The 57,671-nt window shown below is 46.4% G+C and carries 46 protein-coding genes (2 of these 46 running past the window's edge); 40 read left to right on the forward strand and 6 right to left on the reverse strand.

Translation table 11 applies throughout. The annotated features are described in order from the left end of the window. The 18 genes from cobA to ACLROL_RS03270 all read left to right on the forward strand — a co-directional run. A protein-coding gene (cobA, locus tag ACLROL_RS03185; RefSeq protein ID WP_413067312.1) for a uroporphyrinogen-III C-methyltransferase crosses the window boundary here: on the forward strand, nt 1-1,008 show its 3' portion. 582 nt of this gene lie to the left of the window's left edge; the window shows 1,008 of its 1,590 coding nt (coding positions 583-1,590); its start codon lies beyond the left edge, outside the window; its stop codon occupies nt 1,006-1,008. A 213-nt stretch (nt 1,009-1,221) separates the two neighbouring features. Beyond that, complete coding sequence (locus ACLROL_RS03190) at nt 1,222-2,448, forward strand: ABC transporter substrate-binding protein (protein ID WP_413067313.1); 1,227 nt, start codon at nt 1,222-1,224, stop codon at nt 2,446-2,448. Nucleotides 2,449-2,499: 51 nt separating this feature from the next. After that, nucleotides 2,500-3,420, forward strand: coding sequence for a carbohydrate ABC transporter permease (locus tag ACLROL_RS03195; protein ID WP_413067314.1), 921 nt, complete (start codon nt 2,500-2,502; stop codon nt 3,418-3,420). A gap of 3 nt (nt 3,421-3,423) precedes the next feature. Then, a complete protein-coding gene (locus tag ACLROL_RS03200) occupies nt 3,424-4,245 on the forward strand; it encodes a carbohydrate ABC transporter permease (protein WP_288722264.1) in 822 nt (273 codons plus the stop codon). Nucleotides 4,246-4,332: 87 nt separating this feature from the next. Further along, the gene (locus ACLROL_RS03205; RefSeq protein ID WP_413067315.1) at nt 4,333-7,326 is read left to right on the forward strand and encodes a glycoside hydrolase family 2 TIM barrel-domain containing protein; all 2,994 of its coding nucleotides are present in this window, start codon (nt 4,333-4,335) and stop codon (nt 7,324-7,326) included. A gap of 27 nt (nt 7,327-7,353) precedes the next feature. Continuing rightward, nucleotides 7,354-9,663: a glycoside hydrolase family 65 protein gene (locus ACLROL_RS03210; protein ID WP_413067316.1), complete on the forward strand. Its 2,310-nt coding sequence runs from the start codon at nt 7,354-7,356 to the stop codon at nt 9,661-9,663. A 16-nt stretch (nt 9,664-9,679) separates the two neighbouring features. After that, the gene (locus ACLROL_RS03215; protein ID WP_288722268.1) at nt 9,680-10,546 is read left to right on the forward strand and encodes a DMT family transporter; all 867 of its coding nucleotides are present in this window, start codon (nt 9,680-9,682) and stop codon (nt 10,544-10,546) included. Between the two features lie 16 nt (nt 10,547-10,562). Then, a complete protein-coding gene (gene pgmB / locus ACLROL_RS03220) occupies nt 10,563-11,201 on the forward strand; it encodes a beta-phosphoglucomutase (RefSeq protein WP_288722271.1) in 639 nt (212 codons plus the stop codon). A gap of 27 nt (nt 11,202-11,228) precedes the next feature. Then, entirely contained in the window at nt 11,229-12,245 is a 1,017-nt protein-coding gene (locus ACLROL_RS03225; RefSeq protein ID WP_288722273.1) for a M20/M25/M40 family metallo-hydrolase, read from the forward strand. 108 nt (nt 12,246-12,353) lie between these two features. Beyond that, nucleotides 12,354-13,370 carry a LacI family DNA-binding transcriptional regulator gene (locus tag ACLROL_RS03230; protein WP_288722274.1) on the forward strand — a complete coding sequence of 339 codons (1,017 nt, stop codon included), beginning with the start codon at nt 12,354-12,356 and terminating at the stop codon, nt 13,368-13,370. A gap of 288 nt (nt 13,371-13,658) precedes the next feature. Continuing rightward, nucleotides 13,659-15,290 (forward strand): Na/Pi cotransporter family protein, encoded by a 1,632-nt coding sequence (locus ACLROL_RS03235; RefSeq protein WP_221919427.1) that lies wholly within the window; start codon nt 13,659-13,661, stop codon nt 15,288-15,290. A 208-nt stretch (nt 15,291-15,498) separates the two neighbouring features. Next, the gene (locus ACLROL_RS03240; protein ID WP_413067317.1) at nt 15,499-16,410 is read left to right on the forward strand and encodes a trans-4-hydroxy-L-proline dehydratase activase; all 912 of its coding nucleotides are present in this window, start codon (nt 15,499-15,501) and stop codon (nt 16,408-16,410) included. Between the two features lie 4 nt (nt 16,411-16,414). Then, nucleotides 16,415-18,790 (forward strand): trans-4-hydroxy-L-proline dehydratase, encoded by a 2,376-nt coding sequence (gene hypD / locus ACLROL_RS03245; RefSeq protein WP_087201770.1) that lies wholly within the window; start codon nt 16,415-16,417, stop codon nt 18,788-18,790. 173 nt (nt 18,791-18,963) lie between these two features. After that, nucleotides 18,964-21,402: an HAD-IC family P-type ATPase gene (locus ACLROL_RS03250; protein WP_413067318.1), complete on the forward strand. Its 2,439-nt coding sequence runs from the start codon at nt 18,964-18,966 to the stop codon at nt 21,400-21,402. After that, complete coding sequence (locus ACLROL_RS03255; RefSeq protein ID WP_413067319.1) at nt 21,399-22,091, forward strand: anaerobic ribonucleoside-triphosphate reductase activating protein; 693 nt, start codon at nt 21,399-21,401, stop codon at nt 22,089-22,091. The genes ACLROL_RS03250 and ACLROL_RS03255 overlap by 4 nt, the downstream gene beginning before the upstream one ends. Nucleotides 22,092-22,247: 156 nt before the next feature. After that, on the forward strand, nt 22,248-24,350 hold the full coding sequence (locus tag ACLROL_RS03260) for a ribonucleoside triphosphate reductase (protein WP_246599096.1): 2,103 nt from the start codon (nt 22,248-22,250) through the stop codon (nt 24,348-24,350). A gap of 50 nt (nt 24,351-24,400) precedes the next feature. Continuing rightward, complete coding sequence (locus tag ACLROL_RS03265) at nt 24,401-24,865, forward strand: MarR family winged helix-turn-helix transcriptional regulator (protein ID WP_246599095.1); 465 nt, start codon at nt 24,401-24,403, stop codon at nt 24,863-24,865. 62 nt (nt 24,866-24,927) lie between these two features. Further along, nucleotides 24,928-25,866: a serine/threonine protein kinase gene (locus tag ACLROL_RS03270; protein WP_087209613.1), complete on the forward strand. Its 939-nt coding sequence runs from the start codon at nt 24,928-24,930 to the stop codon at nt 25,864-25,866. Here the strand turns inward: ACLROL_RS03270 and ACLROL_RS03275 are convergent. After that, nucleotides 25,832-26,467: a GntR family transcriptional regulator gene (locus ACLROL_RS03275; RefSeq protein ID WP_087201781.1), complete on the reverse strand. Its 636-nt coding sequence runs from the start codon at nt 26,465-26,467 to the stop codon at nt 25,832-25,834. The two genes, ACLROL_RS03270 and ACLROL_RS03275, sit on opposite strands and share 35 nt — an antisense overlap. A gap of 221 nt (nt 26,468-26,688) precedes the next feature. Between ACLROL_RS03275 and proC the strand changes: the two genes are divergently transcribed. The 5 genes from proC (at nt 26,689) to ACLROL_RS03300 (ending at nt 31,297) form a co-directional block, all read left to right on the forward strand. Beyond that, complete coding sequence (gene proC, locus ACLROL_RS03280) at nt 26,689-27,483, forward strand: pyrroline-5-carboxylate reductase (protein ID WP_413067320.1); 795 nt, start codon at nt 26,689-26,691, stop codon at nt 27,481-27,483. A 117-nt stretch (nt 27,484-27,600) separates the two neighbouring features. After that, the gene (locus tag ACLROL_RS03285; protein WP_087209610.1) at nt 27,601-28,194 is read left to right on the forward strand and encodes a TetR/AcrR family transcriptional regulator; all 594 of its coding nucleotides are present in this window, start codon (nt 27,601-27,603) and stop codon (nt 28,192-28,194) included. Beyond that, nucleotides 28,191-29,099, forward strand: a complete 909-nt coding sequence (locus ACLROL_RS03290) for a DMT family transporter (protein ID WP_087209607.1) — start codon at nt 28,191-28,193, stop codon at nt 29,097-29,099. Before ACLROL_RS03285 ends, ACLROL_RS03290 begins: the two co-directional genes overlap by 4 nt. 134 nt (nt 29,100-29,233) lie before the next feature. Continuing rightward, complete coding sequence (locus ACLROL_RS03295; RefSeq protein ID WP_318255628.1) at nt 29,234-30,148, forward strand: NAD(P)/FAD-dependent oxidoreductase; 915 nt, start codon at nt 29,234-29,236, stop codon at nt 30,146-30,148. A 15-nt stretch (nt 30,149-30,163) separates the two neighbouring features. Beyond that, the gene (locus tag ACLROL_RS03300; RefSeq protein ID WP_413067321.1) at nt 30,164-31,297 is read left to right on the forward strand and encodes a 4-hydroxybutyrate dehydrogenase; all 1,134 of its coding nucleotides are present in this window, start codon (nt 30,164-30,166) and stop codon (nt 31,295-31,297) included. A gap of 40 nt (nt 31,298-31,337) precedes the next feature. On the opposite strand, the gene ACLROL_RS03305 is transcribed toward ACLROL_RS03300, so the two are convergent. Further along, the gene (locus ACLROL_RS03305) at nt 31,338-31,910 is read right to left on the reverse strand and encodes a biotin transporter BioY (protein ID WP_413067322.1); all 573 of its coding nucleotides are present in this window, start codon (nt 31,908-31,910) and stop codon (nt 31,338-31,340) included. A gap of 215 nt (nt 31,911-32,125) precedes the next feature. Between ACLROL_RS03305 and ACLROL_RS03310 the strand changes: the two genes are divergently transcribed. The 4 genes from ACLROL_RS03310 to ACLROL_RS03325 all read left to right on the forward strand — a co-directional run bounded on the left by ACLROL_RS03310 (nt 32,126) and on the right by ACLROL_RS03325 (nt 36,694). Next, complete coding sequence (locus tag ACLROL_RS03310; protein ID WP_413067323.1) at nt 32,126-32,806, forward strand: response regulator transcription factor; 681 nt, start codon at nt 32,126-32,128, stop codon at nt 32,804-32,806. Further along, a complete protein-coding gene (locus ACLROL_RS03315) occupies nt 32,793-33,791 on the forward strand; it encodes a sensor histidine kinase (protein WP_087201792.1) in 999 nt (332 codons plus the stop codon). Before ACLROL_RS03310 ends, ACLROL_RS03315 begins: the two co-directional genes overlap by 14 nt. Before the next feature lie 145 nt (nt 33,792-33,936). Then, nucleotides 33,937-34,704: an ABC transporter ATP-binding protein gene (locus tag ACLROL_RS03320; RefSeq protein ID WP_087201794.1), complete on the forward strand. Its 768-nt coding sequence runs from the start codon at nt 33,937-33,939 to the stop codon at nt 34,702-34,704. Further along, nucleotides 34,697-36,694: an FtsX-like permease family protein gene (locus tag ACLROL_RS03325; RefSeq protein WP_413067324.1), complete on the forward strand. Its 1,998-nt coding sequence runs from the start codon at nt 34,697-34,699 to the stop codon at nt 36,692-36,694. Before ACLROL_RS03320 ends, ACLROL_RS03325 begins: the two co-directional genes overlap by 8 nt. Nucleotides 36,695-36,959: 265 nt before the next feature. Here ACLROL_RS03325 and ACLROL_RS03330 read toward each other — a convergent pair whose 3' ends face one another. After that, nucleotides 36,960-37,712, reverse strand: a complete 753-nt coding sequence (locus ACLROL_RS03330; protein ID WP_413067325.1) for an AraC family transcriptional regulator — start codon at nt 37,710-37,712, stop codon at nt 36,960-36,962. Between the two features lie 135 nt (nt 37,713-37,847). On the opposite strand from ACLROL_RS03330, the gene ACLROL_RS03335 reads away from it, so the two are divergent. The 10 genes from ACLROL_RS03335 (at nt 37,848) to ACLROL_RS03380 (ending at nt 51,717) form a co-directional block, all read left to right on the forward strand. Then, nucleotides 37,848-39,587 carry a glycoside hydrolase family 36 protein gene (locus ACLROL_RS03335; protein WP_413067326.1) on the forward strand — a complete coding sequence of 580 codons (1,740 nt, stop codon included), beginning with the start codon at nt 37,848-37,850 and terminating at the stop codon, nt 39,585-39,587. A gap of 16 nt (nt 39,588-39,603) precedes the next feature. Next, on the forward strand, nt 39,604-40,467 hold the full coding sequence (locus ACLROL_RS03340; protein WP_087203024.1) for an ABC transporter substrate-binding protein: 864 nt from the start codon (nt 39,604-39,606) through the stop codon (nt 40,465-40,467). A 78-nt stretch (nt 40,468-40,545) separates the two neighbouring features. Then, on the forward strand, nt 40,546-41,463 hold the full coding sequence (locus ACLROL_RS03345; protein WP_087203025.1) for a carbohydrate ABC transporter permease: 918 nt from the start codon (nt 40,546-40,548) through the stop codon (nt 41,461-41,463). Beyond that, nucleotides 41,463-42,284, forward strand: coding sequence for a carbohydrate ABC transporter permease (locus tag ACLROL_RS03350; RefSeq protein WP_087203026.1), 822 nt, complete (start codon nt 41,463-41,465; stop codon nt 42,282-42,284). The genes ACLROL_RS03345 and ACLROL_RS03350 overlap by 1 nt, the downstream gene beginning before the upstream one ends. A gap of 73 nt (nt 42,285-42,357) precedes the next feature. Further along, a complete protein-coding gene (locus ACLROL_RS03355) occupies nt 42,358-44,607 on the forward strand; it encodes an alpha-galactosidase (RefSeq protein WP_087203027.1) in 2,250 nt (749 codons plus the stop codon). Between the two features lie 144 nt (nt 44,608-44,751). Beyond that, nucleotides 44,752-45,948 (forward strand): bifunctional phosphopantothenoylcysteine decarboxylase/phosphopantothenate--cysteine ligase CoaBC, encoded by a 1,197-nt coding sequence (gene coaBC / locus ACLROL_RS03360; protein ID WP_087203028.1) that lies wholly within the window; start codon nt 44,752-44,754, stop codon nt 45,946-45,948. Between the two features lie 57 nt (nt 45,949-46,005). Then, nucleotides 46,006-46,692, forward strand: a complete 687-nt coding sequence (locus ACLROL_RS03365) for an ECF transporter S component (RefSeq protein WP_087203029.1) — start codon at nt 46,006-46,008, stop codon at nt 46,690-46,692. Then, complete coding sequence (locus ACLROL_RS03370) at nt 46,689-47,465, forward strand: type III pantothenate kinase (RefSeq protein WP_087203030.1); 777 nt, start codon at nt 46,689-46,691, stop codon at nt 47,463-47,465. The genes ACLROL_RS03365 and ACLROL_RS03370 overlap by 4 nt, the downstream gene beginning before the upstream one ends. A gap of 35 nt (nt 47,466-47,500) precedes the next feature. After that, nucleotides 47,501-48,892: an MATE family efflux transporter gene (locus ACLROL_RS03375; RefSeq protein ID WP_413067327.1), complete on the forward strand. Its 1,392-nt coding sequence runs from the start codon at nt 47,501-47,503 to the stop codon at nt 48,890-48,892. Nucleotides 48,893-48,978: 86 nt separating this feature from the next. After that, entirely contained in the window at nt 48,979-51,717 is a 2,739-nt protein-coding gene (locus ACLROL_RS03380) for an NYN domain-containing protein (protein WP_413067328.1), read from the forward strand. A 45-nt stretch (nt 51,718-51,762) separates the two neighbouring features. Here the strand turns inward: ACLROL_RS03380 and ACLROL_RS03385 are convergent, their stop codons facing one another. Together ACLROL_RS03385 and ACLROL_RS03390 are read right to left on the reverse strand one after the other, a co-directional pair. Next, entirely contained in the window at nt 51,763-52,086 is a 324-nt protein-coding gene (locus ACLROL_RS03385; protein ID WP_087203032.1) for an LPS biosynthesis protein, read from the reverse strand. Nucleotides 52,087-52,220: 134 nt separating this feature from the next. Continuing rightward, entirely contained in the window at nt 52,221-54,266 is a 2,046-nt protein-coding gene (locus ACLROL_RS03390; protein ID WP_287448027.1) for a HelD family protein, read from the reverse strand. A gap of 171 nt (nt 54,267-54,437) precedes the next feature. Between ACLROL_RS03390 and ACLROL_RS03395 the strand changes: the two genes are divergently transcribed. Beyond that, on the forward strand, nt 54,438-54,953 hold the full coding sequence (locus tag ACLROL_RS03395; RefSeq protein ID WP_087203034.1) for an RNA polymerase sigma factor: 516 nt from the start codon (nt 54,438-54,440) through the stop codon (nt 54,951-54,953). Further along, a complete protein-coding gene (locus ACLROL_RS03400; RefSeq protein ID WP_087203035.1) occupies nt 54,937-55,488 on the forward strand; it encodes a hypothetical protein in 552 nt (183 codons plus the stop codon). Before ACLROL_RS03395 ends, ACLROL_RS03400 begins: the two co-directional genes overlap by 17 nt. 30 nt (nt 55,489-55,518) lie before the next feature. Here ACLROL_RS03400 and ACLROL_RS03405 read toward each other — a convergent pair whose 3' ends face one another. Next, a complete protein-coding gene (locus tag ACLROL_RS03405; protein ID WP_413067329.1) occupies nt 55,519-56,433 on the reverse strand; it encodes an AraC family transcriptional regulator in 915 nt (304 codons plus the stop codon). A 257-nt stretch (nt 56,434-56,690) separates the two neighbouring features. Between ACLROL_RS03405 and ACLROL_RS03410 the strand changes: the two genes are divergently transcribed. Continuing rightward, nucleotides 56,691-57,671, forward strand: the 5' portion of a protein-coding gene (locus ACLROL_RS03410; protein ID WP_413067330.1) for a glycoside hydrolase family 13 protein. It continues 639 nt past the right edge of the window; only the first 981 of its 1,620 coding nucleotides appear in the window; it begins with the start codon at nt 56,691-56,693; the stop codon falls past the right edge of the window.

A 57,671-nucleotide genomic window follows, 5' to 3' on the forward strand; every position in this document is an offset into this window, starting at 1 on the left:
AATCTGATCCGGTTCGGCATGTCTCCTGAAATGCCGGCAGCTGTCGTTTCAAACGGGACATGTAAGGACCAAAAAGCACTTACATCCACGGTAGCGCTCCTTCCGGAAAAGGTAAAGGAAGCTAGGATTGGAGCGCCGGCAGTCATCGTTGTAGGAAAAGTATGCACGTACGGAGAACGCTTCCAATGGATCGAAAAGCTTCCCCTGGGCGGCCGGCAGTACATTGTCACAAGACCTGGAAAGCAGAACGAAAGATTGGCTGAGCAACTTCGAATGCTTGGAGCTCGTGTTATCGAATGTTCCGCTATTTCCACAGAAGCATTGCAGTCTGAAGAGGAAAGAAGAAAGATACGGGAAGCATTGTATGGAATCAAAGAACGGATCGAAAGTCAGGAAACGAATGAGTGGATCGTCTTTACAAGCGCTGTTGGAGTAAAGGAATGGTTTATTTTCCTTGATGAGGAAGAAATGGATGTACGGAGCTTTTGGAAAGCGAAGTTTGCGGTCATCGGGAAAGGGACAGCGCAGGAGCTTAAGCATCATGGGATTCGTCCGGACTTGATACCGGAAATATACGAGGCAGGGGAACTTGGAAAACTTCTGGCATCCTGTGTGAAACCAGGAGATCATGTGACAGCATTTCGGGCAAGGGAAGCTTCCAAAGAGCTGTTTCCTCCAATCCGGGACGCCAAAGCCATATGTGCGGATATTCCGGTTTATGAAACGATCACAAGGATGCACGCGGAGCTGAAAGAGCGAATTTGTAAGCTGACCCGTGAGCAGCAGATTGACGCTGTCCTTTTTACAAGCGCGTCTACCGTAAGAGGATTTGCCAATATTTTTTCTGGAGAGGAGCAAAAGCAGATATTGTCTGAGAGCTTTGCACTTTGCATCGGGCGAAAAACCAAGGAGGAAGCAATGCGGTTCGGAATGAAGGCGAATGTGTCTCGGGAAGCTACCGTGGACAGCATGGTAGAGAAGCTTCTGGAGAACTCTTTGTCGAAGTAAATAAAAATAAGTAAAAATGTGAAAATTTTACCAAAGTGTTCTTTTTTCTCCTTTTTTGAAAGAACAAAATATGTGCAATAAGCACAAAAAATGGGAAGTAAAAATATAAAATACATACAAAATAACTCCTTGCGGTAAAAAACGCTTTACTTTTCCAAAGTAAAATATTATAATGAGTTTACCAGTAAAAATACGAAAAGGGAGGAAAACAAAATGAAAAAAAGAATGGCAGTAATCTGTATGCTGATGTTGTCCGTCACAACAATCCTTGGCGGATGTGGAAGCAAAGATGACGGTTCCGACGGGGGCAAGACAAAAATCCGTTTTGCCACATGGGATGTTGCTGAGGACGTAGACAAGCAGCAGGACCTCGTGGACAAATTCAACGAGGAACACGATGATATCGAAGTTACGCTGGAAGCGTACGGAAGCGAGTTCGATACGAAGATCAGCGCAGGTATGGGTTCCGGAGATACCCCGGATGTAATGTATATGTGGAACTATCCGGCATATTACGATGGACTGGAACCGCTGGATGACTACATATCAGAAGAAGGGGAAGAATACAAGTCCAACTTCTATGACACACTTTGGGATTACAACACAATGGACGGAAGCATTTACGGAATCCCGGTTGGATTTACGACGCATTGCCTTTTCTACAACAAAGATATCTTTGCAGAAGCCGGAGTAGAAGAACCGACTGCAGATTGGACATGGGATGACCTTCAGGCTGCGGCAAAGACGATTTCTGAAAAGACAGATGCGAAAGGATTTTCTTTCCAGATGAAACCAGACCCGTACGACTTTGAAATGCATCTTTGGAGCAATGGAACAGCTTACTGTTCAGAAGACGGCACAATGGATGGAAACATCAATTCCGATGCGTCCAAAGAAGTGTTCCAGATGTTCCAGGATATGGAAGAGGAAGGCTATGCGATAGCTACAGAAGGAGACGGAACAGACGAATTCCGTGCAGGCAACTCCGCAATGTATGTATACGGATCCTGGTCTATCAACACGTTAAATGAAGACGGATTAAACTATGGCGTAACGACAATCCCGGCATTTGCAGATGCAGGTCAGGATTCTGTCAGCATCCTGAGCTCCTCTGGTCTTTCCATGTCAAAAGACAGCAAGAACAAAGATGCAGCATGGGAATTCATCAAATACTGGACAAACGAAGAGTGCAACAAGGTACGTATCGGTACAGAACTTCCGGTCCTGAACTCTGTGGTAGAGTCTGAAGGTATCATGGATCAGGTCGAATATGCTCCGTTCTACACAATGCTTGAGCAGAGCCAGGGACATACACCGGCAAGCTTCATCATTGAAGACTGGTCCGAAGTATCTGAAAATCTGTCCTTATCTTTTGAACAGATCTTCAATCCAAGCTCTATGCAGGACGTAGATGAAGTTTTGGATAACGCTGCAAAATAGTAACCAGAAGGGAGGAGACAAACTCCTCCCTGATTTAGGAGAGAGATCTATATGAAGAAAAAGAACTTTTTAAAAGCGGCAACTCCGTATTTGTTCATTTTGCCGTGGATCATCGGATTTCTGGTGTTTACACTGGGACCACTGGTCTTCTCGTTGATTATGAGCTTTTTTGACTGGCCGTTGACCGGCGAAAAAGCGTTTATCGGAATTGGAAACTACATCGAAATGTTTACCCAGGACGACCAGTTTTGGAAATCCCTTGTGATCAGTTTGAAGTATGCTGCGATTTTCGTGCCGCTGAACCTGATCCTGGCTCTGTTTTTGGCGATGCTCATCACACAGCCGCTGCGCGGAGTGAAAGTATACCGTGCCATCTTCTACATACCGGCTGTCATCTCAGGTGTAGCGACATCCATTATCTGGAGCTGGCTTTTGAACAGCGACTACGGCGTGATCAACTATCTTCTGTCTTTGCTTGGGATTGACGGACCGGACTGGCTGGTAGACCCTGCCTGGGCTCTGTTTGCGGTTATCCTGGCAAGTGCGTTCGGCGTCGGGACAATGATGCTTGTATTCTATACTGACATGAAGAATATTTCCACGGAGATTTACGAGGCGGCTTCCCTGGATGGAGCAGGTCCGGCAAGGAAATTTTTCAGCATTACCCTTCCGATGATCACGCCGACACTGCTGTTTAATCTGATCACTTCCATTATCAGTTCTTTCCAGCAGGTAACGCTCGTTATGCTGCTGACAGGAGGCGGACCGCTTCAGTCTACATACTTCTATGGACTGATGACATACAACAACGCCTTCAAGCACCACAAGATGGGATATGCCAGCGCCAATGCGTGGGTAATGTTCATCATTATCCTGATTCTGACAGCTCTGGTATTCAAATCTTCTTCCGCATGGGTATTCTATGAATCAGAAGTAAAAGCGGAAAAGAAAAAGAAAAGGGGAGGGAAATAAGTTATGAAAATGTCAAAGAAAACAAAAGTTGTCCTGTATATCCTTTTGACGATTGTAGCAGTTTACTTCCTGTCCCCGTTCATTTATATGTTCTTTACGACGTTTAAGACGGAGACAGAGGCCATCGCTTATCCGCCGAGCCTCTTCCCGGAAGAATGGAATTTTTCAAACTATATCGATGCGTGGACATCTCAGCCGTTTGGCACATACTTTATCAACTCTGTTCTTGTTACCGTACTTACAACAGCCGGAACGATTTTATCCAGTTCCCTTGTTGCATATGGGTTTGCAAGGTTCCGTTTTAAAGGGAAAAATATTCTGTTTATGATCCTTCTCGCAACGATGATGATTCCGTGGGATGTTACGATGATCCCGCAGTATATGGAGTTCAACATGTTCGGATGGATCAATACACTGCTGCCGCTGATCGTTCCTACGTGGTTCGGATCTGCGTACTACATATTCCTGATGCGGCAGTTCCTTATGGGTATTCCGAAAGATTACGAGGAAGCGGCGCGGCTTGACGGCGCAAATACATTCCAGATTTACTGGAAGATTTTTATGCCGATCCTGAAGCCTTCTTTGATCATGGTAGGCGTGCTGAATATGCTGACTGTATGGAATGACTACCTTGGACCATTGATTTTCCTGCAGGACAGAACCAAGTACACACTTGCTCTCGGTCTTGCATCATTCAAAGGGGTACATTCCACACAGATCATTCCGATGCTGTGTATCACAGTCATCATGATCATCCCACCGCTGCTGATCTTCATTTTTGCACAGAAGTACATTGTTGAGGGCACAAGCGGTTCCATTAAATAGTAAAAAGACAGCCAGATAGAACCGGCCATAAGAGAAGAAGTGCGTTCTATCTGGCATTCTTAGATTTCAGAGACAAGGAGTAAAGATATGACACAGAGAATGAAAAAAAGATGGGAAAATCAATGCCTTGAAGCCATCGGCAGACGGGAAGCCCGGACAGCGTTTTATCAGGATTCCCTGGAAAGGATGAGTCTGAACGGAGAGTGGAGCTTTCTGTATCTGGAGGCCCCGGAACTTTCGCCGGAAGGATTTGAAAAAGAAAAGGCACAGGAAGAGTGGGATACGATTGATGTCCCTTCAGTATGGCAGCTTCGGGGATATGACAACATGCATTACACAGACGTCCTTTATTTGTTCCCTGTGACCCCCCCGTATGTTCCGACAAAGAATCCGACAGGTATTTACAAAAAGACAGTGTGTCTGTCCGAAGAATGGACAGAGAAAGACACCATTTTGAAATTCCACGGGGTAGACAGCGCCTTTGACGTGTGGGTAAACGGACAGCATGTCGGATACAGCAAGGTCAGCCGACTTCCGTCTGAGTTTGATATTACGGAATATGTAAAAGCAGGGGAAAACGATATCACGGTCCGCGTCTACAAGTGGTCCGACGGAACATACCTGGAAGATCAGGATATGTGGTGGCTTTCCGGCATTTACAGAGACGTGGAACTCATCAGTGAACCGAAACAGGCTGTCTACAGCTGTGCTGTGGACGGAAGTCTGGATGAATTCTATAAGGATGGGATCTTTACGGCGGACATCACACTGAAGCAGGAACAGGCAGAGGGAAGCTATATCCTGGAATACAAAGGGGAGAAGATTTTCGAGGGGACATTCTGCGCGGAAGATGGAACAGTCCATGTGGAAGAGCGGATCCCGGATGTGAAAAAATGGACGGCAGAGACGCCGGAACTCTATACCTTCACAGTCGTCACAGAAGATCACAAAATACAGGTAAGAGTCGGATTCCGCAAAATCGAAATCAAAGACGGAAATTTCCGGGTAAACGGACAGGTCATCCTTCTGAACGGTGTCAACCACCACGATTACAATCCGAAAGAGGGACGCTGCGTGACATATGACCAGATGAAGGACGATATCATTCTGATGAAGCAGTACAATATGAACGCAGTGCGCTGCTCCCATTATCCGGCCAACGAATATTTCTATGATCTCTGCGATGAATACGGTCTTTACGTCATCGATGAGGCAGACCTGGAATGCCACGGATTTGAGTGGGTGGAAAATTATACGTGGATCACAGATGATCCGGAATGGGAAAAAGCTTATGTGGACCGCAGTGTGAGGATGGTAAAACGGGACAGAAACCATCCGTGTATTATCATGTGGTCCATGGGCAACGAATCTTCCTTCGGATGCAATTTCCGCAAGGCGGCAGAAGCGATCCGCAGGCTGGATTCCACAAGGCTCATCCACTATGAAGGGGACTTCGAAGCGGAAGTGACAGATGTCTACTCCACGATGTATACAAGACTCAAAGGCTTAAAAGAGATCGCAGAGTATAAAGTGAAAGGGCAGAAACCGCATGTGATGTGCGAGTACGGCCATGCTATGGGCAACGGACCTGGAGGGCTGAAAGCATATCAGGATATGTATCGAAAATACAAACGGCTTCAGGGCGGATTCCTGTGGGAATGGTATGACCACGGAATCTACACGGAGGAAGACGGACATACATATTACCGTTACGGGGGAAATTATGGAGATTTCCCGACAAACGGAAACTTCTGTATCGACGGGATCCTGATGCCGGACCGCACGCCATCCCCTGCGCTTCTGGAGTACAAGCAGGTTATCGCTCCGGTTGAGATCGCAAAAGTTCCAGGAAAGAAGACGGAACTTCTTGTGAAAAACTATTATGATTTCCTCAGCCTGGAAGGAGTTGTCCTTCGGTGGGCTCTGGAAGAAGAGGGGACGGTACTCCAGGAAGGAGTCGTTGACACGTTGAAGGCAAAACCGCACGGAGAAGAAAAGGTATCTGTCCCGGTTGTGCCGTTTGAATTAAAGGAAAACAAAGATTATTATCTGAGGGTTAAGGCATGTCTGAAGGCGGATGAAGCGTTTGCAAAAGCGGGACATATCATTTCCGACGTACAGTTTCCGCTGGAGATCCGCCGGGATGTTTTTGCAGAGAGGGAGAGAAAAGATTCCCTTCAGATCCGGGAAGAAAATGGAATCCTTACTGTGGAAAACAAAGAAATTACGGCCAGATTCCATACCGTATTCGGAAAGCTTCTTTCGATTGAAAAGGACGGGAAAACGTATCTGACAGACGGGCCGGAAATGACGGTATACCGTGCGACGATCGACAACGATATGTACAAGAAAGAAGACTGGATGAACAAATACTTCCTTCAGAAAGGAAGCGAACAGACGGTATCTTTTGAATATAAAGAGATGGGAGACAGAGTCGTAGTTGTCTTCGACAAATACTTTGGATGTCTGAATCAGTCATGGGGATTTGAGTGTGAATATGAATATACCGTATTCAGCTGTGGACAGGTAAGAGTTTCCATCGACGGAAAAACTGTGCAGAGAGGAAAACTGGAACCGGAATTTCTGCCGCGTATCGGAGTATGCATGAAAGCGTCAAAAGATCTTCAGAATACAGTGTGGTACGGCATGGGGCCTGGAGAAAACTATCCGGACAGCAAGGCGGCGTGCGCAATGGGAATCTACCGCAGCACCGTGGACGGCATGCACACAGACTATGTATTTCCACAGGAAAACGGACATCGGGAGCAGGTAAAATGGTTCGGGCTTTCGGACGGAAAGCAGACGATGCTCTGCAAGGCGCAGGGCGAACTTGGCCTGAACATTGCAAACTATACAGATGAAAGTCTCGAAAAAGCTAGGCATCCGTATGAGATTGAAAAGAGCGACGATGTGATCCTGCATCTCGATTACCTTCATTCCGGACTTGGAAGCAACAGCTGCGGAGAAGAACAGTTGGAAGAATATAAAGTAAAACGCCAGGATTTCTCCATGACATTTACATTTTCCCTTGTAAATGCAGGACAGGAGGAAGCCGAAGCCGGAAAGCAGTATCTGGATTAGAGGACGCACAGGAAAGGAGTACAAAACATGATCAGAGATATTTTTGCAGAGCCGTGGAGGGAGAACATAGGGACAGATGACTGGGTGATTCTTCAGGATCGTTACGATCCGGAAGAAAACCTGAAATATGAAAGCCTGTTTGCTCTTTCCAACGGGTATCTCGGAATCAGGGGAAGCTACGAAGAAGGGACAAAAATCACACTTCCATATCTTTATATCAACGGTGTGTTTGATAAGTCCGAGACATTTATGAGAGAGCTGGCCGCTTTGCCAAACTGGCTTGGCATCCGCCTTTATGTGGAAAAAGAATTGATCGGCGTGGAAAACTGTGAGATATTGGAGTTCGCAAGAGCGCTGGATATGAAGCAGGCCGTCCTCTACAGACATACTGTCCTGAAGGACAAGAAGGGAAGGATCACAAAGATCGAAGGAAGACGGTTTGTGAGCAGAGACAATGTCCACCGCATGGGAATCGAACTTTTGGTAACGCCGATGAACTACAGCGGAATCATTGAGGCGGAAAACATCATCGACGGTACGATCGTAAATTTTTATGATGCACCACGATTTAAAGTAAAACACATGTACCAGACAGCCAACGAACGTCTTGGGGAAGATGGCGTCTACATGGAGACTGCCACCAGAGACCGCCATCTCCATGTGGGATGCGGGTGCAGGCTGGAAGCATATAAAGATGGTCAGCCAGTTATGGGAAACCGCATGTTCAACGCCTTCGGAGAGCAGGCCGTGGAATTTGGAGACGTGCATGTAAAAGAAGGAGAATGCGTGCGTTTTGTGAAGTACGTATCGATGTACACGGAGCGGGAATGTCCGGCTTACGCACTTCACACGACGATCAAAGACGAAGTGGACCGTTTTGCCGGGGAAGGATTTGGAGCGGAACTGGAAAAACACGCCAAAGTGTATGAAAAGATGTGGCAGGAGGCAGATGTCCGCATCAACGGAGACTTTGAGCTGGACCGCGCAGTACGTTTCAATATCTTCCATCTGATGAGCACCGGAAATGAGACTGACGACCGTGTGAGCGTTGGAGCAAAGCTTCTCACGGGAGAAGAGTACGGGGGACATGCATTCTGGGATATCGAGCTTTTTATGCTGCCGTTCTTCTCCTATGTGTTCCCTCAGATGGCCAAAAATATGGAGACATACCGTTACCATCTTCTGGATGCGGCCAGAGACAACGCCCGGAAAAACGGGTTCAAAGGCGCACAGTATCCTTGGGAATCCGCAGATGACGGAACGGAACAGTGCCCGGACTGGACCATCGAGCCGGACGGGACATGTTACCGTTGCTATGTGGCAGTATACGAACACCATGTAACTGCAGACGTGGCTTATGGAATTTACGATTATGTGAAAATCACAAATGATAAAGACTTCCTTTTAAATGAAGGGGCGGAGATTCTCACAGAGACAGCCCGGTTCTGGGCAAGCCGGTGCGAATATATTCCGGAGAAAGACCGGTACGAGATCAACCAGGTAACAGGACCGGACGAATGGCATGAACCGGTGGACAATAATCTTTATACAAACTATTTTGCAAGGTGGAATCTGAGATACGTCATGGTTCTTACGGAGCAGATGAAGAGAGAATACCCGGATGCGTACGCCTCTCTTGCAGAAAAGACCGGACTTACGGACGAAGAAGTAAAAAGCTGGGATGAAGTGCAGAAAAAGATCTACCTTCCAAGAAAAGAAGGAACCAACCTTCTGGAACAGTTTGAAGGATATTTCGATCTGCACGATGTAGTAATCGACAAATACGATGAAAACGACTGGCCGATCCGTCCTGAGGCACTCAACCATTATCCAAAAGGAGAGACGCAGATCTTAAAACAGCCGGATGTCGTCCTGCTTCTGCATCTTCTGGGGGAAGAGTTTGATAAAGAGCTGATCAAAGAAAATTATGACTATTACGAAAAGAGGACGCTCCATGGTTCATCGCTGAGCCCGAGTATCTACTCTGTCATGGGACTGAAGGTAGGGGATGACTCCAGAGCGTACCGCTATCTGAGAAGAGCGGCGTTTATCGATCTTCTCAACCTTCAGAAAAATACAAGAGAAGGAATCCATGCAGCCAACGCAGGCGGAGTATGGCAGACGGTTGTGTTTGGGTTTGCGGGGGTATCCATTGAAGAAGGAATATTGAAAATCTGCCCGAATATGCCAAAAGAGTGGACCGATCTCACGTTCCGGCTCCACTACTATGGATCCTGGATCGAGATCACGGTATCGGGCGACAATACGGCTTCTGTGAAGCTTCTCTCAGGGGAGCATGCCAAAGTAAATATCAATGGAAGCATACAGGAAATTTAGACGGGAGGACAGACAGATGAAAAAATGGTGGTCAATCGGCGGCCTTGTGCTTGTGACGATCATATGGGGAGGCGGATTTACAGCCAGCGATATCGCTCTTGAAAGTATGACCCCATTTCAGATTATGGCGGTGCGTTTCTTTCTCGCAGCTGTGCTGATGGGGATCATCAGTATCCGTTCTCTGAAAGGCATGAAGAAGGAAGAAATCATGGCAGGGACGCTGATGGGGATTGCGCTTTTTGCGGCTTTTGCACTGCAGATCGTGGGGCTTCAGTACACGACTCCGTCAAAAAACGCTTTCCTTACGGCCCTCAATGTCGTGATCGTTCCTTTTATCGCATTTCTCATACTGAAAAAGAAAGTGGGACCGAAAGGGATCCTGGGAGCGGTCATGTCAGTGATAGGCGTGGCGCTCCTTTCCCTCCAGGGAGATCTTACACTGGGGCTTGGCGATGCGCTCACACTTCTGTGTGCGGTGGGATTTGCTTTTCAGATTTTTTTTACAAGCGAATTCGTAAAAAAATACAGGGCATCAGTTCTGAACTTTGTGCAGATGGCAACAGCTTTCATGCTGTCGCTGGTTTTTATGATCTTCCTGAAAGAAACCAGATTTCAGGTTACAACAGACGGATGGCTTGGCGTACTTTATCTTGGCGTGGTAAGTACGACCATATGTTATCTGATCCAGACAATTTGTCAGAAATATGTGGATGAGACGAAGGCGGCTATCATTTTGTCCATGGAGTCCGTTTTTGGAACATTGTTTTCCGTGATCATACTGCACGAAGTTCTCACGCCGCGTATGATCGTGGGAAGTCTTATTATCCTTGCGGCGGTGATCATTTCCAATCTTGCGGAAACGGAAGCGCCGCAGAAAGCTTAGTGGGAGGAATGGAAAGATGAAATACAAAGCAGTGATTTTTGACCTCGACGGCGTCATCTGTTTTACAGATAAGTACCATTACCAGGCGTGGAAAACGATCGCCGACGAACTTGGCATCCCTTTTGACGAAAAGATCAACGACCGTCTGCGGGGAGTCAGCAGGATGGAAAGTTTTGAAATCATTCTGGAAAAATATGACGGCACAATGACGCAGGAAGAAAAAGAGTCCTGGACAGAAAAGAAAAACAACATCTATAAAGAGCTTTTGAAAAATATGAGCCCGGCAGATCTGACAGACGAAGTAAAAGAGACGTTGGATGCGCTCCGGGAGAGAGGGCTTTTGCTCGCTATTGGATCATCCAGCAAAAACGCCCGTTTTATCCTCGGACAGATTGGGCTTGGGGACTATTTTGACGCGATATCCGACGGCAACAATATCACGAAATCCAAACCAGATCCGGAAGTGTTCGTAAAGGCAGCAGAGTATCTTGGCGTGGACCCGGAAGGATGCCTCGTAGTGGAGGATGCAAAAGCAGGCGTGCAGGCGGCGAAAGGCGGCCAAATGGATTGCGCGGCTCTGGGAGATGCAGCCACAAGCGGGCTGGCGGACTACAATATGGAGACATTTTCAGATCTGAAAAAGATTACAGAATAAGGAATGAAGAGACAGAGGGAAGGAGAAATGGAGAGAGAGTTTTTAGAACGGCTTCTTGGCACCGTTTCCGTATCCGGATATGAAGAGCCGCTTCAGAAGGAAGTAAGAGCGGAGATGGATTCCTATGCGGATGAAATCCGGACAGATGAAATGAGCAATCTCGTCTGTGTCATGAATCCGAAAAGCGAAACGAGAATTATGCTTTCCGCACATGCAGATGAAATCGGGCTGATGATTTCCCACATTACGGAAGAGGGAACGCTGAGAGTCATCGACAGGGGTGGAATCGTTGCCCACACATACCCAGGGCAGCAGGTGTGCATCCAGACAAAAGAAGGTCCGGTGTACGGTGTAGTAGAAGCGTACAGAGATCTTTTGAAAAAAGAGAATCTGAGCACAAAAGATTTTGTCATTGATATCGGGGTATCCAGCAAGGAGGAAGCGCTCCAATATGTGGAGCTGGGAGACCCGATTGTGCCGGATACCCATATCCGCATGATGGCAAACGGAAGATTTACAGCGCGTGCTTTGGATGACCGGATCGGCGTTTATATCATTATGGAGGCGTTTAAGAGGGCGAAAGAACTTGGATGCAAAGCGGGAGTGTATGCGGCTTCCACTACAGGGGAAGAGACCACAAAGACAGGGGCATATTGGTGCAGTACGAGGATCCGGCCCACACTGGCGATTGTCGTGGATGTGACATACACAAGCGACTGTATTGGTATGGATCCGGCAGAGATGGGAGATGTAAGACTGGGAAAAGGGCCGGTACTTTGCAACAGCCCGATTGTCGTGAAGAAGTTTAATGACAAGATGGCGGAGACTGCAGAGGAGGCAGGGATTCCGATTCAGAGGGAGGCGGCCAGCCGCCTGAGCTATACGGACGCAGACAAAATCCATTTTTCTAACAAAGGGGTGCCGACGGTACTTGTATCCGTCCCTCTCAGGTATATGCATATGCCTTGCGAGGTGGCGGATGAAAAAGACGTGGAGGGATGTATTGAATTGATTGCCCGCTTTGTGGCGGAGTATTCTGCTTAAAAACAAGAGGAATGTAAAAAGAATATAAAATCGAAGGACACGCGACGGTTGCGGCTAAAATGCAGATGTGATAAAATAAGGCAAAGATTAACAGGGGGATCATCGATCATGTCTACAATCAAAGAGATAGCCGAGATGGCAGGAGTTTCTGTGACAACTGTATCGCGTGTTCTTAATTTTGACGACACATTAAATGTGCAGGACGAGACAAAGCGAAGGGTGTTCGAGGCTGCTGACCGTCTGGAATATCAGATAAAAGATAAAAAAAAGAGAAAAAGGAAATTGAAACTGGGGTTTTTCTGCTCCTATTCTCCGGAGGAAGAACTGGAAGATACGTTTTATCTTTCTATTCGAATCGCAGTAGAGAAAAAAATGGAAAAAGAAGGGTTTAAAAAGATACAGATCAATGAGCATATTGTCCAGGAAGAGGCTGCAAAGCTGGACGGAATCATCTGTCTTGGGACATTCAGCGACTCAATGGTTCGGAAAATCAGCGAATTTCAGAAGCCGGTTGTATTTATCGATACAAAGGGCGACTTGGATCGATTTGATTCTGTTGTTGTAAACCTGACACACTCGGTGGAGAAGGTATTGGATTATCTTGTGGAAGAAGGGCACGAGAGAATTGCTTTTATCGGCGGGTGCGATATCGATTCGGATGGGAAAGAACTGGAGGATGTGCGGATTCCGATCTTTCGTTCTTATATGGAAGAAAAAGGGTTCCTCAGGGAAGAGTACATTAAAATCGGGGGATTTACACCAAAGTATGGATATAAACTGGGGAAAGAGCTGTTGGCTATCAAGGAAAGGCCAACAGCTGTCTTCTGTGCGAACGATTCTCTTGCTATCGGCTGTTATAAGGCCATCCAGGAGGCAGAGCTGCAGATACCGGAAGATATCAGCGTTGTCGGCTTCAATGATATTTCCATGGCAAAATACCTTGTGCCGCCTCTTACCACAGTGCATATTCCCATGGATTTCATGGCGGAACGGGCTGTGGATGTGCTGGCCGAAAGGATCAGCACGAACAGGGAGATCAGTATGAATATTGCAGTATCTGCAAAGCTGATCATCCGGGAAAGTGTAAGCAGAGTGAAACAGGAAAATAAAAGATGTGAAAAATAATCTATGAAAGGCCGTGCACACATATTTGTGACCGGCCTTTTTCATTTCATAGGAAACTGCGTTCCCTATGAAATAAAAAGCCCTCCGGGTGGGATGCGCACGCCGCAATAAGGGTATTTTACAGAAATTTAACATAAAAATAACATAGATTTAAAAATGGATTGACACCGATGTTTCCCTTCATATAAAATGATAGATAGTGCGGCAAAAAGCCGCATTACAACTGCATAAGAAAAGACAGAATATCAAAAGAAACGAAAGGGAAGATTTTAGGAGGAAAATCAACAAATGAAACCAGAATATGTCTTTATGCTGCTTGGAGGGCTTGCACTTTTCCTTTACGGAATGCAGATGATGAGCAGCAATCTGGAAGCGGTAGCGGGCGACAGGCTGAAAGGGATCCTGGAGCGGCTCACTTCCAATCGTATCCTTGGAGTACTTGTAGGTGCTGTCATCACAGCGATCATTCAGTCTTCATCTGCCACGACAGTCATGGTAGTCGGATTTGTGAATTCGGGGCTCATGACACTTCGCCAGGCAGTATGGATCATCATGGGAGCCAATATCGGAACGACCATCACAGGTCAGCTTGTGGCTCTTGATATCGGGACGATAGCGCCGCTCTTTGCTTTTATCGGTGTTGCCATGCTGATGTTTTCAAAAAACAGAAAGGTACAGAACATCGGAAGCATCATCGCCGGATTAGGGGTACTCTTCATTGGCCTTGGTCTGATGAGCGACGCGATGATGCCGATGAGAGAATCAGAAGCATTTGTATCACTTTTGACCAAATTCTCTAACCCGCTGCTTGGTATACTGGCAGGTGCTATATTTACGGCTGTCATCCAATCATCTTCGGCCTCTGTCGGTATTCTTCAGGCGCTTGCTATCAGCGGACTGATCGATATCAACAGTGCAGTATTCGTCCTGTTCGGGCAGAATATCGGTACATGTATTACGGCGCTGATTGCGTCGGTAGGAATGAACCGGAACGCAAAGAGGACGACGGTCATCCACTTTATGTTTAATGTGATCGGAACGATCATTTTTGTGGCAATCACATTGACAACGCCGTTTGCTTCCTTCGTGGCAAGCTTTACACCGGGAAATCCGGCAGCACAGATTGCAAACGTCCATACGATTTTCAATATTGTCACGACTATTGTTCTGATTCCGTTCGGAACAGGACTTGCTGCACTGGCGGAGAAGATCCTTCCGGATAAAAAGCAGGAAGCACATCTGGACGAGGAAGTATGGCTCAAGGAGATGATGAATACCCAGCATGTTCTCGGATCTTCTGCCATTGCGGTTAACAGCCTGATGGAAAATGTCGGCACGATGTTTACATTTGCAAAAGAAAATGTCCTCAAAGGATTTGACATGATATTAAGCGGAGACGTCAAAGGATTTGAGGAAGTGGAAGAGAAGGAAAATCAGATTGACCTCTATAACATTAATATATCAAAACGTCTGTCCAAAGTCCTCACAGTGGAGCATGCACCTGCCGAGACAAAGAAATTAAACAGTATATTCAAGATGTCCGGAAACGTGGAGCGTGTCGGCGATCACGCGATGAACTTTGCAGAACACGCGGCAATGATGAAAGAAAGAAAACTTTCCTTGTCCCAATCTACGATCGAAGAGCTGAAAGAAATGCGGACACAGTGCGAAAAAGCATTCGAGAGGCTGGAACTTTCAGAGAATGCGGACAGGACACAGATGCTTGTGGATGCAGTAAGTTTTGAGCGGGCAGTGGACGATATTACCGAACGTTGCAGGAACAACCAGGTAGAACGGATTCACAGCCATGCGTGCGATATTGAGAGTGCTGTGCTGTACTCCGAGATACTGATCGACTATGAAAGAATCGGAGATCATATCCGCAATATTGCCGAGGCTTATGCCGAGCAGGATTTATAGAAATGATAAATGGATAAAACCACCAAAAAAAGAAGGGTGGTTTTATCCATTTTTGCTGAAATGAGAAGAAAAGTATTGATAAAATATTGACGAACAGAAGATTGATTGTTATAATTGTACCAGAGTTTGAACTTTAGTCTATAACTTACAGGACGGCATAAAAGCCGCCCGGCTGAAAGAGAAGGAAATATAAGAGAGGGGAGAAAACATGACTCCACTGGTAACGAATATTCAGAAGTATTCCATCCACGATGGAGACGGAATCCGCACGAGCGTATTTTTTAAAGGATGTCCGCTGAAATGTACGTGGTGTCACAATCCGGAGACTCAGAAATATACCAATCAGCTTTTGACAAACGAGTCGAAATGTACCGGGTGTGGATACTGTGCAGAGGAATGCCCGGAACATGCCATCCGAATAGAAGGCGGAAAAGCGCTGACGGATCAGAAGGCATGCACATTGTGCGGAAAATGTACGGATGTCTGTCCGCAGAATCTCCGTGAGATGGCCGGCAAAACATATACGGTCAAAGAGCTCGTAAAAGAACTGAAAAAAGACGAGATGTTTTACGAGGAATCCGGCGGAGGTGTGACTTTGTCAGGCGGAGAGGTTCTTGCCAATGATATGGATTATATGGAAGAGCTGGCAAGAGAGCTTTATAAATCCGGCATCAGCGTGACGATCGATACATGCGGATATGTCCCGTACAGCCATTTTGAACGGATTCTTCCGTACACGGAAACATTTCTGTATGACATCAAATCCATGGATCCTGAAAAGCACAGGAAGTACATGGGAGAGGATAACCGGCTGATCTTGGAAAACCTGGAGAAGCTTAGTAAAGACGGGGCACAGATTTACATCCGGATCCCGACGATCAAGGAAGTAAACGGAACAGAAGAAGATATGCAGGCGGTAATCGATTTCCTGTTGGAAAAGAAAATCCGCACACCGCAGGTCAATCTGCTTCCATATCACAATACAGGTTCCAGTAAATATGAAAGACTTGGAACAGAATATGAGGGGAAAAATTTAAGTGCCCCATCGAAAGAAGAGATGGAGCATTTCGTAAAGATGTTCCAGCAGGCAGGCTTTCACAATACCAAAATAGGAGGTTAAAATCATGGAAGAAAGAGGTATGAACGCCAGAATCAAAGCACTCAGAAAACTGAGCGAGAACACGCAGGCACACATCGACATGGAACGTGCAAAGAGTGAGACAGAAACTTACAAAAAATACGAAGGGAATCTTTCTATTCCGGAACTTCGTGCCCAGGTATTAAAAGACTACTTTGCAACAAAGACACTTTACATCGGAGATGGAGAACTCATCGTAGGCGAAAAAGGCGATGGCCCGTGGGCTGCACCGACATTCCCGGAACTTTGCTGCCACACAGTAGAAGACATGCATGTCATGAATGACCGTGAGCTTATCAGCTTCAAAGTCAAAGATGAAGATTACAAATTCCAGGAAGATGTTATCATCCCATACTGGGAAAAAAGATCCATCAGAAATAAGATCCTGAACAATATGACACAGGAGTGGAGAGACTGCTACGAAGCAGGTATCTTTACAGAGTTCATGGAACAGAGAGGACCGGGACATACAGTAGGTTCTGTAAAAATTTATGAAAAAGGATTCCTGGATTACAAAGAAGATATCCAGAAAGCAATCGACGCACTGGATTTCCAGAACGATCCGGATGCATTTGACAAGAGAAACCAGCTCCGCGGAATGTCCATCGCATGTGACGCGGTTATGGTTCTTGGAAAACGTTACGCAGAATATGCAAGAGAACTTGCAGAAAAAGAGACAGATGAAACAAGAAAGGCAGAGCTTCTTCAGATCGCTGCAAACTGTGATGTCGTACCGGCACACAAACCGCAGACATTCTGGCAGGCTATCCAGATGTACTGGTTTGTACACTTAAGTGTAACAAGCGAATTAAATCCGTGGGATGCATATTCACCGGGACGTTTCGACCAGCACCTGAATCCGTTCTACGAAAAAGACGTGGAAGACGGAATCCTGGATGACGAGAAAGCACTGGAACTTCTGGAATGTCTCTGGGTAAAATTCAACAACCAGCCGGCACCGCCGAAGGTAGGTATCACACTGAAAGAGTCTGGAACATACACAGACTTTGCAAACCTCAACACAGGAGGAATCACACCGGACGGTAAGAATGGTGTCAACAACGTAAGTTATCTGATCCTTGACTGTATGGATGAAATGAAGCTTCTTCAGCCGAGTTCAAACGTACAGATCAGCCGCAAGACACCTCAGAAATTCCTGAAACGTGCATGCGAGATCTCCAGAAAAGGATGGGGACAGCCGGCATTCTATAATACAGAAGCAATCATCCAGGAACTCCTGAATGCAGGAAAGACTCTGGAAGACGCAAGACGCGGCGGTACAAGCGGATGTGTTGAGACAGGAGCATTCGGAAATGAAGCGTACATCCTGACAGGATATTTCAACCTGCCTAAGATCTTTGAGATCACACTCAACAATGGATTTGACAAACGTACAGGAAAACAGATCGGTCTTGCTCTTGGACACGCAACAGAATTTGAGACATACGAAGATCTTTTCGAAGCGTACAAAAAACAGATCAAACACTTCCTTGACATCAAGGTACAGGGAAATAACGTGATTGAACGTATCTATGCAGAGTACATGCCGGTTCCGTTCCTTTCCATCATCACAAACGACTGTATCTCCAAAGGAAAGGACTACAATGCAGGCGGAGCAAGATACAATACAAAATATATTCAGGGTGTTGGTATCGGTACGATCACAGACTGTCTGTCTGCTGTGAAATACAATGTATTTGACAAAAAGACAATGACGATGGCAGAACTGATGGAAGCCCTGGATGACAACTTTGAAGGACATGAAAAGATTCTGAATCTCGTTAGAAATAAAACTCCGAAATACGGAAACGACGACGATTACGCAGATGATATCATGAAGGAAGTATTCAGCTACTATCAGCAGGAAGTATCCAGACGCCACAATACAAACGGCGGTATGTACCGTGTAGATATGCTTCCGACAACATGTCACGTATACTTCGGAGAAGTTATGGGAGCAAGTGCAAACGGACGTCTTGCAGAAAAACCGGTATCCGAAGGAATTTCTCCGGAAAAAGGAGCAGACGTAAACGGACCGACAGCAGTTGTAAAATCCTGTGCAAAGATGGATCATCTCCAGACAGGCGGAACACTGCTGAACCAGAAATTCACTCCGAATGTAGTGGCAGGAGAAGAAGGACTCGATCAGATGGCAAATCTTGTAAGAACATATTTCAACATGGATGGACATCACATCCAGTTTAATGTCATCGACAAGCAGACACTGATCGAAGCACAGAAACATCCGGAAGACTACAAAGATCTGATTGTGCGTGTAGCTGGATACAGCGATCACTTCAGAAACTTAAGCAAAGCGCTTCAGGATGAAATCATCGAAAGAACAGAACAGAGCTTTAACTAATCAAATTAGTTTGAACAGTTAGTATGTTCCCCACAGGAATACACAATACTTCAGTATTCCTGCGGGGACTTTTTTTAATCAATTCTTAATATTGTTTTTATAGTTTTTTGGGAAATGGGGCGTATAATGAGATTTATACGAAAGAAAAAGACGAAAAACAACGGAGGGAACAGATGCTGAGAAGAATGGCCGAGAGATGGGACGAGACAGAAGAATACGATGTGGACAGGATCCCGGTGGACAGGTTAAAGCCGGATTGCTGCCAAGGTCTGAACGATATACAGGTTCGGGAAAGGAAAGACAAGGGATGGAGGAACATTCCGGTGGATCCTCCGGCCAAGACGACCAAAGACATCATAAAGGATAATGTATTTACCTATTTTAACTTGATTTTTGTGATCCTTGCAGCACTTTTGATCGTAGTCGGATCTTTCCGTGATCTTACTTTTATGCCGGTTGTGATCATCAATACGCTGATCGGTATCATACAGGAAGTCCGGGCTAAAAATGTACTGGAAAAGATGTCGATGCTGAATGCGCCCCGGGCGATGGTCGTGCGAAATGGAGAGCAGAAAATGATCGATGTGGAGGAGCTGGTTTTGGACGATATCGTGATCTTCAAGGCCGGAAATCAGATCTGTGCGGATGCTATTGTGGAGTCGGGAGAAGTCCAGGTCAATGAGTCTCTCCTGACAGGAGAAGCAGATGAGATCACGAAACACAAAGGCGACGTACTCATGTCAGGCAGCTTTGTCGTTTCCGGGCAGTGCCGCGCACGTCTTGATAAAGTAGGAGCGGATTCGTATATATCCAGGCTGACGCTGGAAGCAAAGGCCATGAAGGAAGGAGAACAGTCGGAGATGATCCGTTCTCTGGACAAACTCGTCAAAGGTGTGGGGATCGTCATCATCCCGATCGGCCTGATTTTGTTTTCCCAGAGCTTTTTCCTTAACGAGGAAAGCTTTCGTTCTAGTATCACAGCCATGGTGGCAGCAGTTGTAGGGATGATCCCGGAAGGGCTTTATCTGCTTGCCAGTGTGGCGCTGGCAGTAAGCGCCATACGGCTTGCAGGACAGAAAGTCCTTCTTCACGACATGAAGAGTATCGAGACTCTGGCCAGAGTCAACGTGCTTTGTGTGGATAAGACCGGGACTATCACGGAAAACACGATGAAAGTCCAGGGGCTGAAAGCTTCCAAAAACTATGACAAAGAAAGAATGCCGCCGTTAAAAGAGCTGATCGGAGATTTCGCGGCAGCTATGAGCAGCGATAATATTACTATGGAGGCTATCCAGGCCCATTTTCAGGAAAAGAGCGGCAGAGAGCCGGTAAAAGTCACACCCTTTTCTTCGGAATTCAAATACAGCAGCGTGAGCTATGAAGATACCGCGTACGTGCTCGGGGCTCCGGAATTTGTTCTGCGGGAAGACTATGAGGAATACGAAGGGGAAATCAGCAAATACGCTGGAAAAGGATACAGGGTTCTTGTATTCGGAAGCAGTGAGGAAAAGCCGGACGGAAAAGCGCTGAAAGGAAAGGTAATTCCACTTGCATTTATCATGCTTGCAAATCCGATACGAAAAGAGGCAAAGCAGACATTCGCCTACTTTGAAGAGCAAGGTGTGGAAGTCAAAGTTATCTCCGGGGATAATCCGGTTACGGTTTCGGAAGTAGCAAAAAAGGCAGGAATCGCACATGCAGAGAATTATGTGGATGCATCCGAATTAAAAAGCGAGAAGGATATATCGGAGGCGGTGCTGAAGTATTCTGTCTTCGGACGTGTGACGCCGAGCCAGAAAAGACAGTTTGTCAAGGCGTTAAAGGAGGCAGGCAGGACGGTAGCTATGACAGGGGATGGTGTAAACGATGTGCTGGCCTTGAAAGATGCCGATTGCAGTATTGCGATGGCTTCCGGCAGCGATGCTGCTGCCCAGGCATCTCAGCTTGTCCTTCTGGATTCCAATTTTGCGTGCATGCCTTCCGTTGTTCTGGAAGGACGGAGAGTTGTCAACAATATACAGCGGTCCGCCAGTCTTTTTCTGGTCAAGAATATTTTTTCCCTGCTGCTTGCACTGTTCTCCGTAGTATTTATGATCACGTATCCTCTGGAACCATCCCAGGTATCCCTGATCAGTATGTTTACCATCGGAGTCCCGGCATTTTTCCTTGCCTTGGAACCGAATAAAAATATGATTCAGGGGCACTTTCTCACAAACGTGTTTCTGAAGGCATTGCCGGCAGGACTTACGGATGTGCTGGCAGTCGGTGCGCTTGTCGTGTTCGGACAGACGTTTGGAGTTGATCAAAGTGACATTTCCACAGCTGCAACGATGCTTCTGGCTATCGTCGGATTTATGATCCTCTTCTCTATCAGCAAGCCGATGAACAAGATCCGGACAGCTGTGCTGGCAGGATGTGTGGTTGCGCTTCTGTTTTGCAGTACGGTGTTAAATCAGCTGTTTGCCATTACCGGCATGTCCGCAAAATGCATTATGCTGTTCGTCGTATTTTCCATCGCTACAGAGCCAGTGCTCAGATACCTGACCTTGCTTGTTGGAAAGATTCGGGAAGTATACGGAAAAGTAAAAAAGAAAAGGAATGAGAAGATATGAGGATACAAGGATTACAAAAACTGACCCTCCTGGACTATCCAGGAAAAGCAGCCTGTACGATCTTTACAGCAGGGTGCAATTTTCGGTGTCCGTACTGCCATAATGCATATCTGGTCACACAGACCGAATCTCACGATGATATAGATCAAGAAGAGATTTTTGCATTTCTGAAACGCAGAAAAGGGATTCTCGATGGAGTTTGCGTAAGCGGCGGAGAACCGCTCCTGCAGAATGGTCTGGAGGAATTCCTGAGACAAATCAGGGAGATGGGATATGAGGTCAAGCTGGACACAAACGGAAGCTTTCCCGAGCGTTTGGATCGGTTTATCGAACAGGGACTTATCGACTATGTTGCTATGGATCTGAAAAATTCGAGGAAGCATTACGGACAGACAATCGGTGTACCGGGATTTGATATCCGTCCCATCGAAGACAGCGTGGATATTCTGATGGAAGGGAGAATCCCGTACGAGTTTAGGACCACCGTCGTAAGAGAGTTCCATCAGCGGTCAGATTTTGAGGAGATGGGACTTTGGATACGGGGAGCAAAGCGGTATTTCCTCCAGCAGTTTGAGGACTCAGGCAATCTGATCCGTCCGGGACTTCACAGTTATGACCGTTCCATATTGGAACAGGCTTTGGAAATCGTGAGAAAATATGTTCCACAGACGGAACTACGAGGAATATAGGAAAAAGTGAAAGACAATATATAGTGTTTGTTTTAATGTTAAACCGACAAAAACAACTATATATTGTCTTTTTGCATTGACACTGAATATGCGCAGTGGTAAAATGAAACCACTGACGGAATAACAGGCGGAAAAGAGAAAGAAGGGATTGGGCATATGTATCAGGTAGTAAAAAGAGACGGACAGATTGCTGAATTTGATATCGCCAAGATCAGCGGAGCTATCCGCAAGGCGTTTGAAGCAGAAGAGAAGAATTATCATCCGAGCATTATCGATATGCTTGCTTTAAAAGTAACGGCAAACTTTGAACCAAAGATTTGCAATGGAAAGATCAAGGTAGAAGAGATCCAGGACAGTGTGGAGGAAGTGCTCGTGCAGGCGGGGTATGCGGATGTGGCAAAAGGATATATCCTGTACCGCAAGCAGCGGGAGAAAGTAAGGAATCTGAAGTCTGCCGCACTGAACTATAAGGAGATCGTCAATAATTACCTTCAGATCAACGACTGGAGGGTAAAGGAGAATTCTACGGTCACATACTCGGTGGGAGGACTTATCCTCAGCAATTCCGGAGCCATCACGGCAAATTACTGGCTGACAGAGATTTATGACAAGGAAATAGCACAGGCCCACAGAAATGCAGATATCCATCTCCATGATCTCTCTATGCTGACCGGCTACTGTGCAGGATGGTCCTTAAGACAGCTGATCCAGGAAGGTCTGGGAGGGATTACAGGCAAGATTACATCTTCCCCTGCGAAACATCTGAGTGTGCTTTGCAATCAGATGGTCAATTTCCTCGGCATCATGCAGAATGAATGGGCTGGCGCACAGGCATTTTCTTCCTTTGATACGTATCTTGCGCCGTTTGTCCGCACGGATAACTTAAAATACACCGAAGTGAAAAAATGCATCGAATCTTTTGTCTATGGAGTAAATACCCCGTCTCGGTGGGGGACACAGGCCCCGTTTACAAATATCACTCTGGACTGGACGGTTCCGGATGACTTGAGGGATAAGAAAGCCATTGTAGGCGGAAAAGAAATGGACTTTACATATGGAGACTGCAAAAAAGAGATGGATATGGTCAATAAAGCCTTCATCGAAGTCATGATCGAAGGGGATGCCCAAGGGCGAGGATTTCAGTATCCGATCCCGACATACTCGATCACGAAGGATTTCGACTGGTCTGAGACGGAGAACAACAAACTGCTTTTTGAAATGACATCCAAGTATGGTACGCCGTATTTCTCCAACTATATCAACAGTGATATGGAACCGAGCGACGTGAGAAGTATGTGCTGCAGACTCCGGCTTGATTTGCGGGAACTGAGAAAGAAAGCGGGCGGCTTCTTTGGAAGTGGGGAAAGCACAGGATCCATCGGAGTGGTAACGATCAATCTTCCGAGGATGGCATACCAGTCAAAAGACGAACAAGATTTCTTCAGGCGCCTTGCCCATATGATGGATATTGCAGCAAGATCGCTGCACATCAAAAGGGAGGTTATCTCCAAACTTTTGGACGAGGGCCTCTACCCGTACACAAAACGATATCTCGGTGGATTTGGAAATCACTTCTCTACCATCGGTCTGATCGGCATGAATGAGGCGGGATTAAATGCCAACTGGCTGAGAAAAGATATCACGCATAAAGAAACGCAGGAGTTTGCAAAGAAAACATTGAATTTCATGAGAAATCGGCTCTCCGATTATCAGGAACAGTATGAAGAGCTATTTAATCTGGAAGCAACGCCGGCAGAATCTACGACTTATCGGTTCGCAAAACATGACCGGGAGCAGTTCCCTGACATTATCACGGCAGCGGAAGGGGATGGTACACCTTATTATACGAACAGTTCCCATCTTCCTGTCGGATACACAGAAGATATTTTTGACGCGCTGGATATCCAGGACGAACTGCAGACACTCTACACGTCCGGAACGGTGTTCCACGCATTCCTTGGCGAAAAACTCCCTGGATGGAGAGAATCCGCTATCCTTGTGCGGAAAATCGCGGAAAATTACGAGCTTCCGTATTACACGATATCTCCGACGTACTCCATCTGCCAGGAACACGGATATATCAACGGAGAACATTTCTCCTGCCCGCACTGCGGCAAAAAGACAGAAGTGTACAGCCGGATTACAGGTTACTACCGACCGGTACAGAACTGGAATGACGGAAAACTCCAGGAATTCAAAGACAGGAAAGAATATATTATCGAGAAATCCGTTATGAAAAAGGAGAAAAAAGCTGTATAGATGCTGAGATTAGCTCTATTGATATATGTCCGAAAACGGATATAATAAACATGCACGAAAACGGACAAGAGGGAGATAAATCTATGCATTACTTAACGTCGGAGAAATACACCTATTTGGCCGGAGAGATCAATGCTCTGTACCACGAGGCCGCCGTAAAGATGGGCGTTTCAGACAGCGTTCAAAATATTTTGTATGTAATTTGTGAAAAAGGGGATCGGTGTCTGCAAAGTGACATTAGTAAGTTGACCGGCATAAGCCGACAGACAATAAATTCTGCGATCCGCAAATTGGAAAAGGACGGAATCGTCTATCTTGAGCAGGGAAAAGGACGGAACACGATTGTTTGCCTGACTGAAAAAGGAAAGCAATTTGCATCTGAGAAGATCTATCCATTATACGAAATTGAAAACAAAATTTGGAATGAGTGGACAGCTGAAGAGCAAGAGCAATATTTACTGCTCACGCAAAAATATCGTGATGCGCTGAAGAAGTATTTAAATGCGATTTTGTGATACAGTGTCCATAGCAAGAAGCAAATAAAGGAAAGAAGGAACGTTTAATATGGAGGGAAACAGTGGTAGGTTATAAATTCGATGATATTGAATTTCATTTAAAAGAAGCATGTGATGTTTCGTGGCTTCGTGAATTTGGAAAAGTGTTTGCCGTTTATGATCAAAATGATTCTGGAAATATCAGTTTTGGAGTTGACAACGGCAAGGAAAAGTTTTTTATCAAGGTGGCTGGTTTAAGTACGATGGAATCCACGCAGACAAAAGAAGAGGCGGTAACTGCGCTGAAAGCGGCGATGCCGGTATACGAGAACATCAGACATAAGAATCTGATCGATCTTGTCAGACATTATGCTTTCGGGGATATGTATCTGGCTATATTTAAGTGGGTCGAGGGAGAATGTCTGTTTGATCACTGGAATTTTGAAAAATATGACAGAGATCCGGAAATCATACCGCCTGCCAAGCGTTTCAAACAATTGCCTATTACGAAGCGGCTGAACTCTGCCGATGTATTATTTTCTTTTTTGGACGCGGTCTCAAAAAAAGGATATGTCGCGGTAGACTTCTATGATGGCAGTATCATGTATGATTTTGAAAGTGATACTACCACCATTTGTGACATCGATCTGTTTCGAAAAAAACCTGCTGCAAATGACATGGGGAAAAACTACTGGGGAACCAAAAGGGTCAAGGCACCGGAAGAATATTGTTACGGAGCTGTGATCGATGAAGCAACCAATGTATATACACTGGGAGCAGTGCTTTTTAACAGTTTTTTTGGTCATTATACAGATCAGGAGATACGGCAGATGTATGAAAAGAGTGCCTTCATGCCTTGTCCGCTCTCAAAATGGGAGTTAAATAAAAAAAGTTATGAGGTTGTGTCAAAAGCTGTTTCGAAGAAACGATCCGAACGGTATTCTTCGATACATGAATTTTATATGGCATGGAAGGAAGCATTGGTGTCTATTTTTTCAGCGCACTGCTTTTCCCGATCATGAAATGGTCGCCCTTCAGGATGTCATACGCTTTTTCATAGTTGTTTTTTCGCATATAGCGGATCATTTTTTTGAGATTTTCATTGGCCTTCTCGATATGAAGGCCATTTTTTACGGAATAGAGCCCCATGCGAATGACTTCGTTGAGGTTATTTTCATAGATCCGGTTTATGCGGTCGTTTTCGAAAATGCTCACGATCTCCATGTGCATCTTGGTATCGGCAAGCTCCCACTGGAAGATATCGTCGGAGGCTGCGCACATGCGGACAACTTTCTCCTCGATACGGTAGGAGAATTCTTCCGCCCTCCCGGTTTCGAAGATCATGCGGAAGGCAGATCCTTCCAGAAGTTCCCTGAGCTGGTAGATTTCGTTGATATCCTTGTCTGTGATCTCGGCCACGATCATGGAGCGATAGTAATCGCGCGTGATGAGTCCTTCCGAGTGGAGCATCTTAAGTGCTGTCCGGACAGGATTGCGGCTCATATTCAGCTCTTCAGTAAGCATGGCTTCGGTAAGCTGCATGCCTGGCGGATAGGAAAGTGTCAGAATGTTATGTTTGATCTTTTCGTAAGCCTGATCGGCCAGAGAGATTTTTTCGGCCATTGGTGTTCTCCTTTCGGATACAAATATCAAAAATAGGATCTTGTATGATATTGTATACAAAATAAAACGAAAATACAAGGAAAAACGGAAGAAAAAAATTAAAAAAATTGATTTAGAATGATTGACATTTGGCTTCAGGAGTGATATGTTTAAGAAGGTAATTGTATACAAGTTGTTTGAATGTATACAAAAAAGAGCACACAAAAAAGGAGCGTATTCATATGAAATTAGGATTTATCGGATGCGGAAACATGGCAAGCGCCATCATGGGCGGAATTATCAAAAAAGAACTGATGAAACCGGAAGAGATCATCGGAGCTGACGTATTTGCGCCGACAAGAGAGAGAGCAAGAGAGACATATGGAATCCAGATTACAGACAGCAACATGGAAGTAGTGGAAAATTCAGAAGTCATCATACTTGCTGTAAAGCCGCAGTTTTATGAATCTGTGATCACAGAGATCAAAGATAAAGTAAAAGACAGCCAGATCATCATCACGATCGCACCGGGCAAGACACTTGCTTGGCTGAAAGAAAAATTCGGAAAAGAAGTAAAGATCGTGCGTACGATGCCGAACACACCGGCTATGGTCATGGAAGGGATGACAGCTGCATGCCCGAATGAAAATATGACAGAAGAAGAGATCAAATATGCTTGCAGCATTCTTGAAAGCTTCGGAAAAGTGGAAGTGATTCCGGAAAGACTGATGGATGCGGTCGTATCTGTAAGCGGAAGCTCCCCGGCTTACGTATTCCTTTTCATCGAAGCGATGGCAGACGCTGCAGTGGCAGACGGTATGCCAAGACCGCAGGCTTACAAATTCGCTGCTCAGGCAGTTCTCGGAAGCGCAAAGATGGTACTGGAAACAGGAAAACATCCGGGAGAACTCAAAGATATGGTATGCTCCCCGGCAGGAACAACCATCGAAGCAGTGCGCGTTCTCGAAAGAACAGGCTTCAGAAGCTCTGTGATCGAAGCGATGAAAGCATGCGCAGATATTGCAAAAAGAATGTAAAAAAGGTATACTGGAAACAGTACGTGATTGAGGGAAGAAAAGGCTCAGTTGTCATCGGTACAACTGGGTCTTTCTTGATTTTTGCGATATAAACTATGGAAGGGAGTGGATCAGACAATGGATGATTCAAGGAAAAGTGTAAAAGACCGGATCGTATCGGCTGCGTGGGATCTGTTTTACGAAAAGGGGTATGATGATACGACAGTGGATGATATTATCCGGCTTTCCAATACATCAAAAGGTTCGTTTTACTATTATTTTGACGGAAAGGATGCTCTTTTAAATACCCTTTCCACTGTGCTGGACGAGCATTACAAAATCCTTCGGGAAGAATTGAGCCCGGAGATGGATCATTTCGAACAGCTGATGTTTTTGAATTATAAGGCGCATTCTTTTATGGAAAATTCCATCAAGGTGGATCTTCTGGCGTCTCTTTACTCGACGCAGCTGATTTCCAAGGGGGACAGAAGCCTTCTGGATCAGAACAGAGAATACTATAAGCTTGTCGCCTCCATCATTGAGGAAGGACAAAAAGCAGGGGAGATCAACGACAGCAAATCCGTCTCGGAGTTGGTTAAATACTATTCTCTGTGTGAGAGGGCGCTTGTGACAGACTGGTGTCTGAACAGAGGAAGCTATTCTCTGGCAGAATACAGCAAAGAGTACATGCCTGTCATGATGAACCGCTTTAAGGAGAAAAGAGACTCATGAATCACATGGAGAGAAGAGAGGCGCTGCGCGGGATGTGCATCGCCCTCATAGGAGGAATATTCTGGGGACTGGCTGGGGTTTTCGGCCAGTATCTTTTTGAGTTCAAAGGGACGAACGCCAGATGGCTCGTAAGCGTGCGGCTTTTGTTGGCGGGACTTCTCCTGCTTTCCACGGTGCTGGCCAAGCAGAAGAAAGATATGTGGAGGATCTGGAAGAACAAGAAGGATGTCGGGGTGCTGATTTTGTTTGCGATTTTTGGTATGGCAGGGTGTCAGCTTACATATTACACAGCGGTAGAGCTTTCCAATGCCGGGACAGCGACAGTACTTCAGTATACGGCGCCGGTCATCATCATGGTCTGTCTGGCGGTGTGGAACAGGAGAGTGCCGCGGCTTTTAGAGATACTTGCCCTTGCATGTGCACTTTTCGGCACCTTCATGCTTGCCACACACGGGAACGTACATTCTCTGGCCATTTCCAGGGAAGCGCTTTTCTGGGGACTAGGGTCTGCAGTCATGATGGCAGCGTACAATCTGATTCCGGGAAGACTTATGAAAGAATATGGAACATTCTGTGTGATCGGATGGGGGATGCTGCTTGGAGGGATTTTCCTTTCCGCATTCACAAAACCATGGCATGTTGTCGGTACGTGGGACGGACAGGCCATTGGAGCCATGGCGGTTGTTGTGGTAGTGGGAACGGTGCTGTCATTTTCTTTCTATATGGAAGGAGTACGGATCATAGGGGCAGCAAAAGCCAGCCTGTTTGCATCCGTGGAGCCGGTCACAGCTACCATTGCCACTGTGCTGATGATGCATGCGGCGTTTACGGCGATGGATTTTATTGGATTTGTCTTTATTTTGGCAGCCGTTCTCATGCTTTCTGTGGAACCACGGAAAAAATAGTAAAGACAGTTCTGGACATCGCAGAAAAACATAAAAATATTTTATGGGATAATAAAAATATATCATTTTTTCTTATGACAAATTTATGGTATGCTGAAGGAAAGCATGAAGGACAGAATCAGATGGAGGAATGAATGATGTATGATATTTGTATTATCGGAGCAGGACCGGCGGGAATCAGCAGCGCTGTCTACGCAGCCAGCAGAGGACTTCGCACGATCGTTTTGGAAGAAAAAGCAGTTGGAGGACTTCTGGGAAGTGTTTCCACAGTAACTCATTATGCGGGAATTTTTGAAGGAGAGACAGGAAGTACATTTGCAGACCGACTCAGAAAGCAGGCGGAACAGGCTGGTGTGGAGATCGTGATGGAAAAAGTGATAAAGGCCGAACTCAAAGAACCTGTCAAGAGGATCACGACAGAACAGTCTGTATATGAGGCAAAGGCGGTCATCATTGCAGCCGGAACAAAAGCGCGAAAACTCGGGATACCAGGGGAGGAGACGTTCTTTGGAAAAGGGACAGGACTCAATGCGTCAAGAGACGCGGCGCGCTACGAAGGAAAAGATCTGTTCGTGGTAGGAGGAGCGGACGGTGCCATCAAGGAAGCACTTTTCCTGGCTAAGTACGCGAGAAAGCTTACGATCATCCATTTCGAAGATCAGCTTGGAGCTATACCGGAATTTACATCCAAAGTGGAAAAGACAAAGAACATCGAAGTAAGACTTCACAGCCGCCTCACGGAGATACGTGGAAAGGAAGCGGCAGATACGCTTGTGCTGACAGATGAGCACACAAAAGAGCAGGAGATCATACATGCGGAAGGATGCGGGGTTTTTATCTATGCAGGATCTGTCCCGAACACGGAATTGTATCCGGAATTGGCAAAGCAGGACGGATATCTTGTAACGGACGAAAAGCAGAATACAGGAATCCCAGGTGTCTACGCAGCGGGCGATATCTGTGTCAAGCAGGTAAGGCAGGCGGCCACGGCCGTCTCAGACGGAGCCATTGCCGCCATTAATGCCGCAGCCTATGTAAGGAGCCTGTAGAAAACAGGAAAGGAAATGGGAAAACAGATGGAATTATTCAGGGAGACGACAAAAATTGTAAAATATGAGACAGCGGAAGAATTTGTCATGGAATCATCTATGACAAAAGAAGATTTTCTGCTCTGCAGCAGATCTGTTTTTGACAGGTATTTTAAAGAATATGAGCCAAAAGCCTGTGTGCATTTTAAAGATGAATATGGAAGCGGAGAACCTACCGATGTGATGATAGAAAAGCTGAGGGCGGATTTTGAAAAGAGCGGCTGCAAAAGGATCATCGCAGTAGGAGGAGGCGCGATCATCGATATGGCCAAGATCCTTGTCACGGGCATTCCGCAGACAGCAGATGCTGTCTCCATATTTAAAAAAGAGGTTGAGATCACAAAAAAATATCCGTTGATCGCGGTTCCGGCTACATGTGGGGCGGGATCGGAGGTATCCAGTGTCTCGATCATGGAAGCCACAAGCCTTCACACGAAACTTGGCCTGGCAGATTCAGCTCTTTTTCCGGATAAGGCTGTCCTCATACCGGAACTTTTGCGGGAGCTTCCGTATTTTTTCTTTGCCACAAGCGCGATCGATGCGCTGATTCATGCCATGGAATCATATGTCTCCCCGAAGGCAAATCTGTACACGGAAATGTTCAGCGAGAAAGCCATCGATCTGTTGATCCGGGGATTCCTGCGCATGACGGCGGAAGGAAAAGAGGCTAGAATGGAAATGCTGGATGAGTTTTTGACGGCGAGCAACCTTGCGGGGATCGCTTTTGCCAACGCCGGTACAGGTGCAGTCCATGCCATGTCTTATCCTCTTTCCGGCACATACCATGTGACGCACGGAGAGGCCAACTACCAGTTTCTGACGGCAGTGTTTCAAACATATCAGACATGCAGGCCGAACGGAAAGATCAGACAGCTCACAAAAATGCTTGGAAACGTGCTGGGATGCAGGGAAGAGGATGTGTTTAAAAAGCTGGAAGAGCTGCTGTCCGGCATCATCCCGCGCAAACCACTCCGGGAGTACGGGATGAAAGAAGAAGAGATCCGCAGTTTTTCAGTGAGTGTGCAGGAAAGCCAGAAACGGCTGTTAGGCCAAAGCTATATCTGGTTTACAAAAGAACAGATGGAGGACATTTACCGAAGCCTTTATTAGCGGTATCAATAGAAAAATCCTGCCGGACAGCAGGATTTTTTTATTGCTGTATGAGAAAACGTGCAAGTCGTTTCTGGAGCAGAGGTCCGACGATCAAAGCCAGGACGATCTTTACCGTATCTCCTGGAAGATACGGGATCACACCGACAAAAAGGCCGTCCACGAAGGAGAGATGCATCTGAAAGCAAAGCCACATTGTGCCGAAAAGATACATTGCCGCGGAGCCGAGAATGAGTCCAAAGGCCTGGAGGGCAAGACGAAAACGTCCTTCGGACCGGCTCATAAAGAAGCCGGAGATCAAAATAAGAAAGAGAAATCCAGCCAGATATCCGCCGGTAGGACCTGCCAGCTTTCCAAGTCCGCCCGAGAAACCGGAAAAGACAGGAAGCCCGCAGATACCAAGAAGGAGATAGACGATGTAACTGCCAAGAAGGCGGTGTGTCCCCAGTATGTAGATGCCGATATAGAGGACAAGATTTGTAAGACTGATGGGCACCGGACTGACCGGGATCGGGATAGAAAGCGGCGCCAAAATGCAGAGCACAGCTGTCATCAGAGCCATTGTGACAAGCTGTTTTGTATGGGAAGAAGTTGTAGTAATCTGTGAATTCATAGCAAAGTCTCCTTTTCTGTCGGAATGTATTTGTGATGGAATTTCCGAAATATCAGTGTACAAAGGAAGTATAGTATATATGCATATTGATTGTCAACTTAAAAATGATAAAGGTTTACAATTGAAAGAGGGAAGGTCTGCAAACAGGAGGCTGACATTTTTGAAAACAAACAGTATAATAGGGATATGTTTATAAAAGATGGGAGGTAACAACGTTGAAATATAAGATACTTCTTGTTGAGGACGATGAAACAATTGTGGAAATCCTGAAGCGAAATCTTACAAAGTGGGGATATCTTGTTGAGGCGGCAGATGATTTTGCGCAAGTCATGGACACATTCCGGAAGACGGATCCGCACCTTGTACTCCTGGATATTTCCCTTCCATTTTACAACGGATATTATTGGTGTACTGAGATACGAAAGATCAGCAATGTACCGGTCGTCTTTCTTTCTTCCGCCGGGGACGATATGAATCTTGTCATGGCCATCAATATGGGGGCGGACGATTTCGTGGCAAAGCCTTTTAAAATGGACGTGCTTGTGGCAAAAATCCAGGCGGTTTTGCGGAGAACATACGCCTTTGCGAATACCAGACCAGATGTGCTTGCTCACAAAGGAGTTACGCTGAACTTGTCTTCGGCAGTGCTTTCTCACGGGACTGAGAAACTGGAACTCAGCAAAAATGAGTTCCGGATCATGCAGGTGCTGATGGAGAATGCGGGAAAGATCGTGGAGAGAGGGCAGCTCATCCAGAGACTCTGGGAGACGGAGAGCTTCATCGACGACAATACGCTCACAGTCAATGTGACGCGGCTCAGAAAGAAGCTGGAGGATATCGGGCTGTGTGGCTATATTCTGACGAAGAAAGGGATAGGGTACTATGTGGAAGAATAACGAGCTCCTTCTTTTTGCATGGGAAAAGAAGGGGGAAGAGATGATTTTTGCTGCCTTCCTGTTCATCATGGCGGCAGTCTATTTCCTGTATGATCTTCCGGATGGACCCCTCGTATATACATCAGTTTTGACGACAGCGCTTTTTGCAGCGGCCTGGATTGTTGGTTTTCGAAGATGGAAGAAGAAGTGCAGGCAGCTTTCCGGGATTCTTGAAGAAAAATATCGAGAGATAGACAGTCTGCCAAAATGGGATACCCAGGCTGAACAGTTTTATCAGGAACTCTACAGGCGTACGATGAGAGAAAAAGCGGAAGCAGAAGAAAAGATCCGAAAGGAAAAAGCGGAAGCAGATCTCTATTATACACGGTGGAGCCATCAGATCAAGACGCCGCTTTCAGTCATGCGTCTGCTCGTACAGGAGCCGTCAGCTGACCAGGAAGCTATGCGGCAGGAACTGGTCAAGACAGAGCAGTATATCGAGATGGCGCTCAATTACCAGAAGCTTGGGAAGGAAGGGAAAGACCTGCGATTTGATCACTTTTTGGCGGAAAGCCTTGTCAAGCAGGCGGCTGTCCGTACCGCTTCTTTCTTTATCCAGAAGAAGCTTGCCTTCGTGATGGGAGATGGCCTGGACTGTGATATACTTACGGATGAGAAATGGTTTGTATTCATTTTAGAACAGATCTTTACAAATGCGGTAAAATATACAAAGAAGGGAAGTGTCACAGTTTATGCCAAAGAACCGGGCGTTGTGGTCGTAGAAGACACCGGGATCGGCATCCTTTTGGAGGATCTTCCGCGAATCTTTGAGTGGGGATATACTGGGTACAACGGAAGGCTGGATAAGCGTTCCACCGGGATCGGGCTCTCCCTTGTAAAACGGACATGCGATCTTTTAGGACATCGAATATCAGTGGAATCACAGGTGGGAAAAGGGACGAAAGTGGTAATTGATACGCGCAAGGAAGCAGTCTGTGCAGAATAGATGGAAACGAAGTCATAACATTCCCTACCTTACATGGATGTAAGTTTGGAAAAAGAAAGTGTAAGCCGAATCGATGGCAGATGCTTTCTTTTTTTTGTATAGTATAGTCAAAAGGATCGGGATACGATCGAGAGGAGGCAAACAGATGGCACTGCTTGAAGTAAAGCATTTGAAAAAAATTTATACAAACCGGTTTGGAGGCAATCAGACGGAAGCCCTCATAGATGTCAATTTCTCGATAGAAGAAGGAGAATATGTGGCGATCATGGGGGAGTCCGGATCAGGAAAGACGACGCTTTTGAATCTTCTGGCATCCTTTGACAAGCCGACAGCGGGGGATATCATCCTGAATGGACTTTCGTTCCGTTCGATCCCGGAACGGAATCTGGCAGCTTATCGGAGAGAAAATCTGGGATTTGTCTTTCAGGATTTTAATCTCCTGGATACGCTGTCTTTGAGGGACAATATTTATCTGCCTCTTGTTCTGGCGGGGGAAAAGACAGAAGTTATGAAACGCAGGATCGAGCCTCTTGTAAAGCTGCTTCGGATAACAGACATTTTGGACAAATTTCCATATGAAGTGTCGGGTGGACAGAAACAAAGGGCGGCCATTGCAAGAGCACTGATCACGAAACCAAAGATGATACTGGCAGATGAACCTACAGGGGCGCTGGATTCCAGAGCATCAGATCAGCTTCTAGGTTTGTTCGAGAAAGTAAACACAGCTGGCCAGACGATTCTCATGGTTACTCACAGTACAAAAGCGGCGAGCCATGCAGGCCGTGTGCTTTTTATAAAGGATGGAGCCGTGTACCATGAGCTATACAGGGGAAGCCTTAGTCACGAAGAAATGTACCGGAAGATATCGGACACACTCACAGTGTTGGCTTCGGGAGGAAAACGAGATGTTTAAAATCATGTATCTGAGACTGGCTATGACGAACATCCGCCAGAACAAGACGATTTATTTTCCGTATATGCTGGCCAACGCGCTCGTCATCGCTATGTATTATATCTTGAAAAGTATACGCAGCATGATGCAAAAAGCAGGTACGGTCAAAGGGTCCGACACCGACATGATGCTTGGATTTTGCGCGGTGGTAGCGGTATTCATGACTTTTCTGATCCTTGTCTATGTCAACAGCTTTGTGTTGAAACAGCGGAAAAAAGAAATCGGACTTTATGGAATACTTGGGCTTGAGAAACGGCACCTCATTGCCATGATGTTTTGGGAAGTGGCGGTTACAGCGGGGAAGGGGCTGTTCTTTGGTATTTTCTCAGGAGCTCTTTTGAGCCAGCTTGTGTTTTTGCTTTTCCTGAAGATCATACACATACCATCGACGCTGGAATTTACAGTGCCTCTCGATTCGGTACTGTCCACATGCGGGACGTTCGTTGTCATCTATTTCATATTGTTTTGCTATAACAGCATCTCAGTCTGGAAGATGAATCCGGCAGATATGATGAAAGGAGCAAGAGAAGGAGAACGTGAACCAAAAGCAAAGATTGCTCTGGCTGTACTTGGAGTTGCCGCCCTTGCATTCGGGTATGGTCTTGCGCTTTTGGCAAACGGTCCGTACGAAACCATCAATGCTTTCCTGCCGGCGGTTCTCCTTGTCATCGCGGCCACGTATCTTCTGTTCCTTTCCGGAAGCATTGCCTTTCTGAAATGGATGAAAAAACGGGAACGGATTTATTACAAGCCGGGAAATTTTATCACGATATCTGGAATGATCTATCGGATGAAACAAAATGCGGCTGGACTTGCCACGATCTGCATTTTGTCCACAGCAGTCATTGTGGCGATCTCTTCCAGCATGAGCATGTACCTGGGGGAAGAAGACATTTTAAGAATTCGCTTTCCGAGAGAATATAAGACAAGTTACATTATGGATGACGTGACCCAGACGCCGGATACCCTTCTTCGATCTCTGGATAAAAGAGCCCACGAGACGGGGGTGGAGATTGTAAATGCAAGAGGATACGCCCAGTGTTGGCTGGGCGCCGTATATGACGACGGAAAGCTGAGACTGTCTGATGAAGCACTTGGCAAGGAGGAGGATCTTTTTCTTTTCCTTGCTCTTACGCAGGATGACTATAATCGTATGATGGGGGCCGACCTGTCTCTGGAAGAAGATGAAACTGCAGTCTTTACAAAAGGAAAGATACAGCTTGGGGATAAGCTGAAGCTTGAGGATCGTACATGGGAGATCAAAAAGACGGTGGAAAACCCGGAAACATGGAATGAAGTGATGTATTTGACAGACAATCTTGTCGTGGCAGTGATGAAAGACTTGGATATTGTCATGGAGATCCGGGATATGTATAATACGCAGTATGCGGATTCCACTACAGGATATCGAACGGTGCAGTATGAGTATTACTTTGATTTAAAAGGAGCATCAGACGCCAAGAACATGTTTTTCGAAGGACTGAGAAACCATCTTGTGGAGGATGTCCCACGTCTTCTGACAGTGGATTCGATAGATACAGCCCGGACGGACTACTATGAACAGTACGGATCTATCTTCTTTATAGGAATTTTTTTATCCATTCTTTTTGTGACAGCGGTATGTCTTATCATATACTATAAGCAGATCACAGAAGGGTACGATGACAGAGAGCGTTTTCACATCATGCAAAAAGTAGGCATGAGTCGGGAGGAAGTCAAAAAGGCCATACGAAAGCAGATCCTTCAGGTGTTTTTCCTGCCGCTTATTCTGGCAGCCATTCACATGGCAGTGGCATTCCCGGCGCTTTGCAGGCTGCTTAGAGTCATGAATCTGGTCAATCGTGATCTTTTTGCTGTCTGCACAGTTGTGACAGTGCTTGTCTTCGGGTGTGTCTATTTTGTCATCTACAGCTTGACATCCAGGACATATTACCGACTGGTAACAAGATAACCGGAAAACAGTATGAAAGAACCATGGAGTTCAATTTTGAACTTCATGGTTTTTGGCTGTCTGTAACCTCGATTTTCCTTTGAGTTTTCAGCTAACATGAAGGAAAGTTATCTGGTCAGGGGATACAAAGTGCTGTAAAAAAAGTGAAGATATCGATGAAAATATGTTGAAATGCTCAAAAATTTGACATTAGGACATAAAAATTGGTCATTCTTCCATTCATAGGGGGAATGACCAATTGTATAATTAGGAGCGTAGAAAGAAACTACTTGTTTTCAGAAAAGCCGGTTTTTTGTTTCCGGTAATCGGACGGAGAACATCCGGCCGCATTGCGGAACATTTTTGAAAACGCAAGGGAATCTTCATACCCTACATGACGGGCGATGTCTTTTATGAAAGTATCCGTGGAGGAAAGCAGGGTTTTTGCTTTTTCCATCCGGTAATTCAAAAGATATTTTTGAGGAGACATCTGAAGCTTTTTGTTAAAAATGTAAAACAGATAAGAACGGGTAATTCCAATGTAGTCTGCGATATCCTGTATGTGTATGCTTTTGCTGTAGTTGAAATGAATGTACTGCAGGGCATGCTCAAAATATGTCTCAGGGAGATAGTCGTGATGCTTCTGTATATATGACGAATCCGAGACATGGTAAGAGGATGTCAGCATGGAAAAGAGAGAAAACAGGAGGCTGACACGTTTGAGTTCATTCGTGATAGTAAGCTGATGGGTTTTCAGCATTTCGCGGACAATGGCGGCGTACTCTTCCGGATCGGCTGCACAGTCGCGTACATATGGGGAATGGGCAAACCCGGCCTGCTCCATATACTGGGCGGATTTATTCCCCTGAAAACTGATAAAGGCGTAGGTCCATGGATCCTGGCCGTCGGCGTAGTATCGGGACGTCGTATTCGGCGGAATCAGAAAGATCTGCCCTTTCCTGAGATGATAGATATGATGATCAATCTGGTCCAGACACTGAAATCCGACGACATCATACAGGATATTGGTTTCCATCATCACAACCTCCTCTGTTTTACATGAATGCTTATATGATATAAAGATAACAAGATTCAGACAATAAAGTCAATATCCTGTGAAAGATTTCCAAAATGAAAGGCAGCTTTGAAAAGCAGACACATCAAGGAGGACACAATGAAAATTCAGTGTAATATCGACACAGAAATAAAGACGCTATCCCGGGTTCTGTCGGATGGAAGAAAAGTGGAGAATATCCGTTTGAATCACATTCCTGCGGGTGCAAAAGAGATTGTGATCACAGCGGAATGGGATTTTCCTATCGTAGATATCGCCGGGAAATGGCATCCGGCATGCAGATTCGACAGGGCGCTAAAGGCTGACTGGGCGCACGGAGAACAGTCCATGAGCGCGGTATCCGCTCCGATACAGACGCTTTTCAGCGCCGGTGGAAAAAACAGGGCCACGGTTGCCGTCTCTGAGACGCTGAAGCCGGTAAATATGAATCTGGGCGTCCATGAAGAAGAGGGGACTATGAAGTGCAAAGTGGATATTTACGTCGGAGAGACAGAGGGGGATACGTACGAAGCAGATATTCTGGAAGACTACAGAGATGTCAGATACGAACAGTCCATCAGAGAGGCTGGACTTTGGTGGGAAAACGAGTGCGGATTGAAGCCCTTAGAAGTCCCGGAAGACGCCAGGGACCCCATGTACTCTTTCTGGTACTCCTATCATCAGGACATCTGTGAGACAGAAATCGAGAAAGAATGCGGGCGGGCAAAAGAACTTGGTTTCCGGACAGTCATTGTGGATGACGGATGGCAGACGGACGACACGAATCGAGGATATGCCTTCTGCGGAGATTGGAAAGTGGCAGAGAAGAAGATCAAAGATATGCGTGCCCACGTGGAGCGCGTCCATCAGATGGGGATGAAATACCTGCTCTGGTTCAGTGTTCCTTATGTAGGGATGAAATCGCAGATGTGGAAACTTTTTCACGATAAGCTCATCGGTGTGGATGAAGAACAGCAGACGGGAATTCTGGATATCCGATATCCGGAAGTTCGGACGTATCTCAAAAATATCTACGTGAAAGCAGTCAGTGAGTGGGGACTTGACGGGCTGAAACTGGATTTTATCGACGAATTCTACGAGAGAAAGACGACGCCGTCTCCGAATGAAAACATGGATTGTGTGTGTCTTCAGATTGCGCTGGACAAGCTTTTGAGCGAGACGATAGAGGAATTGAGAATCATCAGGGAAGATATTCTGATCGAATTCCGACAGCGCTACATCGGGCCGAGTATCCGAAGATACGGAAATATGCTCAGGGTTACGGACTGCCCGGAATCCGGATTGTCAAACAGGGTGTACAGTATCGATCTCAGGCTTTTGAGCGGACGGACGGCAGTACACAGCGATCCGATTGTGTGGAATAAAAATGAGACGCCGGAAACAGCGGCGCTTCAGATTATAGAGTCGCTTTTTGCAACCATGCAGTTTTCAGTCAAGATAGATGAAATGGGCGACAGGATGAAGAAGATGGTAAGGCATTACATGGGGTTTATGAGGGAACATAGAGGATTGCTTCAAGACGCCCCGGTGTGCGCGAAAGAACCGCAGAATCTGTACCCGGAAGTCAGTGTGGAAAATGAAAAAGAGAAAATCATTGCCTTGTATTCAGCAGACCGCATAGTCAGGCTGGATATACGGAAAGAGCGTACGATCATCGTCAACGGAACGCAGGCAAACGAGATTTATGTGAAGGCAGAGGGAAAAAATGTTGTAAAGATCATTCAGACGGACTGCTGCGGACAGGTGGTAAAGGAAGAGAGTCGGGTATTGTCCGGCATCCAGAGCCTGGACTGCACCATGTCAGGTCAGATTGAAATCAGAAAGCAAGAAGAAAAATAAAATAAGGAGGATCATCATGAAAAAGAGAATGAGAAGATTATTGGCGGCAGCGCTTGCAACAGCCATGTCCGTGTCACTGCTTGCAGGATGCGGATCCGGCGAGGAAGACGGGGGAGAGTCCAAGGACGGAAAAGTACATATCCGTTTTGCTACATGGGACAGTGCGGATACACTGGATGATCAGCAGGAATGTGTAGATAAGTTCAATGAAAGCCAGGATAAGATCGAAGTTACCCTGGAAGGATGGGGAGGAGATTTCGATACGAAACTTACGGCCAGCATGGGAGCCGGAGATGCTCCGGATGTAATGTATATGTGGGATTATCCGACATATGGAGACAGCCTGGAACCATTGGATGAGCGGATCGAAGCGGAAGGAGAAGACTATAAGAACAACTTTTTCGAAGCTCTCTGGCCGTATAACTCAAAAGACGGACAGATTTACGGGGTTCCGGTCAGTGTTGTTACCTCCTGCCTGTACTACAACAAGGACATTTTTGACCAGGCTGGCGTAGCATACCCGACAGATGACTGGACATGGGAAGATGTGGCGAAGGCTTCCAAAGAGATTGAATCCAAAGTGGAGAACGTCAACGGATTTACATTTGAGATGGGAACGCTTCCGTATACGTTTGAGATGTATTTGTGGAGCAATGGAACTGCATTTGTGGACGAAGACGGAAAAATGGACGGCAATATGAACAGCAAAGAGGCTGTGGAAGTATTCCAGATGTTCCAGGATATGGAAAAAGACGGGATTGCGTATGCATCCGAAGAAGCAGGACAGACAGAGATGCTCGGCGGAAAGACAGCAATGTATGTGGACGGAACATGGCCGATGAAACAGTTTGATGAGGAAGTTGTAGCGGTACATCAATAGTGCAGGTAAAAACAAGAAAAGTATGGAATTTGATAAAGGGGGCGGAAAGCTCCCTTTGCAAGTAAGGAGTACGGTCACATGAAAAAAAATAAAATGAAAAAGGTCATTCCGTACCTGTTCATCTTACCGTGGATCATTGGATTTCTCGTTTTCACATTGGGACCGCTGATTTTCTCCATGGTCATCAGCCTTTTTGACTGGCCGGTCGTAGGAGAGCGGATTTTTGTCGGGCTTGGAAATTACATAGAGATGTTCACAAAAGATAAACAGGTTGTGAAGTCGCTTATCATCAGCGTCAAATATGCTGCTATTTTTGTTCCGCTGAATATCTGTATTGCGCTTTTTCTGGCAATGCTGATCAGCCAGCCTCTGAAAGGTGTAAAAATTTACAGAACGATTTTTTACATTCCGGCTGTCATATCAGGAGTTGCAACGTCCGTTATATGGAGCTGGGTGCTGAACAGTGATTACGGTGTGCTGAACTATCTGCTGTCCCTTATGGGCATCAAAGGGCCGAAATGGCTTGTCAGCCCGACTTGGGCGATTTTGGCGGTGGTTCTTGTCAGCGCATTCGGTGTTGGAACAATGATGCTTATTTTCTACACGAATATCAAAAGTATCCCTGTGGATGTATATGAGGCGGCCTCGCTGGACGGCGCAGGCCCGGCAAGACAGTTCTTCAGCATTACGCTGCCGATCATCACGCCGACACTTCTGTTCAACCTGATCACATCGATCATCAGTTCCTTCCAGCAGGTTACGCTTGTCATGCTGCTGACATCCGGAGGGCCGATGCGATCCACCTATTTCTATGGGCTTATGACATACGAAAATGCATTCCGCCATCACAAACTGGGATATGCCGCTGCCAACGCATGGGTTATGTTTCTCATCATCCTCTGTCTGACGGCAATCGTGTTCAAATCGTCCTCCATGTGGGTATTCTATGAAAATGAGATGGGAGATACGAAGAAAAAGAAAAGGAGGAAGAAGTAATGAGAATGTCAAAACGGTCAAAAGCAGTACTTTATATACTGATGACGCTGGTCGCGATCTACTTTTTGTTCCCTTTTATTTACATGTTTTTCTCTACATTTAAGACAGAAGCGGAAGCGATCGCATATCCGCCGAAACTTTTCCCAAAAGAGTGGAACTGGCAGAATTTTACCGATGCGTGGAACGCACAGCCATTTGGAACATTTCTGAAAAATTCGGTGACAGTAACCGTGCTTTCCGCTCTTGGATCCATGGTGTCCGCGTCATTGGTAGCATATGGCTTTGCAAGATTCCAGTTTAAGGGCAAGAACATCCTTTTTATGATCCTTTTATCTACGATGATGATTCCGTGGGACGTTACGATGATCCCGCAGTACATGGAATTCAATGTATTTGGATGGCTGAACACACTGAAACCGCTGATCGTTCCTTCCTGGTTTGGTTCTGCCTACTATATCTTCCTCATGCGGCAGTTCCTCATGGGAGTGCCAAAGGATTTTGAAGAAGCGGCAAGAATCGACGGCGCAAGTTCCTTCCAGATTTTCTATAAGATTTATGTGCCGATTATGAAACCGGCATTGATACTGATCGGAGTTCTGAATATGCTGTCAGCATGGAACGACTATCTCGGACCGTTGATTTTCCTGCAGGAGAGAGACAAATATACGCTCGCCCTGGGACTTGCACAGTTCAAGGGAGCATTTTCACAGGAAATCGTACCGATGCTCTGCGTTACAGTGATCATGATCATCCCACCTATCCTGATCTTTCTGTTTGCGCAGAAATATATCATTGAGGGAACCGGCGGAGCAATCAAATAGCAAAACAAAAGGGAATCTTTGCCGGGCATGGATTCCCTTTACTGATAAAAGAAACAGACAAGGGAGAACAAGAATGGCGATTCAATTTCACGAGAAATCAAAAGAATTTCATCTTTTTAACGACAAGATCAGCTATATCATCAAAGTCCTGGAGAATGGGCAGTTAGGTCATGTCTATTATGGAAAGCATCTGACGGACAGGGAAGAGTTTGGTTACCTGATCGAGTATGCAAGGAGGGACATGGCGCCGTATCCCATGGAAGGAAGAAGCAATTTTTCTCTGGAACATCTGAAGCAGGAATATCCCACATATGGTTCCGGGGATACGAGATATCCGGCGTTTGAACTGGAGCAGGCGGACGGAAGCCGTGTTGTGAATTTTACATATAAAGGACATCGGATTTTTCCGGGGAAAAAAGAGCTTGAAGGACTTCCGGCGGTCTATGTAGAAAAGGAGAATGAGGCAGATACACTGGAAGTCGTGCTGGAAGATGAGATGATCCGGACAAAAATCATTTTGTCTTATACGATCTTCAGGAAATTCCCGGTTATCACAAGACACGCGCGGTTTGAATGCGACCTGGAAGAAGGAGTCACTCTTTTGAACTGCATGAGCGGATCTCTGGATTTGCCGGACAAAGAGTACGAGATGGTAGAGCTGGCCGGGGCATGGAACAGAGAGCGGTATCCGCATACAAGAGAACTCGGTTACGGCATTCAAGGTGTTTACAGTATGAGAGGGTGCAGCAGCCATCAGTTCAACCCCTTCCTGATGCTCAGACGGAAACAGGCGGATGAGTCCAGCGGAGAAGTGCTTGGGTTCAGCCTTGTGTATAGCGGAGATTTCCTGGCTCAGGTAGAAGTAGATAATTTTGATGTGACGAGAGTCGTCATGGGTATTCATCCGAATGAATTTCGGTGGGAGCTTGGAAAGGGAGAAGAATTTCAGACTCCGGAGATGGTTATGGTCTACTCGGATAAAGGGATGAACGCAATGAGCCAGGTATTCCATGAACTTTACCGGACGAGACTTGCGCGGGGAACCTGGAGGGAGAAAGAACGTCCAATCCTGATTAACAACTGGGAAGCCACATACTTTGACTTCAACGAAGAAAAAATCCTTCAGATTGCGGAAAAGGCAAAACAGATCGGGGTGGAACTCTTTGTTCTGGATGACGGATGGTTCGGAAAGAGAGATGGGGACAACTGTTCGCTGGGGGATTGGTACCCGAATTTAAAAAAACTTCCGGGCGGAATCAAAGGTCTGGCCGAGAAGATCGAGGCGCTGGGAATGAAATTCGGTCTTTGGTTTGAACCGGAGATGACAAACAAAGACAGCGATCTGTTCCGGTCGCATCCGGACTGGCTTTTGGCGGATATCAGGAGAACTTACTGCCACAGCAGAAACCAGTATGTGCTGGATTTCTCAAAAGAGGAAGTGGTGGACTACATATACAGGCAAATGCGCAAAGTGCTTGGGGAAGCGCCGGTTTCCTATGTGAAATGGGATATGAACCGCGCATTTTCCGAAGTGTTTTCCAACGGGAGAGGAAAAAACTGGCAAGGGAAAGTGCGCCATCAGTATATACTTGGTGTCTACAGTCTGTATGAGCGGCTGATCCGGGAATTTCCGGATATCCTTTTTGAATCATGCGCAAGTGGCGGGGCGAGATTTGATCCGGGAATGCTCTATTACGCGCCCCAGGCATGGACATCCGACAATACGGACGCAGTAGAACGTGTCAAAATTCAATACGGGACTTCCTACGTGTATCCCATCAGCAGCATGGGAAGCCATGTGTCGGCATCGCCGAATCATCAGGTGTTCCGAAACACTTCTCTGGAGATGAGAGGAAACGTGGCGTATTTCGGAACATTTGGGTACGAACTGGATATCAGCAAACTTCCGGAAGAGGAACTGGAAATGATGAAAGAACAGATCCGATTTATGAAACAGCACCGTAAGATGATACAGCAGGGGGTATTTTATCGACTGAAAAGTCCGTTTGAAGGAAACAACTCGGCATGGCAGGTAATTTCTTCGGATAAGAGAGAGGCGCTGATGGCATACTTTCGCACGCTTCAGCCGGCACAAGGAAAATTTGAGCGGATTTATCTCAAAGGACTGGAAGAGACGGCTCAATATGAAGTGCGGGAATGTTTTGGCGCAAGGATGGACCTGGGAGTACACTATGGCGATGAGCTGATGTATGCGGGTCTGAGCGTATCAGACTGCGCAGCAGGGGTTGACAGGATAGCAAGAGAACAACAGGGAGATTTCTTTTCCAGGCTATTTTATGTAAAAAAAGTGGAAGACCGGTAAGCAAAAAAGAGAAAAACAGCCTGGCGGCAGGGAGAAGGCGGCAAGCCATCCCTGCCGTTTATGTATGGCTTGCTTTTTTCAGGGACAGAAATTATAATAGTAACGGATCTTTGAGATTATAAAAGCGACAGGAAGGGGGATTATATGCTGAAAGGAAAGACGGTAGTCCTTGCAGTGACGGGAAGTATCGCGGCATACAAGATCGCGTCACTTGCAAGTGCACTTAAGAAGCTTGAGGCGGATGTGCACGTACTGATGACAGAGAATGCGACGAATTTTATCAATCCGATCACATTTGAAACTCTTACCGGCAATAAATGCCTGATCGATACATTTGACCGGAATTTTCAGTACAGTGTGGAGCACGTGGCTCTGGCAAAACAGGCGGACATCGTCATGGTCGCACCGGCCAGCGCCAACGTAATAGGAAAGATCGCAGGCGGAATCGCCGACGATATGCTCACGACAACGGTCATGGCATGCCCGTGCAAAAAGATTGTCGTCCCGGCGATGAATACCAATATGTTTGAAAATCCGATCGTGCAGGATAATCTGGAAAAGCTCAGAAGATTCGGATACGAGGTGGTAGATCCGGCCAGCGGATATCTGGCGTGCGGAGATACCGGCCAGGGAAAGATGCCGGAACCGGAATTGCTCCTCGAGTATATTCTGAGAGAGATCCAGTTTGAGAAGGATATGGCTGGGAAACGTGTGCTTGTCACGGCAGGGCCGACACAGGAAGCCATCGATCCGGTACGTTATATTACAAACCATTCCACCGGAAAGATGGGGTATGCTCTGGCGACAGTCTGCATGAGACGGGGAGCCGATGTCACGCTTGTGACCGGACCGACAGCCATACCGAAGCCGGAGTTTGTAAAAGCGATCACGGTCCACACGGCCAAGGAAATGTTTGAGGCGGTAAAAGACGAGGCGCCGCGTCAGGACATCATCATCAAGGCGGCGGCGGTGGCAGATTACCGGCCGAAATATGTAAGCCATGAGAAAGTCAAAAAGAAAGAAGGGGATTTGTCCATTCCGATGGAGCGCACCGACGATATTTTGAAATATCTGGGCGACAACAAAAGAGAAGGACAGTTTCTGTGCGGATTTTCCATGGAAACAGAAAATATGATAGAGAATTCAAGAAAAAAACTCGAAAAGAAAAATCTGGATATGATCGTGGCAAATAACCTGAAAGTAGAAGGTGCGGGGTTTGCAGGCGATACAAATGTCGTGACGATCATTACGAAGGATGAGGAAGTCTCACTCGAAAAAATGTCAAAAGAGGAGGCAGCCGTACAGATCCTTGACCGGATTTTGATGTGCGGACAGAAGTAGTACATGTCTGTGCCGACGTATTGTATCTCATAGGAGAATGATAACAAGGAGGCAAATATGAATCAAACAACATCAACAACTGCAGGCGCAGCAAGAAGCAGTATGAAAAAAGTACAGGGGATGATCCAGGTGGCATTATTTGGCGCCATCATCGTCATTATGGCGTTTACCCCTTTCCTCGGATATATTCCGCTTGGATTTACGAGAGCAACTATCATCCATATTCCCGTGATACTGGGATCTCTGCTTCTGGGACCGAAAAAAGGAGCGGCACTTGGCGCTATCTTCGGTCTGACAAGCCTGATCAACAATACGATGAACCCGACGGTTACATCGTTTGTTTTTACGCCGTTTTACAGCCTGGGAGAGGTAAGCGGAGGTATCGGAAGCCTTATCATCTGTTTTGTCCCACGGATTTTAGTGGGTATCCTCCCATATTATGTGTACCGGCTGTTTGAGAAAAGCAGAAAGAAGACGGGCGTGTCGGCCGCCGGACTTATTGCGGCAGGCGTATGCGGCGCACTTGTCAACACACTGCTTGTGATGAACCTTATTTTTGTATTTTTCCGCGATGCCTATGCAGCAGCAAACAACGTGGCTGAATCCGCCGTATACAGCTTTATCCTGTCTGTCATCGGGATCAACGGTGTACCGGAAGCCATTGTGGCCGGGGTTCTTACCCTTTGCATCGGAAAAGTTCTTATGAGGAAAAATATCAGAGCCAGATTAGGAGTGTCAAAATGATTTTAGCAATCGACATAGGAAACACAAACATCGTCATCGGCTGCATGGAAGGCAGCCGGTGTGTATTTATAGAGCGCCTTTCCACCGTCCGGACAAAGACGGAACTGGAATACGCGATCGATATCAAAAACGTTCTTGATATTTACGGGATTCACAGAGAAGACCTGGAAGGAGGGATCATCGCATCCGTCGTTCCACAGATCACGAAAGCCTTTCAGCTTGCGGCCGAGAAGATCCTGAAACTGGATGTCATGATCGTAGGAGCCGGCATAAAAACCGGACTCAATATCCGGATGGACAATCCGGCATCCCTTGGAGGGGATCTTGTTGTGGACGCGGTAGCAGGAATAGCGGAATATCCGGCGCCCATGATCATCTTTGACATGGGGACGGCGACGACAGTGAGCGTCATCGACAGTGAGAAACGTTATCAGGGAGGGATGATCTACCCGGGAATTCAGGTTTCTCTGGACTCTCTTACATCAAAAGCGGCCCAGCTAAGCGGTATCAGTCTGGAAGCGCCGGAGCATCTCATCGGGAAAAATACGATTGAGTGTATGAAAAGCGGAATTATTTACAGCAGCGCTGCCGCTATCGACGGCATCATCGACCGGATGAAAGAACAGCTGGGCGAAAATCTGACCGTCATCGCCACAGGCGGACTGGCGAAAAAGATTATACCGCACTGTAAGCGGGAGATCATTCTGGATGATGATCTGCTGCTGAAAGGTCTTTCCATCCTTTATGAGAAGAACAGAAAAAACAAGAGATGATCTTTCAGTCCGGACAATGTAGAGAAAGATGACAAATGAGAGGGGGGAGCCGGACATTGAAAAACAATAAATACGAGATTGACATGTGCAACGGATCGATCATGGACAAACTGATTTCTTTTTCTGTCCCACTGATGATTTCCAGTATTCTCCAGCTGATGTTTAATGCGGTGGATATCATTGTTGTGGGAAGATTCAGCGGCAGCCGGGCTCTGGCGGCAGTCGGATCGACCACTGCACTGATCAATATCTTTACCAACCTTTTTATCGGAATTTCGCTTGGAGCAAATGTCCTTGCAGCACGTTATCATGCGGCGGGACGCGGAAAAGAAATGTCGGAAGCTGTACATACAGCCATCACGCTTGCCTTGATCAGCGGGATAGTGATGGCTTTTGTCGGAGTCGGCGCATCCCGGATGGCTCTCACTTTGATGGGGACACCGGGCGATGTCATAGACTTGTCGGTAGTTTATATGCGGATCTATTTTATGGGGATGCCGTTTTTTATGCTTTATAATTATGGGGCGGCAATCCTGCGGGCGGTGGGCGACACGAAGAGACCATTGCTTTATCTGATTGCCGCAGGATGTGCCAATGTGGTTCTGGATCTTCTGCTTGTCATAGTGATCCCTCTTGGCGTGGCCGGCGTGGCCATCGGAACTGTGACCTCACAGATGATCTCCTGTATTCTTGTAATTCGCTGTCTCCATAGCTCAGAAGGAGATTATCAGCTTCGTTTCTCCAAGCTTACCATCAAAAAGGAGCATTTGAAACGAATTTTTCAGGTAGGGATTCCTGCCGGAATACAGAGCACAGTCATCAATTTCTCCAATGCCCTTTTGCAGTCTTCTGTCAATTCCTTTGGAGCGACGGCAATGGCAGGATACACAGCAGCCAACAATATCATTGGATTTCTGTATGCGGCAGTCAATGCAGTCACACAGGCATGCATGAGCTTTACGAGTCAGAATTACAGTGTCAAGAAGCAAAAACGCATGGACCGGGTGCTGGCAGACTGCATGATCCTGTCGGTAGGCGTCTCTGCAGTCATGGGAGTGGGCGCTTATGTGTTCGGAGCCCAGATTCTGAAGATATACACGGCAGATGCGGAAGTAATCCACTGCGGGGTGGAGGTATTGTCTATCACGACAGTACCATACTTCCTTTGCGGCATCATGGATCTGTTTCCAGGTGCCCTGCGCGGAATGGGACATTCCGCTGTGCCGATGCTCTTGTCTGTGATCGGAACGGTAGGCACAAGGATCGTGTGGATCTATCTGTTTTTCCCGCACCACAGATCGTTGTTCTTTTTGTTTATTTCCTATCCGGGATCATGGATCATCACGATTCTCATGCAGGCAGTGTGCTTCTACTTTGTGAGAAAACAATGCAAAATGGAAATATTTTTGGACAGCGCGGATGCATAGGGATTGACGGAAAACTTTATCGACTTATACCCCGTTCTGTGATATGATTATGAATGTATGATCATAGAACAGAAAGGGGTATTTTCATGGAAAATACGTCTGAAAATAGAAGAGACAAATTGAAAAAAAATCCATCCAAACATATTTGCACAGGGCTTTTGGCCCATGTGGATGCCGGAAAGACGACGCTTGCAGAGAGCATCCTATATTTCGGCGGAAGGATAAGAAAACTTGGGAGAGTGGATCATAAAGATGCATTTCTGGACACGCACGAGCTGGAAAAAAACCGGGGCATCACGATCTTTTCCAAGCAAGCAGAGGTGTCCATCGGGGAGAAGGCGGTTACGCTTCTTGACACACCGGGACATGTGGATTTTTCTGCGGAAATGGAACGGACGCTCCAGGTGCTTGACTACGCCATCCTTATTATCAGCGGTGCAGACGGTGTACAGGGGCATGTGGAGACGCTTTGGAAACTGCTTGACAGATACGAAATTCCAGTCTTTATTTTTGTGAACAAGATGGACCAGGAGGGCACGGATAAAGAGACGCTTTTAAAGGAGCTGAAAGAACGGCTGGATGAGCGGTGTATTGATTTCAGAAAGGAACAAAAAAGAGAAGAGTTTCTGGAAAACATCGCGGTCTGTGATGACAGCCTGCTGGAAGCTTACCTGGAGACAGGGGAAATTGAGGACGAGGCAGTAAGGACATTGATTCGGGAGCGCAGACTTTTTCCATGTTGTTTCGGGTCGGCACTACGGACAGAGGGGGTCGAAGACTTTCTGGAAATATTTTCCAAGTACACCTCATATCCGGAATATCCGGATACGTTCGGAGCGAAAGTGTACAAGATAGCAAGAGATCCGCAGGGTATGAGACTGACATACATGAAAGTAACAGGCGGTTCCCTGAAAGTAAAGGCACTGCTTTCCAACCGAAGAGAAGGAACGAAAGAGCAGGAATGCTGGGAGGAAAAAGTGCACCAGATCCGCATATATTCGGGAGCTGGGTTCGAGACGGCGGAGGAAGTGCAGGCCGGGGCGATATGCGCGGTCACAGGCCTTACTCATACTTTTGCCGGGGAAGGTCTTGGATTTGAGCCCGAGGCCCAGGCGCCGGTCCTGGAACCAGTATTGAGCTATCAGATTCAGCTTCCTGAAGGGACAGACGTACATCGCATGTTTGGGAAACTAAAGGAGCTGGAAGAAGAAATACCGGAACTCCATATTGTGTGGAGGGAACAGGCAAACGAGATCCATGCCCAGGTCATGGGGGAAGTTCAGATTGAAATCCTCAAAAGCCTGATCAGCGAACGCTTCCATACAGAAGTAGAATTCGGAACCGGAAGCATCCTGTACAAGGAAACGATTGCGGATACGGTGGAAGGAGTCGGGCATTTCGAACCGCTCAGACATTACGCGGAAGTCCATCTTTTGCTGGAGCCGGGAGAGCCAGGAAGCGGCCTTGTGCTGGAGACATCATGCAGCGAGGATGTCCTGGACAAAAATTGGCAGCGTCTGATCCTTACGCATCTGGCGGAAAAGAAACACCCGGGAGTTCTTACAGGATCCGAGATTACGGACATGAAACTGATCCTGGCAGCAGGAAGGGCACATCAGAAACATACAGAAGGCGGAGATTTCCGGCAGGCTACATACAGGGCTGTCCGGCATGGACTTAAAAAAGCAAAAAGCATCCTTCTGGAACCGGTGTATGAATTCACGCTGGAAGTTCCTTCTGAGATGGTCGGACGGGCCATGGCGGACATCCAGCGCATGAGCGGAAGTTTCGAGACGCCGGAGAATGAAGGGGATATGGCTGTCCTGAGGGGAAGTGCCCCGGTATCTGAAATGCAGGGCTATCAGATGGAGGTCATGGCCTACACAAAAGGAAGAGGCCGATTCTCCTGTATGCTTGGCGGGTATGAGCCTTGTCACAATGCAGAGGAAGTCATTGCGGCTATCGCTTATGATTCGGAGGCGGATACGGAAAATCCGACCGGATCTGTTTTTTGTGCCCACGGAGCCGGATTCTATGTAGAGTGGGATAAGGTAGAAGAATACATGCACCTGGAAAGCTGTCTGAAAGAAGAGGTACAGACAGAGAGTGTTTCTGGGAAAGAGCCAAGCACCTACAGTCTCGGATCCGGATACGGATGGGGAGACGATAAAGAGCTGGAAGAAATATTTACCCGTACTTACGGTCCGGGAAAGGAACGAAAATACGGATTTCAAAAGAAGACGATCTCTGCTCCCAGGACGGAACAGAGCTATATCCCGAAGAAACGCAAAGACGAAAAAGAGTATCTGCTTGTAGACGGATACAATATCATTTTTGCGTGGGATGAGCTGAAAGAACTGTCCAAGATCAATATCGAAGCGGCGAGAAACAAACTCATGGACATTCTGAGCAACTATCAGGGATACAAGAAAAATACCTTGATCCTTGTGTTCGATGCATACAAAGTGCCGGGAAACATAGGGGAAGTACAGAAATATCACAATATCTATGTAGTGTACACGAAAGAAGCGGAGACGGCAGATCAGTATATTGAAAAAACTGTCCACGAGATCGGACGCAAATACCATGTGACAGTGGCAACTTCCGATGGACTGGAACAGATCATCATTATGGGGCAGGGCGCGCAGAGATTGTCCGCCATGGGATTTCTGGAGGAAATCGAAGCGGCGAACACGGAAATCCGGGAAATCTACCTGAAACGAACCGGAGGAAAGAACGGAAATTATCTGTTTGACCATCTGCCGGAAGAGATGACAGAGAAGATGGAAGAAATACGGATTGGAAAGAAAAAGACAGAGATATAATAAAAGGGCAGGCCTGTTACGGCCTGCTCCTTTTCTAGTGCGCTTCTATTTGCGCAGAATTTCATGAGGCGGTTCAATCTCATTTGCAATCGTATGTTCTGTAAGCTCAGATAAAATCCGGATCTTCTTGTTGAGAAGAGGGCGCATACAGTTTGGAACATGCTCCTGGTGTGCACGGTGGATGGCTACACATTCCTTACAGTTGCCGTGGTAGCGGCATGCCTTCAGACACGGACAGTGATCTTTGTTCTTGTACTCCTGACGGAACTCGCTGGCAAACTCTTCCTGGAGACGAAGTCCTTCGGCACGGTTCCCCTTGTGAAATTCTTCCATTGCTGCTTTTTCTTTTGGATTTCCTTCGATTATCATTCCCAGACCTCCTGAATATAAAGGCTATTTCAAAGACAGATTTATTGTAACATAAAGAGAGCAGAAAAGACAGAAAAAAGGAAGCAATAGTGCAGGAATACCTGCGTGCGCTTCCTTTTTTATATTTGTCTGATTTACAAAAGCAAAGAGGATGGATCTGCATCCAGCATCAGGTGCAGCTCATGGAGCGCTCGTGTGATGGCGACGTAGAGAAGTTTTGCCTCCCGCGGATTGTTTCCATAGCGGCTCTCATCTGGCTTCCACAAGATGACACAGTCAAATTCCAGGCCTTTTGTGAGCATGACAGGAAGTACCATGACGCCGTTGTGGAAAGCGGAGGAATCGGCATCTGTGATATCAAGGATCGACCGCACTTCCGCTGCCTCATCTTCCGTACGGCAGACGACAGCGATCGTCTCGAAATTCTTGGCTTTCACGGCAGCTACTGTTTCCAGAAGTAAAGCCGGCAAAGAAGCGGTATTCGCCCGGTGGATTTCCGGTGGAAGTCCATGCCGAATGACAGGCTGGATCCGGTAACTGCCCTGGGAGGCTTTCTCAAGGACTTTTCCTGCGTACTGAGAAATTTCGATCGTATTGCGGTAACTTTTGGCAAGCAGATAGAAGCTGTCCCGTTCCTCTTTAAAGAGCGCCTTCTTCAGACTCTCCCAGTCATTCATCCCAGTTTCATAGCGGATATTCTGGGAGACATCGCCCATAATGGTAAAAAAGCAAGGCGGAAAGATTTCTTTCAGCACATAGTAGACGGTTTCTCCAAAATCCTGCGCTTCGTCGATAATGATCTGGCTGAATTCGTCCATCTCTTTTTTCTGGAGAATCCGTTTTTTGATCAAAGCCAGAGCGGCAGCGTCGTACACGTCAAACTGTTTTTTACGCACGGATTCTATCGTGGTCGAAAATAAAGAGCAGCTTTCTTCACTTTCTCTGGAAAGGGTTTCCAAAAAGGCAAGATAGATAGAATCTTCCGTCCATTTGTGCCTGGAGGAATCAAAGTATTTCCTGTAGTTTAAAAGTTTTGCCTTTTTATATTCCGGTGTGCGCTCTGTACAGAGAAAACGGATTCGGGACGCGAGCCGTTCATTGAAAAGCTTTTCCGTCTGAAAGAGGGAGAGGTCCGGATGATAGAAGCGGGCTTCTTCCATGTTTGCGGAAGAGAGGACGACGCCAAGCTCCGGATCGGTAATATCCTGTATGGAAAGAGCATCCTCCTGCCATTTTTTCAGAAAGGCATCCAGTTTCCGGACGAAAGACAGGCGGCTCTTGAGCGGCGCCTCCGGAAGATCCGGAACAATCCGAAAACTTTTCTTGAAATGATTTCCGAGAAAATAAGGGAAGACGGCATCCATACGCATTTGGCGGACATTTTTGACATCCAGTTCAGGGAGACCGCTGCTGATATAATTCAGGAGCATATCGTTCCCACCGATGATACAGAATTCTGCCGGCTTATACTTGTCTTCGTAATTGTAGAGGAGATAAGAAATCCGGTGGAGTGCGACGGTCGTTTTCCCGCTTCCAGCGACACCCTGCACGATGATATTTTTGGAAGGGATATCACGGATGATCTCATTTTGCTCCTTCTGGATCGTGGCGATGATGTCGCCAAGGACCGCTTCCTTGTTCTGGGAAAGATATTTGACAAGCAGTTCGTCGTTTGCCGCCACGTCGTCATCATAAAACCCAAGCAGTTTCCCGTCGGAAATATCGTATGTGCGTTTGCGGTGCAGATCAATCTCCACGTCATCCGCTTCAGGTACATGGTAAAAACCATGTCCCAGTTCATTCTCATAGTAGATGCTGGCAGCGGGCGCCCGCCAGTCGACGATGACAACATCCGTCTGATTTTTTGTAATTCCGTTCTTCCCGATATAGAGACGTTCCGTACTTTCATAAGTGAGGTCATCATAGTCGATGCGGCCAAAGTACGGTTTTTTCAGAGCCGCGCGATTTTTTCGAAGGGCATTCTGGGTATGTTCCAAAATATTCTGACTGGCAGTTAGCTGACCGTAGGAATCCCCTTCGCCCTTTTTTACGGCCTGGAACAGGGCAGTGACCTCTTTTCTGCCGGCCTGTTCCCTGGCTTCATATAGCCGGATGTTTTCCTGTATCAGGGAAAGACAGCTTTCCAAGTGCAGGAGTTCTTCTTTTTGTTCCTGATTCATGTTCCATGTTCCTTTCTTTCCGGCCATCCCAAACACTGTAAGCCTTATTATAGCAGGAAAGAAGGAGACAGAAAACAGAAAAATCAGGGAAAATGAGATTTTTGCAGGTTTTCTGAGGTATTATAAGTGAAAAGCTTTTCAGGAAAATGACAGAAGAAATGGAGGAGCAAAGTGGATACGCAGAAATATACAGAAACCGTGAAAAAATACAGCAGTATGGTATACCGCATTGCATTCCATGACTGCCGGAATCGGGCAGATGCAGAAGACATTATGCAAAATGTATTTCTGAGACTCTACAGAAGCAAAGACGCGCCTCAGGAGGAAGAGCATATCCGACACTGGCTTGTGCAGGTAACGATACGGGAGTCAAAAAGGCTATTTTCCAGGCCATTTAAAAAACGGGAAGACCTTCTTTGGGAAATCCGTCCATCAAAGAGCAGCATTGCAAAGTGGCCGGAGGTTCTAAAAGAAGAGCATGAAAACGATGTCCTGGAAAAGGTGCTGGAACTGCCAAGGAAATACCGGACAGTGATTTATCTGTACTATTATGAAGAATACTCAGTCAAAGAGATCGGGGCACTCCTGGGAAAAAAGGAGTCTACTATCCAGACACAATTACAGCGCGCGAGGAAAAAACTGGAAATAAGCATAAAGGAGGCTGGAAATTATGAAGGAGCAGTTTGACAAAGACAGTTATATCGATGCATGTCAGAGACTTCAGCCTTCCCGGAAGGCCGTGATGGAAATCACACAAAGGGAAGAGGGACGGAAAAAGTATTCACTTAGAAAAAGAAGCGGGTTTGTGCTTGCATCCGTCATGCTGTCGGTATTTGCATGTTCGGTCATCGGGATTGCCGCAGCCGGGCAGATCAAGACAGTATTTATCGATCCGGATTCCGGAACCGCAGAAGAACGATACGGGACATTAGAAGAGACAGAAGATGGGTATATCGTGAAATTTGATAAAGATGAAAAAAGCACAAAACGTGATCTGACACTGGAAGAACAGCTTGGCGTATCGGTTGTGCAGCACGCGGATACCGGGGAAATCACACTGGTCACAGGGGATACGCAGACAGACATTACAGAAGCCATGAAGGCGGCCGGAATGTATGAGACAACATTTGAAAAAGAAGGAAAGACGTGGATTGCCACGGTAACAGGCGGAAGTGAAGCACCTCGTGTCAGTGTGCAGGAAGCAGGAAAAGAAGAAAAATAGAGAAACAAAGGAGAAACGCTCCGCCAATGTCTACTGGCGGAGCACTTCTTTTGGAGTCATATGATATTTCTTTCGGAACAGGCGATAAAAATAAGACAGATTATGAAAACCACAGGACAAGGCCGTCTCAAGCACAGGGGTACGGTCTTTCTTCAGCATCTGCCAAGCCTTCTCAAGACGCAGCGTATTGATATACTCCGTACATGTCATTCCGACATGAAGCTTGAAAAACCGCATAAAATGATACTCGCTGAAACAACAGATCGCTGCCAGATCCCGGACAGACAGAGGCTCTGGATAATGGACCTCAATATAATCCAGAACAGACTTCAGCTTGTCGCTCTGAGATTTCGAAAAAGATCCGCCAGCATCCTTCGCGTCCGTTAGACGATACGGAAGCAAAAGAGAAAAAATCTCGAAAAAAAGAGATTTCAGCAAAAGCTCGTACCCATCCTGCTGCTGAAGATAAAGATCACTCATCCGGCAGATGATCTCATGAAGTTTCGGATTGGCAGCATGATCGGACGGAATCACATAAGGAAAGCGAAGATCCCGGGAAGAAAAAGGAAGCAGATACTTCATACTGCAAATATCTGCAGATTGAATTCCAAGAAAATTTAGATGAAAAACAAAAGATTCCGACTGCATGCGATACTTTGGAAAAGAACCAGCAGAGTGAAGGACAGCCGGCGGCAGCAAAACAATATCCCCCTCACGCACCGGATACTCACACAAATCAATATGGTACACACAAGAACCCGACTGGATCAACGTCAGTTCGGCCTCCTCATGCCAATGAAGAGGAAGCAAAGGAAAGTCCTTGGAAAAAGATAACGTATACCTGGCAAGAGGAAAAAAACGATCCCCATGCCGGGTAGGCTCACGCTGCGAAGAAATCAAAAGATCACTGTTAGCCCCGCTCTGAGACTCAGAAAAACGATCCACCAAAAAACACCCCCAAAAAACCACTACACAACTTAAAAAAAGCAGAATAATACAAAAACTTGAAATAATAATACAAGAAAAAAAACTAAAATGCAACTATAATACAGTTAAGTATAGAAGGGGGACGGGTTCTGAAGAGCCGGAACCCGTCCCCTTTTCTCGATTTCAGAATCTTTGTTATTATGTGGAAAGTATCATTAAGTGATACAATTTTATGAGACAGATTATAAACAAAATGAGAAAGGCTGGTGCAAAAAATGACGAAAAAGTGGTGGCAGGACAAGGTCGTTTATCAGATTTATCCGAGAAGTTTTCAGGATAGCAACGGGGATGGGATTGGAGATCTCAGGGGAATCATTTCAAAACTTGATTATCTTCAGGATCTGGGGATTGATGCGATCTGGCTTTCTCCGGTATGCAGATCGCCTCAGGATGATAATGGATACGACATTTCGGATTACCAGGACATTGATCCGATGTTTGGGACACTTGAAGATATGGAAGAATTGATTCAGAAGGCTAAAGAGAGAAATATACAGATTATCTTGGATTTGGTGCTGAATCATTCTTCGGATGAACACAGATGGTTTCAGGAAGCAAAAAAAAGTAAGGAAAATCCATACCATGACTACTATGTATGGCGCGACGGAGTGGAAGGCGTACTGCCGAATGATATGAAAGCTTGTTTCGGAGGATCGGCTTGGGAATGGGTTCCGGAACTTCAGCAGTATTATTTTCACCAGTTCTCCGTAAAACAGCCGGATCTTAACTGGGAAAATCCAAAAGTTCGCCGTGAAATCTATGATATGATCCTTTGGTGGATGGAGAAAGGTGTCGGTGGATTCCGGTTGGATGTGATCGATCAGATTGCCAAGGAACCAGATAAAGGAATTACCGGAAACGGACCGCACCTCCATGAGTTTATCCGGGAATTAAGTAAAGAGACTTTCCAGAAGGGAAATCTGATTACAGTTGGGGAGACGTGGGGAGCAACGCCGGAACGTGCAAAGCTTTACAGCAATCCTGATGGAAGCGAATTTTCCATGGTATTTCAGTTTGAACACGTAGGACTTGATCAGGAGGAAGGAAAAGAAAAGTGGGATCTCAGACCACTTCCTTTTGTGGAACTCAAAAAAAATCTCGCTAAATGGCAAAAAGAGCTTTACGGTTGTGGATGGAACAGCCTATTTTGGAATAATCACGATCTTCCAAGAATCGTATCACGCTGGGGAAACGAC

Origin of the sequence: Sellimonas sp. (assembly GCF_047234585.1) — a bacterium.
In the GTDB taxonomy this organism is placed as follows: Bacteria; Bacillota; Clostridia; order Lachnospirales; family Lachnospiraceae; genus Sellimonas; species Sellimonas caecigallum.

Excerpts from the sequence above, each read along its gene's own strand:
- ACLROL_RS03190 (WP_413067313.1), top strand. The coding sequence starts at position 1,222 with ATGAAAAAAAGAATGGCAGTAATCTGTATGCTGATGTTGTCCGTCACA.
- ACLROL_RS03195 (WP_413067314.1), top strand. The coding sequence starts at position 2,500 with ATGAAGAAAAAGAACTTTTTAAAAGCGGCAACTCCGTATTTGTTCATT.
- ACLROL_RS03200 (WP_288722264.1), top strand. The coding sequence starts at position 3,424 with ATGAAAATGTCAAAGAAAACAAAAGTTGTCCTGTATATCCTTTTGACG.
- ACLROL_RS03205 (WP_413067315.1), top strand. The coding sequence starts at position 4,333 with ATGACACAGAGAATGAAAAAAAGATGGGAAAATCAATGCCTTGAAGCC.
- ACLROL_RS03210 (WP_413067316.1), top strand. The coding sequence starts at position 7,354 with ATGATCAGAGATATTTTTGCAGAGCCGTGGAGGGAGAACATAGGGACA.
- ACLROL_RS03215 (WP_288722268.1), top strand. The coding sequence starts at position 9,680 with ATGAAAAAATGGTGGTCAATCGGCGGCCTTGTGCTTGTGACGATCATA.
- pgmB (WP_288722271.1), top strand. The coding sequence starts at position 10,563 with ATGAAATACAAAGCAGTGATTTTTGACCTCGACGGCGTCATCTGTTTT.
- ACLROL_RS03225 (WP_288722273.1), top strand. The coding sequence starts at position 11,229 with ATGGAGAGAGAGTTTTTAGAACGGCTTCTTGGCACCGTTTCCGTATCC.
- ACLROL_RS03230 (WP_288722274.1), top strand. The coding sequence starts at position 12,354 with ATGTCTACAATCAAAGAGATAGCCGAGATGGCAGGAGTTTCTGTGACA.
- ACLROL_RS03235 (WP_221919427.1), top strand. The coding sequence starts at position 13,659 with ATGAAACCAGAATATGTCTTTATGCTGCTTGGAGGGCTTGCACTTTTC.
- ACLROL_RS03240 (WP_413067317.1), top strand. The coding sequence starts at position 15,499 with ATGACTCCACTGGTAACGAATATTCAGAAGTATTCCATCCACGATGGA.
- hypD (WP_087201770.1), top strand. The coding sequence starts at position 16,415 with ATGGAAGAAAGAGGTATGAACGCCAGAATCAAAGCACTCAGAAAACTG.
- ACLROL_RS03250 (WP_413067318.1), top strand. The coding sequence starts at position 18,964 with ATGCTGAGAAGAATGGCCGAGAGATGGGACGAGACAGAAGAATACGAT.
- ACLROL_RS03255 (WP_413067319.1), top strand. The coding sequence starts at position 21,399 with ATGAGGATACAAGGATTACAAAAACTGACCCTCCTGGACTATCCAGGA.
- ACLROL_RS03260 (WP_246599096.1), top strand. The coding sequence starts at position 22,248 with ATGTATCAGGTAGTAAAAAGAGACGGACAGATTGCTGAATTTGATATC.
- ACLROL_RS03265 (WP_246599095.1), top strand. The coding sequence starts at position 24,401 with ATGCACGAAAACGGACAAGAGGGAGATAAATCTATGCATTACTTAACG.
- ACLROL_RS03275 (WP_087201781.1), bottom strand. The coding sequence starts at position 26,467 with ATGGCCGAAAAAATCTCTCTGGCCGATCAGGCTTACGAAAAGATCAAA.
- proC (WP_413067320.1), top strand. The coding sequence starts at position 26,689 with ATGAAATTAGGATTTATCGGATGCGGAAACATGGCAAGCGCCATCATG.
- ACLROL_RS03285 (WP_087209610.1), top strand. The coding sequence starts at position 27,601 with ATGGATGATTCAAGGAAAAGTGTAAAAGACCGGATCGTATCGGCTGCG.
- ACLROL_RS03290 (WP_087209607.1), top strand. The coding sequence starts at position 28,191 with ATGAATCACATGGAGAGAAGAGAGGCGCTGCGCGGGATGTGCATCGCC.
- ACLROL_RS03295 (WP_318255628.1), top strand. The coding sequence starts at position 29,234 with ATGATGTATGATATTTGTATTATCGGAGCAGGACCGGCGGGAATCAGC.
- ACLROL_RS03300 (WP_413067321.1), top strand. The coding sequence starts at position 30,164 with ATGGGAAAACAGATGGAATTATTCAGGGAGACGACAAAAATTGTAAAA.
- ACLROL_RS03305 (WP_413067322.1), bottom strand. The coding sequence starts at position 31,910 with ATGAATTCACAGATTACTACAACTTCTTCCCATACAAAACAGCTTGTC.
- ACLROL_RS03315 (WP_087201792.1), top strand. The coding sequence starts at position 32,793 with ATGTGGAAGAATAACGAGCTCCTTCTTTTTGCATGGGAAAAGAAGGGG.
- ACLROL_RS03320 (WP_087201794.1), top strand. The coding sequence starts at position 33,937 with ATGGCACTGCTTGAAGTAAAGCATTTGAAAAAAATTTATACAAACCGG.
- ACLROL_RS03325 (WP_413067324.1), top strand. The coding sequence starts at position 34,697 with ATGTTTAAAATCATGTATCTGAGACTGGCTATGACGAACATCCGCCAG.
- ACLROL_RS03330 (WP_413067325.1), bottom strand. The coding sequence starts at position 37,712 with ATGATGGAAACCAATATCCTGTATGATGTCGTCGGATTTCAGTGTCTG.
- ACLROL_RS03335 (WP_413067326.1), top strand. The coding sequence starts at position 37,848 with ATGAAAATTCAGTGTAATATCGACACAGAAATAAAGACGCTATCCCGG.
- ACLROL_RS03340 (WP_087203024.1), top strand. The coding sequence starts at position 39,604 with ATGAAAAAGAGAATGAGAAGATTATTGGCGGCAGCGCTTGCAACAGCC.
- ACLROL_RS03345 (WP_087203025.1), top strand. The coding sequence starts at position 40,546 with ATGAAAAAAAATAAAATGAAAAAGGTCATTCCGTACCTGTTCATCTTA.
- ACLROL_RS03350 (WP_087203026.1), top strand. The coding sequence starts at position 41,463 with ATGAGAATGTCAAAACGGTCAAAAGCAGTACTTTATATACTGATGACG.
- ACLROL_RS03355 (WP_087203027.1), top strand. The coding sequence starts at position 42,358 with ATGGCGATTCAATTTCACGAGAAATCAAAAGAATTTCATCTTTTTAAC.
- coaBC (WP_087203028.1), top strand. The coding sequence starts at position 44,752 with ATGCTGAAAGGAAAGACGGTAGTCCTTGCAGTGACGGGAAGTATCGCG.
- ACLROL_RS03365 (WP_087203029.1), top strand. The coding sequence starts at position 46,006 with ATGAATCAAACAACATCAACAACTGCAGGCGCAGCAAGAAGCAGTATG.
- ACLROL_RS03370 (WP_087203030.1), top strand. The coding sequence starts at position 46,689 with ATGATTTTAGCAATCGACATAGGAAACACAAACATCGTCATCGGCTGC.
- ACLROL_RS03375 (WP_413067327.1), top strand. The coding sequence starts at position 47,501 with ATGAGAGGGGGGAGCCGGACATTGAAAAACAATAAATACGAGATTGAC.
- ACLROL_RS03380 (WP_413067328.1), top strand. The coding sequence starts at position 48,979 with ATGGAAAATACGTCTGAAAATAGAAGAGACAAATTGAAAAAAAATCCA.
- ACLROL_RS03385 (WP_087203032.1), bottom strand. The coding sequence starts at position 52,086 with ATGATAATCGAAGGAAATCCAAAAGAAAAAGCAGCAATGGAAGAATTT.
- ACLROL_RS03390 (WP_287448027.1), bottom strand. The coding sequence starts at position 54,266 with ATGAATCAGGAACAAAAAGAAGAACTCCTGCACTTGGAAAGCTGTCTT.
- ACLROL_RS03400 (WP_087203035.1), top strand. The coding sequence starts at position 54,937 with ATGAAGGAGCAGTTTGACAAAGACAGTTATATCGATGCATGTCAGAGA.